At 44.7% G+C, this 45297-nt stretch carries 39 protein-coding genes; 12 read left to right on the plus strand and 27 right to left on the minus strand.

Annotation, left to right across the window (positions count from 1 at the left end; translation table 11 throughout):
- Nucleotides 1-499 precede the first annotated feature (499 nt).
- The 7 genes from QQK21_RS04320 to dusA form a co-directional block, all read right to left on the minus strand.
- Complete coding sequence (locus QQK21_RS04320; protein WP_284190974.1) at nucleotides 500-1273, minus strand: phosphoadenylyl-sulfate reductase; 774 nt, start codon at nucleotides 1271-1273, stop codon at nucleotides 500-502.
- Complete coding sequence (gene cysI, locus QQK21_RS04325; RefSeq protein ID WP_284190975.1) at nucleotides 1266-2999, minus strand: assimilatory sulfite reductase (NADPH) hemoprotein subunit; 1734 nt, start codon at nucleotides 2997-2999, stop codon at nucleotides 1266-1268. Before cysI ends, QQK21_RS04320 begins: the two co-directional genes overlap by 8 nt.
- Complete coding sequence (locus tag QQK21_RS04330; RefSeq protein WP_284190976.1) at nucleotides 2999-4852, minus strand: assimilatory sulfite reductase (NADPH) flavoprotein subunit; 1854 nt, start codon at nucleotides 4850-4852, stop codon at nucleotides 2999-3001. The genes cysI and QQK21_RS04330 overlap by 1 nt, the downstream gene beginning before the upstream one ends.
- A gap of 126 nt (nucleotides 4853-4978) precedes the next feature.
- Nucleotides 4979-5209, minus strand: a complete 231-nt coding sequence (locus QQK21_RS04335) for a hypothetical protein (protein WP_284190977.1) — start codon at nucleotides 5207-5209, stop codon at nucleotides 4979-4981.
- Nucleotides 5210-5353: 144 nt separating this feature from the next.
- Nucleotides 5354-6028 (minus strand): TIGR04219 family outer membrane beta-barrel protein, encoded by a 675-nt coding sequence (locus tag QQK21_RS04340; protein ID WP_284190978.1) that lies wholly within the window; start codon nucleotides 6026-6028, stop codon nucleotides 5354-5356.
- An 89-nt stretch (nucleotides 6029-6117) separates the two neighbouring features.
- A complete protein-coding gene (pspG, locus tag QQK21_RS04345) occupies nucleotides 6118-6327 on the minus strand; it encodes an envelope stress response protein PspG (protein WP_284190979.1) in 210 nt (69 codons plus the stop codon).
- A gap of 166 nt (nucleotides 6328-6493) precedes the next feature.
- Complete coding sequence (dusA, locus tag QQK21_RS04350) at nucleotides 6494-7537, minus strand: tRNA dihydrouridine(20/20a) synthase DusA (RefSeq protein WP_431313098.1); 1044 nt, start codon at nucleotides 7535-7537, stop codon at nucleotides 6494-6496.
- 97 nt (nucleotides 7538-7634) lie between these two features.
- On the opposite strand from dusA, the gene QQK21_RS04355 reads away from it, so the two are divergent.
- On the plus strand, nucleotides 7635-8732 hold the full coding sequence (locus QQK21_RS04355) for a tyrosine-type recombinase/integrase (protein ID WP_284190980.1): 1098 nt from the start codon (nucleotides 7635-7637) through the stop codon (nucleotides 8730-8732).
- Nucleotides 8733-8797: 65 nt separating this feature from the next.
- Here QQK21_RS04355 and QQK21_RS04360 read toward each other — a convergent pair whose 3' ends face one another.
- The 3 genes from QQK21_RS04360 to QQK21_RS04370 form a co-directional block, all read right to left on the minus strand.
- Entirely contained in the window at nucleotides 8798-9094 is a 297-nt protein-coding gene (locus QQK21_RS04360) for a hypothetical protein (protein ID WP_284190981.1), read from the minus strand.
- 381 nt (nucleotides 9095-9475) lie between these two features.
- On the minus strand, nucleotides 9476-11200 hold the full coding sequence (locus tag QQK21_RS04365) for an AIPR family protein (protein ID WP_284190982.1): 1725 nt from the start codon (nucleotides 11198-11200) through the stop codon (nucleotides 9476-9478).
- A gap of 322 nt (nucleotides 11201-11522) precedes the next feature.
- Nucleotides 11523-11783 (minus strand): hypothetical protein, encoded by a 261-nt coding sequence (locus QQK21_RS04370; protein WP_284190983.1) that lies wholly within the window; start codon nucleotides 11781-11783, stop codon nucleotides 11523-11525.
- Between the two features lie 381 nt (nucleotides 11784-12164).
- Between QQK21_RS04370 and QQK21_RS04375 the strand changes: the two genes are divergently transcribed.
- From QQK21_RS04375 to QQK21_RS04385, 3 genes are read left to right on the plus strand one after another with little or no spacing between them, the layout of a single operon-like run.
- Nucleotides 12165-14423: a type VI secretion system Vgr family protein gene (locus tag QQK21_RS04375; RefSeq protein WP_284190984.1), complete on the plus strand. Its 2259-nt coding sequence runs from the start codon at nucleotides 12165-12167 to the stop codon at nucleotides 14421-14423.
- On the plus strand, nucleotides 14405-14998 hold the full coding sequence (locus QQK21_RS04380) for a DUF4123 domain-containing protein (RefSeq protein ID WP_284190985.1): 594 nt from the start codon (nucleotides 14405-14407) through the stop codon (nucleotides 14996-14998). Before QQK21_RS04375 ends, QQK21_RS04380 begins: the two co-directional genes overlap by 19 nt.
- 7 nt (nucleotides 14999-15005) lie before the next feature.
- Nucleotides 15006-17567 carry a LysM peptidoglycan-binding domain-containing protein gene (locus tag QQK21_RS04385; protein ID WP_284190986.1) on the plus strand — a complete coding sequence of 854 codons (2562 nt, stop codon included), beginning with the start codon at nucleotides 15006-15008 and terminating at the stop codon, nucleotides 17565-17567.
- 24 nt (nucleotides 17568-17591) lie between these two features.
- On the opposite strand, the gene QQK21_RS04390 is transcribed toward QQK21_RS04385, so the two are convergent.
- From QQK21_RS04390 to QQK21_RS04415, 6 genes are all read right to left on the minus strand, one after another.
- Complete coding sequence (locus QQK21_RS04390) at nucleotides 17592-18668, minus strand: formylglycine-generating enzyme family protein (protein WP_284190987.1); 1077 nt, start codon at nucleotides 18666-18668, stop codon at nucleotides 17592-17594.
- Between the two features lie 786 nt (nucleotides 18669-19454).
- Entirely contained in the window at nucleotides 19455-22205 is a 2751-nt protein-coding gene (gene traN / locus QQK21_RS04395) for a conjugal transfer mating pair stabilization protein TraN (RefSeq protein ID WP_284190988.1), read from the minus strand.
- Nucleotides 22206-22295: 90 nt separating this feature from the next.
- Nucleotides 22296-22853 (minus strand): FlhC family transcriptional regulator, encoded by a 558-nt coding sequence (locus tag QQK21_RS04400; protein WP_284190989.1) that lies wholly within the window; start codon nucleotides 22851-22853, stop codon nucleotides 22296-22298.
- Nucleotides 22843-23463, minus strand: coding sequence for a hypothetical protein (locus QQK21_RS04405; protein ID WP_284190990.1), 621 nt, complete (start codon nucleotides 23461-23463; stop codon nucleotides 22843-22845). The genes QQK21_RS04400 and QQK21_RS04405 overlap by 11 nt, the downstream gene beginning before the upstream one ends.
- 150 nt (nucleotides 23464-23613) lie before the next feature.
- Nucleotides 23614-23862, minus strand: a complete 249-nt coding sequence (locus QQK21_RS04410) for a hypothetical protein (protein ID WP_284190991.1) — start codon at nucleotides 23860-23862, stop codon at nucleotides 23614-23616.
- An 89-nt stretch (nucleotides 23863-23951) separates the two neighbouring features.
- Nucleotides 23952-24293, minus strand: coding sequence for a hypothetical protein (locus tag QQK21_RS04415; RefSeq protein ID WP_284190992.1), 342 nt, complete (start codon nucleotides 24291-24293; stop codon nucleotides 23952-23954).
- An 83-nt stretch (nucleotides 24294-24376) separates the two neighbouring features.
- On the opposite strand from QQK21_RS04415, the gene QQK21_RS04420 reads away from it, so the two are divergent.
- Nucleotides 24377-24661, plus strand: coding sequence for a hypothetical protein (locus QQK21_RS04420; RefSeq protein WP_284190993.1), 285 nt, complete (start codon nucleotides 24377-24379; stop codon nucleotides 24659-24661).
- On the opposite strand, the gene QQK21_RS04425 is transcribed toward QQK21_RS04420, so the two are convergent.
- Nucleotides 24655-28113, minus strand: a complete 3459-nt coding sequence (locus tag QQK21_RS04425) for a conjugal transfer protein TraG N-terminal domain-containing protein (protein WP_284190994.1) — start codon at nucleotides 28111-28113, stop codon at nucleotides 24655-24657. The two genes, QQK21_RS04420 and QQK21_RS04425, sit on opposite strands and share 7 nt — an antisense overlap.
- Complete coding sequence (locus QQK21_RS04430) at nucleotides 28110-29480, minus strand: conjugal transfer protein TraH (RefSeq protein ID WP_284190995.1); 1371 nt, start codon at nucleotides 29478-29480, stop codon at nucleotides 28110-28112. Before QQK21_RS04430 ends, QQK21_RS04425 begins: the two co-directional genes overlap by 4 nt.
- A 241-nt stretch (nucleotides 29481-29721) precedes the next feature.
- Here QQK21_RS04430 and QQK21_RS04435 point away from each other — a divergent pair, with 241 nt between their 5' ends.
- Entirely contained in the window at nucleotides 29722-30576 is an 855-nt protein-coding gene (locus tag QQK21_RS04435; RefSeq protein ID WP_284190996.1) for a hypothetical protein, read from the plus strand.
- Nucleotides 30577-30633: 57 nt separating this feature from the next.
- On the plus strand, nucleotides 30634-31347 hold the full coding sequence (locus QQK21_RS04440) for a hypothetical protein (protein WP_284190997.1): 714 nt from the start codon (nucleotides 30634-30636) through the stop codon (nucleotides 31345-31347).
- A gap of 42 nt (nucleotides 31348-31389) precedes the next feature.
- Here the strand turns inward: QQK21_RS04440 and QQK21_RS04445 are convergent, their stop codons facing one another.
- The 3 genes from QQK21_RS04445 to QQK21_RS04455 form a co-directional block, all read right to left on the minus strand.
- Nucleotides 31390-31671, minus strand: a complete 282-nt coding sequence (locus tag QQK21_RS04445; RefSeq protein WP_031841449.1) for a hypothetical protein — start codon at nucleotides 31669-31671, stop codon at nucleotides 31390-31392.
- Nucleotides 31672-31739: 68 nt separating this feature from the next.
- Nucleotides 31740-31994 (minus strand): hypothetical protein, encoded by a 255-nt coding sequence (locus tag QQK21_RS04450; protein WP_284190998.1) that lies wholly within the window; start codon nucleotides 31992-31994, stop codon nucleotides 31740-31742.
- A complete protein-coding gene (locus QQK21_RS04455) occupies nucleotides 31994-32302 on the minus strand; it encodes a hypothetical protein (protein WP_284190999.1) in 309 nt (102 codons plus the stop codon). The genes QQK21_RS04450 and QQK21_RS04455 overlap by 1 nt, the downstream gene beginning before the upstream one ends.
- Before the next feature lie 378 nt (nucleotides 32303-32680).
- On the opposite strand from QQK21_RS04455, the gene QQK21_RS04460 reads away from it, so the two are divergent.
- Entirely contained in the window at nucleotides 32681-33157 is a 477-nt protein-coding gene (locus tag QQK21_RS04460; protein WP_284191000.1) for a hypothetical protein, read from the plus strand.
- A gap of 25 nt (nucleotides 33158-33182) precedes the next feature.
- Nucleotides 33183-33437 (plus strand): hypothetical protein, encoded by a 255-nt coding sequence (locus tag QQK21_RS04465; protein ID WP_284191001.1) that lies wholly within the window; start codon nucleotides 33183-33185, stop codon nucleotides 33435-33437.
- Between the two features lie 19 nt (nucleotides 33438-33456).
- Here the strand turns inward: QQK21_RS04465 and QQK21_RS04470 are convergent, their stop codons facing one another.
- On the minus strand, nucleotides 33457-34422 hold the full coding sequence (locus QQK21_RS04470) for an integrase domain-containing protein (protein ID WP_284191002.1): 966 nt from the start codon (nucleotides 34420-34422) through the stop codon (nucleotides 33457-33459).
- A 250-nt stretch (nucleotides 34423-34672) separates the two neighbouring features.
- Here QQK21_RS04470 and QQK21_RS04475 point away from each other — a divergent pair, with 250 nt between their 5' ends.
- Both QQK21_RS04475 and QQK21_RS04480 read left to right on the plus strand, forming a co-directional pair.
- The gene (locus tag QQK21_RS04475; protein ID WP_284191003.1) at nucleotides 34673-35044 is read left to right on the plus strand and encodes a hypothetical protein; all 372 of its coding nucleotides are present in this window, start codon (nucleotides 34673-34675) and stop codon (nucleotides 35042-35044) included.
- Nucleotides 35045-35428: 384 nt separating this feature from the next.
- Nucleotides 35429-35998 (plus strand): competence protein CoiA family protein, encoded by a 570-nt coding sequence (locus QQK21_RS04480; protein ID WP_284191004.1) that lies wholly within the window; start codon nucleotides 35429-35431, stop codon nucleotides 35996-35998.
- Between the two features lie 1133 nt (nucleotides 35999-37131).
- Here QQK21_RS04480 and QQK21_RS04485 read toward each other — a convergent pair.
- The 5 genes from QQK21_RS04485 to QQK21_RS04505 form a co-directional block, all read right to left on the minus strand.
- Nucleotides 37132-37365: a pyocin activator PrtN family protein gene (locus tag QQK21_RS04485; protein WP_284191005.1), complete on the minus strand. Its 234-nt coding sequence runs from the start codon at nucleotides 37363-37365 to the stop codon at nucleotides 37132-37134.
- 106 nt (nucleotides 37366-37471) lie between these two features.
- On the minus strand, nucleotides 37472-38983 hold the full coding sequence (locus QQK21_RS04490; protein WP_284191006.1) for a hypothetical protein: 1512 nt from the start codon (nucleotides 38981-38983) through the stop codon (nucleotides 37472-37474).
- A gap of 750 nt (nucleotides 38984-39733) precedes the next feature.
- Complete coding sequence (locus QQK21_RS04495; protein ID WP_284191007.1) at nucleotides 39734-39856, minus strand: hypothetical protein; 123 nt, start codon at nucleotides 39854-39856, stop codon at nucleotides 39734-39736.
- Nucleotides 39849-40196: a hypothetical protein gene (locus QQK21_RS04500; RefSeq protein WP_284191008.1), complete on the minus strand. Its 348-nt coding sequence runs from the start codon at nucleotides 40194-40196 to the stop codon at nucleotides 39849-39851. The genes QQK21_RS04495 and QQK21_RS04500 overlap by 8 nt, the downstream gene beginning before the upstream one ends.
- Before the next feature lie 214 nt (nucleotides 40197-40410).
- A complete protein-coding gene (locus QQK21_RS04505) occupies nucleotides 40411-43194 on the minus strand; it encodes a hypothetical protein (protein ID WP_284191009.1) in 2784 nt (927 codons plus the stop codon).
- Between the two features lie 1266 nt (nucleotides 43195-44460).
- Between QQK21_RS04505 and QQK21_RS04510 the strand changes: the two genes are divergently transcribed.
- The gene (locus QQK21_RS04510; RefSeq protein WP_284191010.1) at nucleotides 44461-44865 is read left to right on the plus strand and encodes a hypothetical protein; all 405 of its coding nucleotides are present in this window, start codon (nucleotides 44461-44463) and stop codon (nucleotides 44863-44865) included.
- Nucleotides 44866-45297 lie beyond the last annotated feature (432 nt).

Below are 45297 nucleotides of genomic sequence, written 5' to 3' on the forward strand. Positions count from 1 at the left end.
GTGTAATGTTGAATTGACTGTGCCGGTATTGCTACCGATTGGTCACTCAGTTCATTGATAAATCTTTTGGATTATCATCAACGAGTGCCCACACAGATTGATAGGTTTACATTGTTAAAGAGCATTTCTTCTTAGCATGTCGCTCCCTAAGAAGAGGCGGCTATTCTAGCGAGATAAACTTGAGTGTCAACCACTTTTTACCAATTATTTCGCTTTTCTTTTTTGACCTGTCGACACTGCTTTTCTAGCTTACTAGCCCTTGCCCTGTCGACGAGGAGGCATTATAGAGATCGTAATCACATTGGCAAGAGGAAATTTAAAAAAAATGCAAAAACACCAGCTAAACGTCCAATATTCACCCAACACTTTATTTATTCACGTTTTCCCATAAACTTTCAAGAACATATTCACAGTTTTATCCACAGTCGCCCTTGTGTCGTCTTTATTTTATGGCGGCTAGAGACAATTTTATAAGCCTCTAACCTTTGAGCAGTCTCTACTATATACCAGAGCCATCGCTTTCATCGTCGTCATGAAGGCCACACTCTCGCTTTAGTCCATAGAAACGAGTTTGCTCTTCAGTCATGCCCGGCTGCCATTTTTGACTTGTGTGTATATCACCAATAGACAAATAGCCTTCATCTCGCAAAGGGTGATACGCTAAATCGTATTGTTTCAGATAGTAGTGCACGTCTTTATTTGTCCAATCGATAATAGGCAACAACTTAAAGACACCATTTTGCACAGACAATATAGGCAAATTAGCACGAGAGCTGGATTGTTCACGGCGAAGTCCAGAAAACCACACTTTCGCCTCCAACTCACTGAGTGCTCTGCGCATCGGCTCAACCTTATTTAGGTGATTATATTTCTCTATGCCATTCACTCCCTGTTGCCACAATTTGCCATAGCGAGCTTCTTGCCATGATGGGCTCAGATGTGAGCGATAGACCTTAAGGTTAAGACTTAACTTATTCGTCAGTTCATCAATAAATTGGTAAGTTTCCGGGAATAGATAGCCAGTATCCGTAAGTATCACTGGAATGTCAGGTTTTGCTTGGGTAACAAGATGCAGCATGACTGCTGCTTGAATCCCAAAGCTCGACGATACTATCTGCTCACCATCAAGATTCTCGATTGCCCAATTCACCCTTTCTTGAGCCGTTTTTTTTTCAAGCTGAATGTTGATCTGCGCCAGTCTCAAGGTTTGCTCAGTCTTTGTTGCCCTGAGTAGATCGGCAAGTTCAGGCTTCTCAATCACGCTATCATGCATAAAAATCCCTCTTTGACACTTTCACTTCCTCAATAATTCCAGTGCGAATGGTAAAATCCCCGAAACACTCACCCTCTATGCGTTTTTTGGACCAAAGACCAACGAGGTGATCAATTTCTTGCAAAATCTGTTGATCAGTAATGTTTTCTTTATACATTTTGGGCACTCGAGTACCGCCGCGATTTCCCCCCAAATGCAGGTTGTAACGCCCTGGAGCTTTGCCCACCAGACCAATCTCTGCCAACATGGCACGCCCACATCCATTGGGACACCCCGTCACGCGTAATATGATATTGTCTTGTTCAGGTAAGCCATGCTTACGTAGGATGTTTTCCACATCGGTAACAAACTGAGGTAAGAAACGTTCCGCTTCTGCCATTGCTAACGGACAGGTTGGAAACGCCACGCAAGCCATCGAATTCTTTCGTTGCTCACTGACCGTCTCATCCATTAAACCATGTTCAATTGCAATGCGTTCAATTTGAGCTTTGTCTTCAACAGGCACACCAGCAACAATAAGGTTTTGATTCGCTGTCATACGAAAATCGCCTTGGTGAATTTTGGCAATTTTCGCCACACCCGATTTAAGCGGCTTATTGGGATAGTCAAGCAAACGACCATTTTCAATGAAGAGTGTTAAATGATGTTTGCCATCTACGCCCTCGACCCAACCAATTCGGTCACCTCGCTCGGTAAATTCGTACGGCCGACTCTTTTGAAACTTTACACCAGCACGCTTTTCTACTTCAGCCTTAAACACATCACTGCCTACTCTATCTAGGGTGTATTTTGTTTTGGCGTTTTTGCGATTAGACCGATTTCCCCAGTCTCGCTGAGTGGTCACAACGGCTGTGGCCACATCCAACGTTTTATCAAGAGGAATATAACCGAAGTCATCAGCACGCCTTGGATACGTCGACGTGTCACCGTGCGTCATTGCCAAACCACCGCCAACGAGAACATTAAAGCCCACCAGCTTACCTTGCTCAGCAATCGCGACAAAGTTAAGGTCATTGGCATGAACATCGACATCATTTTGTGGTGGTATCACCACGGTAGTTTTAAACTTTCGCGGTAAATAGTGTTTACCTAAAATCGGTTCATCATCTTCTGTCGTCTCAACTTTTTCTCCATCTAGCCAAATTTCAGCATAAGCTTTGGTTTTAGGTAATAGATGTTCACTGATCTTTTGCGCCCACTGATAAGCTTGTTGATGGAGCTCTGACTCAACAGGGTTCGTCGTACACAGTACATTACGATTTACATCACCCGCAGTCGCAATCGAGTCAATACCAATACTGTTAAGCGTCTGATGCATAAGCTTGATATTTGGTTTTAGTACGCCATGAAATTGGAAAGTCTGGCGTGTGGTAAGCCGAATACTGCCATAGAGAGAATGCTCTGTTGCAAACTTATCAATCGCGAGCCATTGCTGTGGCGATATTATTCCGCCAGGCATGCGCGCTCTGAGCATCACATTATGTAATGGTTCTAGTCTTTGTTTAGCCCGTTCGTTGCGTATGTCACGATCATCCTGCTGATACATGCCATGAAAACGTATCAACTGAAAGTTATCGGCAGTAAATCCCCCCGTGATCGGATCTTGCAGATCTTGCTCGATCGTACCGCGCAGAAAGTTACTGTCTCTTTTTAGACGTTCGTTATCGGCCAATGGGCCAAGCTCTTCGCCTAGTACAGACTGAGTGTGAGTGGTAGAAGTGCTCATTAATATACATCCCTTTGATAACGTTTTTCTTTACGCAGTTGATTGATAAACTCTTCGGCATCATTGTGCGAACGGTGTCCATATTGCTCAACCACATGGATCAAGGCTTGATGAACATCTTTTGCCATTCGAGTGGCATCTCCGCAGACATAGATGTATGCGCCTTGCTCAAGCCAGCGCCAAACTTCTTCACCTTTTTCCAAAATTCGATGTTGAACATAGACCTTTTCCCCTTGATCGCGACTAAATGCCACATCAAGATAATTGAGCACTCCAGACTTTAAGTACTTCTGCCATTCCACTTGATAGAGAAAGTCTTGGGTAAAAGTTCGATCGCCAAAAAACAACCAATTTTTGCCTTGTGCTTCACGAGCCTCTCGCTCTTGAAGAAAACTGCGAAACGGCGCAACACCTGTTCCAGGGCCTATCATGATAATGGGGGTGGTATCGTCGGCTGGCAGCTTAAAGCTGTTATTGTGTTCAACAAACACTTTCACTTGTGCGCCTTCATCGAGGCGATGACAGAGAAAACTCGATGCGCCACCAAAGCGTTGCTCATCTTCATGTTGATACTCAACCACTCCCACGGTTAAGTGAACCTCTTGTTCAACCTCGGCTTGACTTGATGCAATGGAATACAAACGAGGGGTCAATCGACGAAGTAGTCCCACTAATTCTTGTGCCGATAGTTGGGTTTTCTTCTCGCCAAGTACATCGATTATCTGAGTCTGATTAGCGTAGTGGCGCAACTTATCTTTATCGTCTATCAGCTCCAGCAGTTTTTGACTCCCCGAAGCTTGAGCAAACTTGGTTACAAACTGTGGATTGGCGGCTGTAATTTCAAAATGGCGCACTAAAGCGCTATGAACAGAGAGGCTTTCCCCGTCAAGTTCGATGCTTTCAACGCCAGAAAGACCGACTTGAGATAAGATAGCATTGGCTAAATCTGAGCTATTTTCATACCACACTCCGAGCGCATCACCGGGCTGATAACTCAAACCTGAGCCTGCTAAATCGATCTCTATATGACGTACATCTTTGCCAGAATCACGACCTGTGATTTTCTGATTGGTCACTAGCGTCGCTGGAAAAGGGTGGCTTTTATTATAAGGTGATGAAACCGCAGCTTGGCTCAATGGTAATTGCACAACCTGTGCTTCATTGCTTGCTGATGCAAGATCTTGCTTGACCAGATCCAACGCTTGCTGGCGCCAATTTTTAGCATCAGTTCCATAATCTACATCGCAATCAATACGCTCTATAAATGGAGTGGCTCCTAGCTTGGAAAGGTAAGAATCAAAATCTTTGCCTGTTTGACAGAAAAACTCATAGCTAGAATCACCCAAAGCAATAACACCATAGTGCAAATTTGGCAACTTAGGCGCTTTCTTCGACTGAAGAAATTCGTGTAACTCAATCGCATTATCCGGTGCCTCACCTTCGCCGTTGGTCGAGGCAACGATGATCACATGAGTTTCTTTGGCTAATTGTTTCCCTTTATAGTCACTGGCGTCATAAAGCTCAGCCGTAATGCCAAGAGCAGTCGCCTCTTTTTCTAAAGCTTCAGCTACCCCTTTAGCATTACCCGTTTGAGAGGCAAAAATAATGGTCAGTTTACCCGCTGGCTGAGCAGCAAGTGCAACTTGAGTACTCGATAAACCCTTGACGGAAACAGGTGACTGAGTTTGAGATAGTCCCCAAAAATAACCACTGACCCACGCCAATTGAGAAGGCGACAGATCTGACACACTCTGCTGAAGAGTGTTCAGCTGTTGGTCATTTAAAGGGGAAACGATTGATGGTAGTTCTATTGGTATCTGTCCCGAAGGTGACACCTTGTTATTTGAAGACATGGTCCCGACATCCCTATTCATTGCATGATGCTAGATTAACGACTCAGGCTAATAACAAGAAAGAATAGAAATGAATGTTTTATAACTTTTTGAATTAAAGAAAGACTGTTTTTTCATCGAAACAGATTAGTTTACTTCCACTCGAACCTGAGAAAAACCGACGGCCATGGCAGATTTTGACGCCAAGTCCAGATCCGAATAGTGGCATTCTTCACCATGAACATCGGTTAACAACACTAAACCACCTCGAGTATTGCGAAATTCTACAATCCAAGTGCCTTCTTCAGCAGAGGGTTCAATAATCGCCTCAACGAGCTGGTGCTCACGATACAGGTTTCTAAGCTCATTTATCGTCATATAAGTCCTTCCCACCACTAATGACAATTACCACTATTAATCATGGTATATGGAGCAATAAACTACTAAAAAAACCAACATCATATAACTAATAGACATAAAAAAACGCCACGATATTACGCAGCGTTTTATAGTTAAGCCAGACTAGAAGCTGTATTCCACTCCAAGGAAGAAACCGTCAGCCATAATAAATGGCTTGCCCAATATCGTATTGGTTGTGGTAGCTTTAAATTCATCAGATTCGAGATCGATCGCGCGATAGCCACCTCGGAAGGTGATTGTCGACTCTTTGAGCGGCATACGATACTGAACTCCAGCGGTTAAATCGGTACTCTTGATTCCGCTGCTATCACCAAAATTCATTTCACCGATAATATCAAAATTGGTATCTGGTACAGTAATTTCTGCATAACCATAAAAAGCCCAGATAAACCCGTCAAAGTCTTTGATTTGTCCGTTATCAGCATTTTTATATTTGGTATTACTCAGATCGCTAAAAGTAATACCGGCATCAAAGTGCAATAGATCACGACTCAAAATCGGGTAGTACAAGGTCAAATCCAGCTTATCAAACGCCATGTAGTCGTTATCAACACCCGTGGTTCTTAACCTAGCATTTGGCACATACTTATAGTCATGCTCGATGGCAACATAAACAGACGGAGTGACTTCTTTATCACGGTCAATCTCATTGACTTCTGTCTCTATCCACCAAGCATCAGCACCTACTTTTACGACAGTAGACTCCTCTGCCATCGCTGAAAAACTTGCCATTGACATTGCAACTGCAGTCATGACTGCCAGTGCTGTTTTGTTCATTGATTGAACTCCTGAGCCTATCGATCCTAAAATGTTGCAGCGATAGTAACACATTCTACAGGTGGGGAATTGTCAAATTCCTGCTCGAATTAACGGTGGCTATACACGTAATTTTTGAAAAACCAAATACCCACTGCAATTACAATAAGATATGGAATTAACTTAAATACAGCGCCCAACATTCCAAATAGCGCCATCACGAGTAATGCGAATCCCGCAGCCGTGAAAACCGTCAGCATGGTTAAGCCCGTAACCAGCAAGGTTGCAACAAAAACCAGTATAAAAATGAGTTCTAGCATAGTTTTCTCCTTTATTAATTTTCACATAGCAGAAACCACGCCAAGTTTTAAAATTAAGTAATTCATTGATTTTTAACAAATAAAAAGCTCGTCTTTATCAAACGAGCTTTGGAGAAATAGTAACGTTGGCGAAATTCACCAATCCACAAGTAAAGATTGGTGATATTTACACATTAAGTTCTTGAGGAATTTTGCTCAGCGCAGTTTCAACCACTTCTACCCCTGAACCTGGCTTGTGCGCATTTTCACTAATATAACGACGCCACTGGCGCGCCCCTGGCATATTTTGAAATAGACCTAACATATGACGGGTGATGTGACCAAGGTAAGCACCATTTGTAAGCTGTTGCTCAATGTAGGGATACATCTCTTCTACCACTTGAGTACGCTTTTTGACTGGCTTATCCAAACCAAATATATCTTGATCAACCTTAGCAAGTAGATATGGGTTTTGATAGGCTTTACGCCCAACCATAACACCATCTAAATGCACTAGGTGCTCTTTACTCTCTTCGAGACTCTTTACACCACCATTAATGGCAATGTTGAGATGAGCGAAATCTTGCTTGAGCTGATAAGCACGCGGATAGTCGAGCGGCGGGATCTCTCGATTTTCTTTTGGACTCAGTCCAGATAGCCAAGCCTTACGCGCATGAATGGTAAACTGCTCACAGCCACCTTTTTCAGACACAATGGAGACAAAATCCGTCAAAAACTCATACGAGTCCTGCTCATCAATGCCAATACGGGTTTTGACTGTGACGGGAATATCCACCACCTCACGCATTGCCGCGATACAATCGGCCACCAGCTGAGGTTCTGCCATTAAGCATGCGCCAAAGCGGCCATTTTGCACTCGATCTGACGGGCAACCAACATTAAGGTTCACCTCATCATAGCCTCTTTGCTGCGCGAGCTTGGCACATGTCGCCAAATCCTTCGGGTTTGAACCACCAAGTTGCAGCGCCACCGGATGCTCTTCTTGGTTATAAGCCAAAAAGTCACCTTTACCATGAATGATCGCGCCAGTCGTCACCATCTCGGTATAGAGCAAAGATTCACTGGTCAGCAAACGATGGAAGTAGCGACAATGGCGATCTGTCCAATCGAGCATGGGCGCTACGCTAAATCTGCCACTCTTTGACACATCAATATTACTAGACAAGTATATATTTTGCAAAGAATTATCTGTTTTCTGTTCTCGGTTCATTTTCAATTATTCTCAATCATTTTTCGCTATTGCGTGCCCCATATATATCCCAGTATTATAAGGGGCACGCATTCGAACAACTATCAAGGAACAATAGATGGCCAGCTTTACATTGGAGAAACGTAAAACCAGCAAAGGCGTACTGCGATATAGATGTGTTGTTCGATTAAAAAAAGGTAATGACGTAGTATATCGTGAATCTCGTACTTTCGGGAAAAAAGCCGACGCAAAAGCCTGGGGGACGGCGCTTGTATCTAAACTCGAAACGCATGGCCTACCAGGCAAAAATCCGGAAGTTACTGTTCGAGAGCTGCTCATCATGTACTTAAATGAACCTTACATTGCGAAAAGTATTGGTCGTTCAAAACGTTATGGTCTTAACATGCTAATCGATACAGAATTAGCGAAAATTCAAGCGAACAAGTTGACCGTAGCCAACCTTGTTCAGCACTGTAAAGATCGTAATGACGCGGGAACAAGCCCTCAAACAGTGTCCGGTGATATTTCATATCTTCGCAGTGTTCTTAGAGCAGCAAAGCCAATTTTTGGTATCGATGTTAACGATTCTGTCGTACAGGAAGCTTACTATACTCTTTATCAACACAATCTCATTGCCAAATCAAACCGAAGAAGCCGACGCCCTGATACGTCGGAGTTGAACAGAATCAAGGTAGAACTTCGGAAAAGACAAGAACATCATGCTGCTCATATCCCGTTTTTAGATATTTTGGATTTTTCTATTTTGAGCTGTATGCGGATTGGTGAAGTGTGCAAAATTCTATGGGAAGACGTAGACGAAGGAACTAGAGCTGTTAAGGTACGAGATCGTAAAGACCCCCGTAAAAAAGAAGGGAATCATATGTGGGTTCCACTTTTAGGAGAGGCCTGGGAAATCCTGAATAGACAGCCGAAGAGCTGCGACCGTATCTTTCCCTACAACAGCAAAAGTGTTTCCGCTGGCTTCCAACGTGTAAGAAGCTCACTAGGAATCCAAGACCTTAGATATCATGATCTTAGGAGGGAGGGAGCAAGCCGTTTATTTGAACAAGGCTTTTCCATTGAGGAAGTAGCTCAAGTGACTGGTCATAGGAATCTAAACACCCTTTGGCAAATTTACACTGAGCTTTTTCCAAATCGCGTGCATGAAAAATTCAATTCACTCCAAAGGCTAAAACAAATGGATCAAGAGCTTTAATGCTACAATCGAGGATTACACCTAACCTCCTTTGCTTCACGGAAATTTAGCCTTTGGATTAGCCTTTATTGGATTGCTTCGCTCTGAGAAACCACTTCATCCCAAGTATGCAATATCTTCGATAAGTGCTGATGCTTTTTATTAAACTCCGTGCTGTTCAAAACAGCCTTGTACGGAGCACTAAGGTCAGAACAGTAGATATTAGTCCCTATCAATTGAAGCGTATCAGAAAGTGAACCACCACTAGCATCTAGTCCCAACTTATCGACTGTTTCACTACTAACAAGTGCCTGAACAACGTTAGTGAAGCCCCGTGAGTTTAACTGCTCAATCGTCAATTTTGTTTTACAACTACTTTCCACAGCTACTTTATACTGAATTCTTTATTTGGCGTTTACCGGAGCCATCGAGTTCATTGCTAGCAAATATGCATCTGCTTAGGTTTGAAAACAATTTTTGGACAAAATTTTTGGACAAAGTTTGAAACTCACTTTTTGGACAAAAGTGAGTTACGAATTTCAGCCGATATTTGGACTGTAGATAACCTCAGCTACTGCAAATCATTTAGAACACCACAAAATAACGCCCAATAGTACAGTGTTGCTATCGAAGAGCCTGCTCAAAGCCTATAAAACGCACAAAACTACTACTTTTAGTTTGCGCATCTAAACCGTCCAGCATAATTAGAAAAAATCCTCCATTAGGAGCCTTAATCGTTATTAGAAAATGAATCATCTGATTGACTATGGAGCTTTGATTGCAGCCTTCAAGCCGTTGTAGAGTTCCGGTTGACTCATACTTACTGATGAAACTATAGCGCGAAAAGACGAAATAGCTTTCTCAATGTCAGTTGTGTTTTTTAAACCACCTGCTAACGCGTCATTCAGATGTATACATAGTGGTAGGGTTGTTTCTACAACAGAACTCCAAGTTTGTTTTGCTTCAGACGGTGACATGTTCCCAAATGCAATTCTAAACCTGTTTGGTACTTGTCTACCTAAAAATACCTCAGTACAGGCAGCTATTGCTGATGTGAAAAGGTATATAGAACCACGTTGTCGGAAAAATGCTAAGATGTCCTCATCAACTTTTGTTAGTGAAGCTTTTGTTGAAATTTGTTGTTTTTTCTCTGTGATCGCTTTTACAAGACTGTATGCGCACACTATATGCGTCGCTTTCGTATTTTCATTGAAATATTTAGAGTAATATCTGTCGTTAACCCAAATACCTGATTTCTGGTTATAGGCCACAATTGGATCCCCATGAAAAGCTGCCAACGCTTGACCCACAGCATATGATGCTAAAAGGTTAGGCCGTCTTTTTATCGCGTCACCAGCTCCACCACGCCTTCCTCCTTCGTATTCTGCTTCTGGGATATAACGCATTTCATCTTTGAGGCGCTTCTGTATTTTATCTGTGCTCCTAAAATCCGCAGCTTCAACTTTATTTTGGCTATTGTTGAACTGGATTATACGTTGTACAAGGTCTGCATCACCGTTGTCTATTGCAATAAAACGAGCTTGAACCATTGCATACTTTGAAGGCAACCTCCTCGCACTACCTATTGCGCCAGTCGTTTGTGCTCCATTTACAATGGATAAACCCTCCAACATCAATTGGTCATTTTCGTAGGAAAAACCATGAGTTAAAATTGTAAGACCGTTGTTATAAGCCCAAAAGTTTTGTGGGTCGTTCTCCGCAGTATTCTTTATTCCATTATTTATGTTGGAATTGCTCGAACGAGAACCCAAGTAATCACGAATATTCGCAGAGAATACTTTCGTTTTATACTTTTTGTATAATCGATATAAATCTTGTAGAGAAATTGCAGTGTTAAATGCTTCCCAATGGGGCCCTTTAACCGTATAGCCATCGTTACATTGTATCGTGACTGTTTCGCTTACTAAAATCGGGGTCTGACATTCTTCATACCAGTCAGACAGCATTGTTTGACCGACTTCATAGGCATGGACATCTAATTTAGTTGCTGGGAAGGCTGCGTTAAGTGCCGTTATGGCAGTCTGCTGTACAGATACAAGCTCATCATGTACGTTTTGAGACTCGGGCAAGTTATGGACATACCAGATGTAAACCGTCTTTATCTGCTTTTCACTTAAAGCTGTTCGGAAGTTAATAGCTGCTGACTTAATTCGGTCCGGTACATCAGAAATGTTACGTTGGATAAGCCATGCAAGACCTGTATTAAGATCAGACGCCTTATTGGAAGGGGCTGTAGGACGCTCTTTTGTCGAGTAGTAACACTGACAAATTACAGCGTATTCGTCTTCGGTATTTATATATACGAGATCTAATTTTTTATCATCATACCCATCAGTAATTGCGTCAGCAGCTATGTTTTGAAGATCGTCTACACCAAACTTTAGGGCAAGAGAAAACAGTGCTAATCCATTATCTCCATATTCAGTTAAATCTGAATTTGACTCATAAGCATTCTTCCAACTACTCATATGTTCCCTTTTAGCTAACTTTAGTTGCACTGCAACCAATGTAGTTTGCGTCAGTAACAGAATCAACAACGCAATCCAAATAGATGTTTATGATCACATAGCTTTTCAACTTGGTATGAAGACGATCATCTTATTAAAGTGTCCAGACGATGATAGCCCATCGAATTTACCCTCTTAATACATCGCAGGAGGTTACAGCAAACAGCATTGCCAATTTGGATAACTTTTTATAGGGCTTTTGCTCGTCAATAACTTGTGAATGAGTTTTTACCTAAACAGTTTTTGGGGCAGCATAATAAAACCCATAACACAAAATTCTTGTTCACAAATCATCAATATCAATGTCAATTTCTGGAGAGTTATCTCTTTGTTTAACTAGTTCTCGGTCTTGCTCATCTTCGTCAAATTCAATTTGGGAACAGTCAAAAACATCACGTCGTTCAACGAGAAAGTCGCTATCTGCCTTGTCCGCATCTTTCGAATAAGCTTCCCAATCACGCATAGTCGCTAGCTCATCAGCGTGTGCCGTATGACTCGTTAAACCTTTTAAAACGTCTTTTTCTCGCAACCGTTTTTTACTCATAGTTCCCCCTCTCGGCTCGAAAGTAACACTAGATAATTTGTAGCATACTAAGTAGACAATCTTAATAAAAGTCTACGCTGATACATAAATGGTCCTCTGAGCACTACGAACAAAGTGCAATATCCCTCCGCACTGCAAACCTCATCACAAAACCACAATTATCTGCTGAGAGCAAAAACCGTCATTTTCACTAGCTCTACGGTCTTCTTAAATACCCCCGAAGCAAATCCACTATCAAATCAGTCACTTTGTCAGCCTCTTTGATCGCTCACTCCATGTTTTATCAAAGTGATACTTTCAACAAAAATTGTTACAGTTCCGCCATTTAATATGCATGTAGATTGATTACCCGCAGTGGTTGGGTCATAAGAGTGAAGCGGTATGGCGAATGATATTGAGTTTAGCTTTGAGGTCTCTGGGTTTTTAGGGGCGTTCAAAGTAGAAAGTTTTCAGGTAACGGAGGGTCTGTCTGCCCCGTTTGAAATGAGCCTGACCGTCTTATCTGAAAATGATGACATTAGCTTCGAGGCGCTGAGCAGAAAAACCGGCGTGCTGAGTGTTTATGGTCAAGGTTTAGCGGCGGCTCGCCACTTTAATGGCAGCGTTTCAGAGCTAAGTTATCTAGGCACTGGTCGGCGTTACTCTCGCTACCAGATTACGTTGGTGCCTCAGCTTTGGTTTTTGACCCAGCGCCAAGATTGCCGCATTTTCCAAAACAAAACCGCGCCAGATATTATTCGCCATGTGTTTGATGACGCGGGGATGAGCGATTACCGCTTTGAACTGGCAGGCCAATATCAAGAAAAAGACTACGTATTGCAATACCGCGAAAATGACCACCATTTTGTTCAGCGCCTTTTAGCCGAGCACGGCATGTGGTTTTACTTTGAGCACAGTGATAGCGCGCATACCATGGTGATTGTTGACAGTAACGACGCTATTCCTGAGCTTGTCAGCACGCCGCTTAACGCTTCTTATCTTGGGCCTATGCTGTTTCACTCTCAGGGCGGCGGCGTGTCCGATAAAGAGCACATTTTCGATTTAGAACAAGTACACCGAGCCTTAACCGGTTATGTGAGCTACAGCGACTATAACTACCTCACTCCGAGTATACCCCAAGGCCAAGATGCTGAAGACAAGGTCAATTGGGACTTGCAGCGCTACGATTACCCTGGACGTTACACTTCTCCAGATTTTGGTGGCCAGCGCAGCAAGGAATGGATGTCAGAATACAAGGTTGATAGCCATCAAATTCATGCCTCAAGTAATATTATGCGTTTGGCATCAGGCTTAAGTTTTGAGATAAGCGAGCATCCGCGCTCCTCGGTCAATCGTGATTACCTAATGCTCTCTGTGATGCATTCTGGTGACAACCCTCGCGTGCACGAAGAAGAAGGTGCCGATGCCCCAACCCACTACCAAAATCAGTTTGTTTGTCTGCCGCGTGATGTGACCTATCGCGCGCCGAAAATGGCCTCCCCTGTGGTAGATGGGCCGCAAACGGCGGTCGTCGTTGGGCCTGCGGGCGAAGAAATCTACACCGATGAGCTTGGCCGAATTAAAGTGCAATTTCACTGGGACCGTTACGGGCAAAGTGATGAGCATAGCTCATGCTGGCTGCGAGTCAGCCAATCGATGGCCGCGCCGAACTGGGGCGCCGTGTATCTGCCGCGCATCGGCCATGAGGTGGTGGTGACCTTTTTAGAAGGTGATCCTGATAGGCCGCTTGTCACAGGGGCGGTGTATAACGGCTTGCATACCCCACCTTATGAGCTTCCAGAGCATAAAACCCGCACCGTTTTTCGCACCCAAAGCCATAAGGCAGATGGTTACAACGAAATGCACTTTGAAGATGATAATGACCAAGAAATGGTGCATTTTCGCGCGCAAAAGGACATGAAAACCAAGGTACTGAATAATCGCTACCGAGATATAGGCAACGATGAAGAACTTAAAGTGGGCCGAAACCAAGAAAATAACGTCCATGGCGATCGCAAAGAAACCATTCACGGCCACAAAACCTCAGTGACAAAACAAACGTTTATGGAGCAGGTCGAGCAAGATGTGACGGTCACCTACAACGCCAACCAAACCATCAATGTCGGGAAAAACAGAGATTGGTATGTGGATGAGCATCGTGTCACCCATATCGGGAAAAATGACACTCTAGAAGTCGGTGAACGCCAAGGCAGTGTAGCGCTGGCTTCTCGCTCAACCAATATTGGTGCCGATGACAGCCTTAGCGTAGGCAATCATCTTCAAGTGGAAGTCAACGGCAATACGTCGATTCGAGCCGAAGGCAGCACCGCCATTGTCTCAGCAGATGAAATCAAAGTTCAAGTCGGCGCATCAAGCTTGGTGCTCAAAAGCAGTGGCACCATTCACCTTAACGGGACCGCCATCACCATTGATGGGGCAAGTGATGTCAAAGCGATAGGTGGTCGAGTCAAGATTAACCCCAGCGGTGCATCGCACGGTAACGTCAGCGTGCACACCCAGTACCCTAAGGGCCTATCCATTATGAAAAAAAACTTGCCTGTAATGACGCCTGCTGCCTATCAAGGCTTGGTTGAAGAAGGCAGTCTTATGCAGGAACTTTGCGATTGCGGGAGTAGCGGCACATGTCAAATACACAGTTAACGACTCAATGGCGCATTCAAAGTGATAGTGTGCCTCACCTAGTTGAAGGGCAGAGTGTGTATGCCATTATCGAGCCCCAGCTTTGGCCGGATTGGAGGGCCACTCTCAGTGCTTATATAGAACCCCTTGATGTTCAACCTTTGATGGCGGGAACGCGATTGTCTCATCTGCCTAATGGTCCAATGTTTATTCCTTTAAACAACCTTCAAGAGGCACTTCAAGCCTGCGTTGAGGAGATGAGTGCCTCACCTTGCGGATGTTTAGTATGGAGCCCAAACACCATCGCCACAGAAGCGGTCGCAACATCGTTACGCCAGCGCCTTTTTATGCCTACAGGGAGCGGTGAAACGCTATTTCGTTATTACGAACCCAGAGCTTTATTGCCGTTAATGGCATCGCTCAGTGACGATGCTCGGAAAGCTCTCTTTCCCTTATTGTCTCGCCTGCAATGGCATGACGGCACATGGATGAGCGTGTCATTAAACGCCCCCGTGACGCCCACACAGCCAATAGAGCCTTGGACACTTTCACAAGAACAACTCAGTACGATGCAACGTATCGCACAGCAATGGTGATGAACTCATGAGCACCCAACCTTATGTGATTAAACCCGGCGATACCTTGATTGGTATCGGTATCGCGCAAAACGTTAACTTTACGACCTTGTTGCGATTAAACCCACAGTATCAACCCAATCCTGACTTGATTGTGGCGGGTGATACCCTACAGCTTCCTGCGCCGCAAGAGACCAAACCTGTGCAGCCCGACTTTCCCGTCGAGCCAGTGACGGCCATGTGCATCAAGAAAAAAGGGCGTCTTGTCATGCCCCCTTTATGCGAGACCAAAGACATTGACGATGTGGTGTTTGCTACCGGTGAGCCCGGTAATCATTTTTACTGCTTAACCGCAGAAGCGGTGGAAAAGCTTGATGAAGAAATTGAGCAAACTCAAACCCTATTCCAGTGCTATCAAGACGTAGTCAGCAGCGCGCCTCAAGGGACACAAACTTGGGCTGAGATAGAAAAACACGCCGAGCAACGCCAAGCACTGTGTGAAAAGCTTATCTACGCTGGCGTATTGCCTGCACCAAAAAACAAACACCAAGCTTCTGCAAGAGCAGAGCAGCTTCGCAAAGAAAAGGAAGCGAAAGAGAAGGCGCTTGAAAACCAGCGACTCGCGAATGCAAAAGTCACAGAGATAAAAAACCGCATTGACTACATCAAGGCCTATGACCACTGGTATGGGACGCAAGACTCAACCGACAAACTCAAAGCGCATTTGACCAAGACGGCGGTCCCTAATTTGGAAAGCCAGCTAGCTAAGTGGGAAACCATCGCCAAGCAAGCGCTGCCCCCTGAAGCACCCAATGCTCAGTCTGTTAACCCTGCTAGGTTAGGCAACACCAGAGAAACCCGTTTGGACGGCATTATTAACCGCTCTGGGGTACGCGAGCTCTACTCGATTAACCGCGGTATTTATCTCTACGTTAGAGAAGCCTTTTTTGAACGTGAAACTCGAATTCGTCACTCATGGATGACCTTATCCAGCACCACCCATTCCTATCGCGCGTTTACCCAAGGGGATATTAAAGCCCTAGGTCAAGCCATTGCTCAAGACATCTCTGAAGATACGGTCAAAAAAGCCTTAAACCCTGACCTCAAGGCTAGCCTTGCGAAATGGCAAGCGCCGGGCGGAAAAATTGCCGAATGGAAAGCGACCAGCTCACTGCTGCGCGATAGCGATGACAACACCATATTTGCCGTCAGTGCCGAAGCGCAGCTTGGCCGTTGGGGGATGCAAGCCGCGGTGGATGCAGAGCTCAACCCGTTTAATAAAGATGAGCACGGCAGAGCGGATGTGCAAGTAGACTTAGGAGTCGGAGTCCAAGCGGCGCTTTCTGTGTTTGAGGCGGCGGTTGCCGCCGAGCTGTTTTTGCCCAGCGATGCAGGCTATACCCCTTGCCTAAGCTACAAAGACGCGAATGGTCAGACCGCCACTTACTCATACGGCAGTTTTAGATTTAATGCCAAAGTAAAACTGGGCTGTTTTGTCGGTGTCACGGGGCAAGCAAGAGCGGGTATCAGCAATAAAACTCGTGAAGCAGGTGATGATGTCGGTATTTTGTTTGACCCAAACGTCACCATGGGCAATATCAATGGTCAAGTAGGCTTTAAAGCGGGCATATTTGGTGGCGGGCAGCTAAGCGGTGAATTTGCAGGGGGCGTTCAATGGAAAGAGCCACAAAAAGACACTATCACTGATTTCAGTGCGTTGGCAGAGATAAAACTGGAAGGCAATATCTCTGTGGGTGGCGGTTATAGTGCTGACTTTGAACTGTATTCGGATGGAAATCAGCTATTTCTGAAGGTTTCAGCCAAGTTGGTTTGGGGGATCGGTGGCGGTGGCGGTTTTGCCATTGCCATAGATGGACAAGCTATCTGGCAACTGGCGAAAGTGATTTGGCAAGGGCTGCAATATATCGATTACCGCTTACTCAACAATATCAACCCCGAGGCTTATGAATATTTAGTCGATGCTACCTATATGGCCTTTACTGCGGTCAAAACGATTACTTCACCTGCTAACGCGCTTGAGTTAGTGGTTTCTGCTGGCAAAAGCGCTGTCGATAAAATGAAAGAAAAGAGGGAAGAAACTTTAAATCTCGAAAAAGAAGCGATTGTATTGGCAGAACGGGTTATCAATGACTCGACTCGTAGTGGGGTTCCTTTTAACCAGCTCCCCCCAGAAGCCATAGGCCGCATGCTTGATACCTTAACCCGTACCTTTATGTTTAATTGGGAAGAAAAACAAGAACTTGCAATCTGCAAGCTGTTACAAAAGAGCACCTACAGCTGGCATAAGTTTGAAGAAATTTTGGCAAGGATGAACCCAACAGGTAGCAAAATGCGCGGTGAAAAGGCGCTATTTGAAAGCATTGAGCGAATCAATGCCATTCTTGATAATAAGCAGCAAGCGATGTTTAATCGCTGGGTGGCGACACTCACCGAAGTCAACTTGGCTGATAAGGTGGCGCTCACGCCATTTGAGGCCTATCAACAAATGGACTTTATTCAAAAGCGGACCCAAGTTGAGCAGCAATACGCCGCTTTATATGGAAATCCTACCTCTTACCCTTATGTCTAAAACCGTGGCCCCGACGGGCCACGATTAGTTGATAGGCGTTGCACTTTGTACAGCGCAGCGAAAACTGTCTGTTACTGAGTAGTGTTCCAAAACGAGATCTTCTGCATAACGGCCAAATGACATACCGTTACTTCGGCTATCCCGCATCACTTTTTGTGTACCAGAGTTTGGTCCTTTCGGATTAAACTCCGGCGAACTTAAATAGTAATCCTTTGCATACCAATCATTAACCCATTCGCTGATCCCATTGCTCATACCAAAAATACCAAGCGGGTTAGCAGGCCAATAACCAATATATTTTTCCTTGCTGGTGTCACTATTTACTTCTGAAGGTAAGTTCTCAACATATTTGTCAGTAACAGGGTCAAAATACTGACCTTCAGAAAAAGAGCGATAACCATTATTGGTAGCATAGTAGTAATGCTGACCTCGACTTCTTGCCGCGTATTCCCACTGCGCTTCGGTCGGTAAATCAAACGCTAAACCAGACATGTCACCCAGCCATTGGCAGTAGTCTTTGGCTTCTTGCCACGATTTAGTATACGTCGCTCTTGTATGTTTTAAGTTGTACTTCATCGCATTGTGGTATTGATCATCTGTGCGCTTCATTGGTCTAGCTTGCATCGGGATGATACTGACATAGTAGGTCATGGCAGGCGGCAGTTGATTAATCTGGCGCATCCACTCCATATCCAAAAAACTGGTCTCATATTTCGATATCGAGTAAGAATCCAGTGTGACTTTATGTAAGTATTGAGCACCATACATACTGCTAGCAAAATGACTAAGGCACTCGGCATCAGGAGACCAATCAAGGCGATTCTCTGTCTTGGTCGGAAAATCACAATCCATTTTAAAATCGCCCATATCAAAGCTGCCGCCTTCAACAAACACCATATTTTCAATAGCGCGAACCACAGCTTCAGCCGCCTTTTGCTTTTGCTCCTGCGTCGCTTCTGGATAACGCGCATCAATGTTCGACACAATGGTCTCGATTTGCTGCTTAGAAACCGTTTCACTAGAGAGCTGTATACTGGAGCCACTGTTGCAAGCGATTAATAAAGGCAATGTACATGTTAAACCTAACCATCTGTTTTTCATTCGGTATTCCTTTCGTTTGATGCGCATATTTTACGCATAAACACTCCAAGAAGACAGTTGCAAAAACACTATATGACTAGTGATAACGATGGGATTATTGTTGGGAAACAAGTTTTAACTCAGTAGACAAGAGTTATTCTCATAGCTCCTCCTGTAAACTTTAGCATCCTTATTTTTACATTGATTAATTTACGGATTTATTTACAAAATAACTTAGCTTTCTTGAGGAAATGAGAAAGAAGTCTATCTTGGAAAGAAAACCCTCATTTGTTTTACAAGCCAGCCTTATTGGCTCAAATGAATCGGCGAACGGTACAGTGCCCCAGGAGTTGGTGTACCGTTTTGTCGCGAATCGGTACAGTTTCACCAAACCAGATGCAAGTCCAAATATATCGAAAGTGCTTACTTTACAAGGAATAGGTATGAATTATAGCTACAAGTAATTCTGACAACTGTACCAGCCAAACGGTACAGTTTAAAAACGGTACACTTGGCACTTTACTCCCACAATTAACTATAAGCAGCTGAAATTATTAACTTATCACTTGATAAGGTATCGAGTAGGGTCGCTGCTAGCAACAATACAAACGAGGTCGATACCTAACTCCAGAGCTCATTTAGAGCCATCCTGTTTCGGCTTGCTTTGGTAGTGCCCTGCGAACCAGAACACAACACCGACACTGGCGATTGTGGCGATAAGACCAGCCAACCAAATCCATAATTCCATAACTCCTCCAGAGCCTGTGCAGCACTTATCGACCAAACACAGGCATATATCAGCAATAATTATTTGCCAGCTCCGACATCCGGCAATAATGAGTTTGCGGCACTCTTACGAATCTTATCAAGATCAGCACCATCCATCCGAGAGTGAGCTCTTTCTTCGGCATTCAGACGTGTGCCATCAACATCAAAAGCACTTCCTGCACCAGTGAGTGTATCTAGGTTAATAGAGCTAGGATCAGCAAATTGTCCGTTTGCTTGAAGAATACCTAACCACTCATCCAGATTGACTCGGTTCCAGTCAACACCTGCAATCTCATCTAAAGGTATACCACCGCACTGGGGAGCTTTAGGTGTACCCCAACTCATCCCAAGTTGCGGGCGAAGCTGTTGCTGAATGATACGAGATAATGGAGAATTAAAGCAGCAGTAAGCTTCCCTTTTCTCAATACAAATCCCAAAGGCTGTCTTATTCTTGCAATAAGTACCGACATGATGACAACTGTTCAAAGCACGCTTAGCATTCATTTGAAACTCTTTTTCTTCACACTCCCAAACAAGTTGTATCACTAACATCGTCACTACATAAGCTGTATATGCTGCCATAATACCGCTTAATACACTTGCAGCTTGCTGACCAACAATCTGCTCCATCATGCCCTCTGATGCACCAACTCCAACCTGTCCTCCAGAGCTCGACGCTGCATTTCCTAATGTTTGACCAGTCAACTCCGCTATTTTTTCCTTAAGTCCAGAGATCACCTCTGTCGCAAACTCTGTTACTGGCTGTGTAAAATTATCAACCGCACCTGAAATGTTTTCTATATATGAGGAAAATGGCTTTGTAAGCTCGGTCCAGCCAGTTAATACTGGATCACGTATAGCTTGGTAAGCGCCTTTTATTGCACTACCGTTATCAAGCGCAGTAATAGCACCATCAAGTTTTGGAACCGACATTATCAAGGTCAAATAGTCAGCCATCGAAATACCCGATGGTTTCTCACAGCAGTTCTGAGCTCCACCAACGGCTTTCTTACACTCTCCTGACTCCCCAGCGAATGCCTTACAAATTACATTCTCAGTTCCGGTAGGGTTATCGTTACCATCTGTTCCAGTACAGGTCATATCCTGTGTCATGAACTGGGCTGCGTTCAGCAATGCCGACGCCCTAGCAAAGTCGCTACTCTGGGTTTTATTGATGTCGAGACATTCATCTCCCATACACGAAATCGGGCCTCCACAGCTATACTCGGCTTCCGTCTCCAGAGTCGGCACATCCACGTCCACACCGCAGTCAAAGGTGTCTTCCTGGACATAACACAGGCCAGAATCACCCATCGCACCATCAACACACTTCGAGCTGATAAAACCGCATTGAGGGTTATCCTCGAACTCCTGGCACGAGTTCAGATTGCCGCCTTCATTGGTAGGGCATTGCTCATTTCCATCCGGATCTGTCCAGCACTCCATCGGCCCCTTGTAGAAGTCGTAGTCGGTCTGAACGCGAACCTTGGTACACAGCTTAGGTACACCCGTCAATGGAGATTCATCAAGCATGTCCTCACAGATCCGGAAGCCGTTACGCACAACACATCCTGAGGCGTCGCGATCTGTAGGCTCTTCAATACAGCTGTACTGCCCAGAGGCAAAACCATCCATGCCCCCCACAGCTGCATCCATGCAACTCTTGGGAGTCCATTTGTCTTTCACAATCGCTTTAGAACGATCGTAACGTATCTTGATACGGCCAAAACCCTCCCCTTCACCCGCAACTGACACTCGGATCTTGAATGTCACCACATCTCCCGGATTAACCTCCTTGAAGTATTGAGTTACGTCGGTATTTGGGTTCGTTGACCAACTGGTACTCAGCTCACAATTCCCCCCTGTTTCAGGCGGAAAATTGTTATTAGGTCCTTGCCAGACTTTGGTTTCCTGACCCTCTTTGCCGACCCAGACCTGCATGTAGTCATCCCATTTGGCATACTCCAACGTGGCAGAAATAATAGCGTCAGGGTTATCGACCTTTACCTGAGTGAACTCCTCATAGATCGAACACCAACCAGACCAATAGTTGTCTCCTACCTTACCAATCCAAAGCTCAATACAGTCATCACCGCAAGGCTGTATATTGAATGGCCCATCATGGTACTTGATGATCTCAGCGTCGTACTCGTGAAGCACTTCGCAGTCAGCACTACGGTCAGTAACCCGTTCGCAAGTTTGATAATCCGGAACACGGGTTTTAATAGTGGCGTTGTTGATAACCGTCTCGGCAGAACAATCTCCAAATCCCTCGGCAATGACGTCGATATTGTCATAGGTTTCTTTGCTCAGATTCATCAACGGATCATTGCTGAAATCGGGCTTTGACTGGTTCGTGGCATCGAGGAGAACCTTATAAGCAGCTCCGGAAATCGAAGGGTTATCGCTGTTAGCATCTTGCCACAGGGAGCTTTTAGTGTTGCTCCCTACGTCATCCATCCCATCACTGGAATCCCAGATATTTTCCAGGGCGTCCACATTAGGTTGTGTACCATCTGCAAAATAGTCACTGAACGGATCATCGTTATGACCGGATGTACCAGGGAACAGATCATTCACATTGATGGCTTCACCGCCGCTAAAATGAACATTGCCACCCTTGTATGATGGCTGCTCAAACCCTGCAGCCATTTCAAGGCCAAACTTTTGAGCTTCTCGACCAGTCCCAGCTGGATTTGTTGGTTGATTTGTATATCCGTGGATTGGCAACAATGACATTGTGACAATGAGCACACACGAGATAAACCTTGTTGTGGTGTGATGAACCATAGATGATACCTCCGTTTTCCATGGTTCATGCTATTTCAGTATTTAAAATTCTTACGCACCTGTAAGTGCCCATTTGTGGTGTTTTTGGCATCAAACTGTCGTACTCGTTGCTTCTTTTTTTGTGCTACTAGCTTGCGGTAAGCTTAAGCAGAAAGGGCAATTCACAGATGTTCGTTGATTCACTGATGTAAAGTAATTGCACTTACAGCTAGGACATCTCTCTATCATGGCTTCACCAGACCGCAGCTCTTGGGCTAAACACCATGCGTCTGTAATATCTAGCATCTGCCAGCGCGCTCTCTGCATACCAAGCGTTTCACTTCTGACTGCGCTGTAAAGTTTATACGCAGAATGAAGAGCATTGATGTTGATAGATCGCAATGCTGCTTTTCCTGTGATATTAAAATAGAGCTGCATTAGCAGTGATGCTTCTATCTTTGAGGTGTGACTATGGATAATTGTTGCACCACCACGAACTTTGTGGCTTTTCCTAAAGATCGTAAGTCCTTCATCTTTGAGTTCTTTATATAATCTGCGAATCTGCTTATAAGTTAGCCCGGTTTCGATCATGATAATTTGGCTTATGTAGCCTACGAGTGCCATATTCCTAGCTATGCCCCATCGTGACAAGTTACTGTTACAGCTCATATCTACCTCCAGTGCTTAAAGATTGTTGATGTTTTTTTAAGATGAGATGAGTAACGTGGCATTCGTCACTCTCCAGAATTTCTTTCACCAGTTCGGGAGAGAAACGGATTGCGAATGGCATATCCTTGACACAGGCTAAGCTACGAAGCTGGTTGTCGGTGGCTTCGGCCACCAATTTGGTTAGAGATGTAGTTACATCAAATATTTGGGCTGCTATGTCCGTATCGTCATGTGCTATTCGGCCCATGAGCAGCCAATAAGCGGAGCTGAGCCCAGCATCCTGATTATTTATAAGGCTGACGTGATCATAGTGACCTTCTAGGTACTCAATGTAGTCCTTTTCACAACCAGAGAGCTTGAAGGAGATTATGGCACCAGATGACAACAGTTTGAGTTGACTTTCGCTTGCCGAAGCCAAAGCAGCCACAGTATCCAATGGGAGAGAAAATTGTTCGGAGACTTCTTTCGGATAAAGGCTGGACAGGCTTTTCAAAAGAGTCCATAGGCACAGATCAAATTCAAATACGTTTTCATTAAATCGGGCTACGCCAAAACTCTTTTGAACATGACCTATCATTTTCGGAATCAAGGAGCTGCTATTACATGTCATTGAAACGCTCTCCTCTATCAGTTTTTTCTGACTAAGCTAGGACGAGCAATAAACAATGCTGTAACCACGACCGGAAACGCTAGTGCATATAACCATTGCTTTGTCTCAATACCGCTGAATGTTACAGTTGCTGCTACACCCAGCGTATAGCTAACTCCTACCCAATAAATTAACCTCTTCATTATTTTTATCCTTTAGTAATACGACAAATTTTTCACACCCTAGCTGTTCCAAATATTTTTTAGCTGTCTCAATTTTCAATTCACGCCTACCTCCCCTTTTTGAAATAAGAATTTCAGCGTTTACTTCAATCTGAAAATAGTTTTTTCTTACTTCCCGCAGAATCACAATTTCACCTTTGTTCTGACGGAACATTTTTAATAAATCAACATGTTTCATAAATAACCTAAATATAAATTTACACCTTCCCACTTGGGGGTCAAGTGGGAGATAAAAAAACACACATGATATTTTTTCATGAAATCATTTTATGGTCTTTTAATTTTATAGTCTGACCTTATTTTGCCTCTTAAAGCTAAGCACTTTTCATTCTCTTTCACTATGATGAGAAATAATTTCTCATACTCCTTTGAATACAGGAGAAAAGGATTCCGTCTTTGTCCAGCGATGATAGTCGCCCGAACATGTATCATCGACAATATAGACTCTGTTTTTTCCAACATAAGCTCTAGGGATTTACCGCTTGCCACAATCACTTTTCCCTCGTATTCAAGCGATACTCTTCCTACAAGCCAGGGACCTCTCCCCCTGATCATTTGTATTTTAAGTTCTTCAAGTAAATAACTTAAATCTCTATTTTTATTTATCATCTAAATTCCTCCATTCGCATTGACAAAAATAAATTCCATGTTAAATCTCAATTAGGGACATCTAAATTAATAGGGGATCAGTAATGTTCAGAGAAACAATTAAGTTTTCAGCCTTCATAGCTGCTTTGTTCTTTTGTGTCAAAGTAGCCGGAATTTTTGGTCTGATTGTTTTAATCATTGCCGTGTGCTTCTATGCCCAATGGCTCAATGGTCGCTCCCCATCTTCAACACTGAATATCAATAATGTTGAAGATAGAGCCACAACGAACAAGCTTAGAGACACTCAATCCTACTCATCAAGCTACTGTTACGGACCGAATGAGCACCCATACGATCCGCACATTAGCTCGGTTGAACGAACCTACTGACCTCTGCTTACACTCATATATCGCGCCACTGGATTAAGATACCCAGCAGCTTGATCTTTACCCGCGTCTGCGGAAGTCTGGATGATGTCGCTCATACGGTCAGCAAGTTCAGTGTCGCCAACCTCAGTTCGCATCTGCTCCCTCAAGTTGGAGACTTGCTGATCATCCCCTGTCAATGAAGCCGCGAACAACTGAGCACCTGTTTGATTAAGCCCGGCTTCGGCCCCGGCAACCGTAGCCATACTCCTAAACTCATCACCATATTGCTCAACAAACTGTTCCGCAGCTTCAACACTGTGCTCACTAGCAGCAGCCAATGCTGACGCAAAAAACATCCCTCTCTCCTGGAGACTCATTCCTTTAGCTGCTTCGGAGAGATCCGATTCACCAGTCAGCCACTCTTTAGCTGCGTTGTATCCTGATACGCCCGCTCCCATAATACCGCGACCAAGGGAAGCCATTTCTGTTAATGCCTTACCTGCACCCCCCCATTCCTGCTCAACGTATTCATCACCACGCTTAGCATCTTCAATGAATTGCTCACGCTGCTCAGAGGTCATACTGGCAAGACGACCCATTGAGCTTCCAAAATTATCAGAGAAGCCATCTACAGCAGCTCCTGCTCCACCAAATAATTTCTCGATAAATCGGCCAGCTCCTTCGGCTGTAGCGAAAACCTGAGATGAAGTTGAGGGAGCAACATCATTAGCCATAATACGGTTGCGTAGCTCCCCTAAACGTTGCCCTGTAAAATCGCTCCGATTTTGACCGTGTTGCGCGTTTACGTTATCCAGGTTCTCACCGTGAGCGGCATAAACATCGCCATCCCCTCCGGGAAGATCCGTTTTAGGTTTGGCTTTCTGCTCAGCTGTCATCAATTTAGGGGCGTTCAAGTTTTTCTCCCCTTGGGTGATTAGTATGCTATCTATTTGGGGAGCCCCGCTATCTAAATGGCTGTACCTTTGCGCCTCACTGGCATTTGCAATCGGGTTTTTAGCTCCAATTGTTCCTGCAACAATTTCCGCTGCCTGAGTTCTATGTTGCAAATCTTCTGAGTTCAGCATCGCATACAGAGCCCCACCCACTGAAGCCCGGTCTCCGTCCATACCAAGACCTTTATAATGTCGTGCTCGATTAGTTGCGGCCTGGCGTAACTCACTAGGAGCCTGCCGCATGTATTGGCTCAAATTCGCCATTGACGCCTGATCACCCAAAACCGATCCAGCAATAGCTTGCATGTCTGCTGACGTCACACTGCCCAGCACTTCTTGAGCACTTGCTAACCGCTGATAGGTATCCTGAGCAGTCAGCATCTGGGAGGCAGTATGAGTCAGTCCACGACGCTGATCCTCACCAACAGACTCAGTAAACCGCTGCGTTTTATCGTCACTAATCTGATTAGCAACATCATTGGTCAGTGCTGCTGTATCATCCTTGGAGAACCCAATGTCATTAGCAATTCGATCCAAATCCTTCGTCATTTGAGTTCTTGCGGCAGTTGAGCGGGTTTCAGCATTTGCACTGAGGTCTCCTCTCATATCTACAGGATTTTCTGCTCCAGCCGCTTTAGCAGCTTTTCTGGCAACCGAACCAGCTGGCCCCATTAAAGTAGAAGCCAACTTTCCTGCATCCACGCCAGCACTCATTCTGGCACCAATCGCACCAATAACTGCGTTGGTTTGAGATCCATCAAGGCCATGCTCTTTAGCGTACTGTTGACCAGCATTCACTATCGCTTTGGCTTGACTGCTATCAGATGCCCTCAGCATCTGCCCAAAGCTCTGGAGTCGTTGATAGGACTTGTCAGCACTATTCCCAGAGAAGAATGAGTTCGAGAGCTGATTCTGAAAAGCGTCTTGGGCAACCGCAGCTCTTGCATGTCCACTGCTTACCATTTCAGAAGAAATTTTAGAGAAATTCATTTTATCAATTAGGCCATTGGCACCTCCCTGTAAGCCGCCCTGAAGAGCATTGAAAGCGTAGGCTGGCATTTGTTGGGCCAACGGCGCAGGTTGTAGTATGTCAGGGGAAGAGATCTTCTCATTGATATGATCACCACCACTCATGCGGCCAGCCAGTGAGTTCAGTGAGTAAATTGACCCAGAAACAATGAACAAAGTAAGGACTGGTATGGCAGAAGCCATCATTCCACCTACAGCAAGATCATTGCTCATCATATCTGTTACGTGAACAATCCCCTCGAAGCTTGTTGGATCACCGCCAGAAGTGATGTAGTCCTGTAAGGAGGCAGTACTGCGGTTATAGATAAAGAGATTCACCACAGCCAAAACTGGCATCCATAGCTGAATCCAGATCAACGTCATAAAGTATTTAAAGACCAGTTGAATCCCCATCATTCCCAGCACGATGAGCAGCCCCATGAGCGGCACAATGGCGTATACCAGAGCTTCGATAAATGTCAGCATCGGCCTGACAACAGTAGCAAATACCGATTGCTCCGCAGTCCACTGAGTATTTCGCTGCTGCACCGCCTGCTCAATCATCAGTGAGGCAGTGCCTTGCTGTATGGACTCGTAATATTGTCCCATGCCCTCGGTTAACACCGGAGTTAGGATAGCTGCCTTGAGCATGTCAGAGCTAATAATTCCAGTTGCCGACAGGTCATTAAGCGCGTTGCTTGTTTCCGCCACAGGATTAACGCCACTTGTACCAGCGACGGTCAGACCCAGTAGGTAATTGATCGATTCATGAGAGGTTCCAGAGTCGAATGCCGTATCTGTGGCAACCATTAGATCAGTCCAGGCGTCAGTACAATTTGGAGTTGTCGACCCACTAGGTGACACAAAAATCTCAGTACCATAGACCGTTGACGAAAAGCGCAATGCCTCGCGCCAGGTCAGATTCTTCAAATTCGATTCGGATACGTCAGCCAACTGATAACGGATAGCGGTACAGTCAGCAACGTAGTTTCGCCAGCTACGCTGCATGTCCACTGAGCCACCTCCGACAGCACTATCCCAGCTAGCCCAGAGTGCGGCATTTCCCGCAAGCTGGCGTTGCGCACTGATCAACTCTAATGAGGACAGAAACCCTTTCCGCGTTATCTGAGGTGTAATAGTCGCAAACCCGGTCTCGAACTTGTCGGTCAGGACATAGCCGATATTCGAGATCATTCCCCCAATCGCCGCAGGTCCCATGGGTACGTTGGCAACAACACGGACATCACCAGTGTAGGCATCCTCGATTTTGACCAGAGCTGATGCCCCGAAAAACATTGCATATACAATCCAGCCGATAAGCACCTGCTGGATCTCAATACCACGCCCTCCCTGTACTACCCCCTTGACACACACAATAACCACGGAGACCAAGAGCCCGATGGAAGCCATTTTAGTGAAGTCATTCGTACCAGTGATCATCGCAACGGCAATCAGTACCTGCTCTAGTAGTGCTGAATCACCGATGCTATAAATCGTAAACTCAGGCATCATGCACCTCCACTAGAACTGGTGAGGCTGAGACGTTGCGCCTGAACATTTTTGATGATTTGATTGTAGCGAGTCACAATGTCACTGACTGAACCGTACTGCTCGACCATCTGCCGATGTTCATTCTCGATGTTTTTTCGCGCTCGCTCTAACTGAACCATCACCTCATTTTTATGCGGTGAGTCGGCATTAGATACCGCTAATTCTGCCGCCGAAATCATCTGTGTCGCTAGGTCGTACACCATCGCATTGGCAATAACAGTAGCACTTTCATCTGCAAATGAATTGGCAACACTGTCAGAGAGAACTGCCAAATTACGAATGATTGTGCCTACTGAGGCTGGAAGGTTTGTGATCAGTGCTTGCTCATCTGAAGTGATCGAACCAATATTACTCCTGTACTTGAAAACAATTCCCGGTCGAGAATTTGTTCCTGCGAACGCTTCATAAATTTTTTGACGAACGCTGGTTATGGTGACAGTTTGTCTCGCTGGCGCTAAGCAATCATCATCACAATCATAGATTTTGACTTGACCACCGCCTACAAGGTCCGAAAGGGAAACTAGCCCCCCAGGCAGGCGCGATACAGGGTTAGTATCACCTCCACTGGCATCTGCTACCAAATCGCCAACGATCACCGAACCAGTAAGTGAAAGCATCGCCTCAAGCAGGGCAGTGTCACCATATTGAAACCAGGCACTTACAGAGTTAACTTTCAGTTGCTTCCAAACAATATTACCGATCATTTCTTGATATTTGGCTGGATCGTTATTCTTCAATTTCCGTAGTGGCGTTTCTCCGTCTTGTTCTTGTACCGAACCGAACATATCGTCATAAAGCCCAGCCCCCGTAGCCTTAATAGATGCCTTGGTTTTATGCTGAATATCAAATGCTGATGTCGCGTCATTAACAATCCCTTGCGCCAATTGGCAGCTATTCGCTAAGTGCTGGTTCAATGCTTGAACCTTTTTCTGAAAGTTCTCCATCCACTTCGCTCCATCCGGGAAAACGTTATCCAGAGCCAACTGGAACGCATAACCTTTTGCGTTGGCCGCTACTGCTCGCATCATCGTGACTAGCTGCTCAGCATTAATAAATGAGAACGACCCGCCAAACATATCAACCCCACCACATCCTGCCTTCCAGGATGGCGGAGTAAAAGAAACAAGGTTCTGCTCATAGATGCGTGACTTAACGGTATAGCGCCCCCCAGTGAAGACCCCCCGACGCTGTGACTCATGGACACCAGGCAAAGTGGTATTGCTCATTTCATTGAATAAGCGATCCATTTCAGACTGTAGCCCCCCGGCGGAAACCGGGGCGGTTACTGTCGATGCAGCGATAATCGCCGCCAAAATTGTTTTCCGCATAACAGAAGCTCCATTCTTTAATGAGCTTCTATTTTCTCAGCCCTTTCATCTAATTCTTAGCTGTCTAACTGCCCCAAAAGGGTGCTATCGGGAGTAAGTTCAATTTATTTTCAACCTCTCCTAAATTGTTCTGACGCAACAACTTAAAAACTCCCCAAAAAGTCATTTTCAGGGCCTTGCGTTTCCAACTTTCCGTGAGATCTTAGATATGAAAGCAATGTTTTTTAACGGAGATAATTCAATGAATCATAAATTGATACTGTCATTGTTTACGGCAGCATTATTAGCAACAGGATGTGCTTCAACATCAGAACCACTTAGTTATAATGATGACAAAAGCCGAGCTTTGAATATCGCTCAGGCCGGAGGCATTTACGATACCAGTGATCGCATCGTACCTCGTGCTAACTACGAGGACCTCCAATGCGCTGGAAATACGCTGGATAAAACCCTGCTGTTTACCAGCTCAGCTGGCGCTGGTTTGGATCTAGCGGACGGGTTCGGAATTGGGCTCGCTCTGTCGCTGGCCGAAAACCCAACTCCGGCGAACCGCAACAGCATCATAGCCTGGATGCCTGAGAGCGATGCTGCGTCTAAATCAGAAACCGCAGAGAAGCTACGTGAGGCATTCACAAAAGCCATTGAACTATCTCTTGATGAGCTAGGCGCGAACTACGTTAAAAGCCCCGGCCACAAAGGCGAGGTAGTCGAGATCCGCTTTGATAGTGAGCCCCTTGGCTGTCCGGACTACGCTGAAAATCCAGAACTGGACTGGGGAGAACTGTGCTTCGTTCAAGCACAAATTATCGAGCCCAAAACACCAAGCCTTACCCCTGCATTCGTGAGCTCAGAAGCGACCTCTTACCGCTTTAACTCAAAAGACAAGTACCGCTATCACCGCTTCAAAGTGCTGCTTCCAGAACAAGCTCAGGGGCTCCAGGAGCCTCTGACTCGTGCAATCAGCCGCAACCTGCCTGATTGGGCGTTCATCTACATTGCCCGTGGACAAGTACAGCTGGACGAGCAAACCGTCACCGTTCCCTATCTACTGGAACAAGGCAAACCGAACCTGTTCATTCACCACGATGACGCTTAAGACAACAACAGGGGAGCTGACGGCGCTGCCTACCAGCTCCTCACAGGAGATAAAACCATGATGACTTTAACTACCGTATCCGAACGGCTCAGCAGTACCCAAAGCCGAGTATTTTGGCGTGTTGGCACCCAGCGCAAAGGTATCCTCGATGTCACCCTAGATTTTGAAAACGACGATAGCGCCCTACTCTGCGAGCTATGTGCTATCCGTCACTTACTGATTGAGAGCCAAGTGTTTGGGCGTGCGCCAGGTACAGGAAAGGGCTACAAACTGGTTGTATCAAAAGGTGCTATTAAGAAGCTGGCACGAGGAAAATCCGACAAAAAGTACGCCCAAAAGTTTGCGGCCTTCCTGCAATCTCGCTTGGCTGGAGTGCTGATCGAGGTCTCCACCAAAACGGAGTTCATGGCCGATATCAAGGTGGAAGTTACAGAGCAACTGCTGGCTGAACGTAAACACTACGCAGGCACCTTTGATACTATCGAAACGCCTGCAATGGGCACGGTTCTGGTAACAGCTCACGCTGTATCACGATACAGCGAGCGGATCACCTCAGGTAAGCCCAAAGCCCCGTGGCTGTCCTTAGTGAAGCGCATCCAGAACCCAGAGCTTCGCATTTACCCTCTTCCGGAGCGAGAGCGCCGTCGCAAAGCCAAGAAATACGGCACCGCTGACAATGTGGAGGAATGGGGCCATCCGAGCAGTGAGTTCCACTTCCTGATACTGAACGATCAGGGCACCAGAACACTCATCACCGCCTACGAACGCTAGGCCAGAAACGAAAAAAGCCGGGAACCCCGGCTTTTTTCACGATCAATGAACTGTTTCATCGACACCGAACGCTTTCTCCCAAGATTCACCGCTTTCAGCTGCATCCAGGTCGATAACGAATTCCAGCTCGATGCGATCCAGTTCCAGCGACCGCATTTCACATTGTTCAGTAACCAACTCCCGATAACGGTTTTCAGCTTCATCGTGAGATGTCGCTGAAATCGTCTCTGAAAACAGTTCCTGATGTTTGTGATTGTTGAAAGCGTAAAACATGGTGCCAACAACATCGTAGTTACGCATAGCGCATTGAGTTTGTACCGACATAACAGTCTCCTAGTACGGTTAGGCCGGGAATCCCCACCGGGATTTTTCCCGGCAAGGGTTTGTTTGATTTAATTAATTACTTTATCGACCAACGCGCCAAAAGCGGCCATTGCATCGCTATACGAGTCATAAGTACGGTCAGTGACCTGCTTAGGCAGGCCGTACTCATCTTCGTAAAGCCCCAGGAACAGACGTCCATCACTATCAGGAAGCAGAGAGACTTGATTGAACAAAGGGCTAATCTCGTCTCCAGTTGCTTGTTGATAGGTGGTTTTCATCATATCCAAAGCAGTTTCCTCAGTGATCACATCGAACAGGCTCATTAGCACACCTCCAGGCAGCGGTTAAACGCTGATAAGCGGCGTGGCTCACGAACGATCTGGCCGTCAATTGGCGCAGACTCGATGAAAGCACGAGGCGTTTTGTGAGCTTTAGGCTCATGGCTAAGCCACTCACCGACAACAGCGTTGTCACTCACTTGGGTAGGCATGACGGCCTTTACAGGCCGCTTCTTAGAAAGACCTAACGCAGCTTTAAGCAGATACAGCATTCCGCGAGCAAGCAGAGATGCTGAAACCGCAAACAGTGCGACGGTAACGATCATGACTAAGAAAAAAGTGGTTGCAGACATAGCTTCACCTCATATTTTTGAGAGAGCTATCCCCACACGGGATTAGCTCCCGAGTGGGTTCAAAGTTAATTTGCTGTTTGTTTTTGGCGACCAGCTATCGCACTTATCAGCTACAAGAGCTGAATGAGCTTCCAAGATAACAGCTTGTCCTACTTAGACAAATCGCTCCAGTTGCCTTTTTAGGGCGTCAGACTGTTCAGCTCCCGCCCCCAAGAAAGCAGATCTCCACCTAAAGAAACCATTAACCCCATTTGAGCACCAATTACGGCTCAGCCCATCAAGACGGCCACTTTCACATGTGAAAGTGGAGCCGCTCCGCCATTGAAATCAGCAACTTGATCCCCATATAAAAAGGGTTAATTAACCTCTGGAGTACCTATGACCGACAGTACAGCAATGGAAGCACTGTTCATCCAGCAGCGCTTGCAAATTATGAGCCTGGGCGTGCATCATGATGAGTTTTCTGATTCTTACCTCCACGCTTGGGAGTCTGGCACCTACCCGCTTCTGCAAGACACCGACGGCAGTGTGATCAGGATGCCTCATGAACCTTATACCGAGTTCTTCAAGACCCCAAAAGACAAAGTGCAACGACTGTTTGATCGCTTATGTACGGCATGGGACGCCAAAGAAGGACTGACGTTCTACGCCCTAGAAGATGAACTAGGCGTTCGCGGTGGTTATGGTAGTGAATGGGATCGCGTCGATCTCATCAAGATCTGCCGTTACCTGTACCTGGAGCGTTCGTTTGACGAAGAGTTCTGGAAAACCCTAATCACACCGATGGAACACCCTTCCGAAGCATCGTCTATCCTGCGCGAATTTAACCGTGAGCGTGACATCTACTTCATGTAGTCTCTTCACAGTCCCGGAGGTCTCGGTGGATCTCCGGGGCGCTTTAGCAGCACCTGCCAGAGCACACGAAAAGCATAAAAGTGAGTCGCCTGTGTTTTCTGAGTCAGATCTGACTTTCTGGCATAGTATCGGTGGATGTGTGCCCGGCCGATTTGAGGTGGCGTACTCACTCCTAGTTCATTGGCTGCAATGTCATTACACGCATTTACCAGCAGCCGAATCTGAGCTCTCCTTGTCTGCTTGCCACCATGACGTAGGTATGAATGCGACCGTTCTTTAATCCATTTTTCCACACCGAATCACCCCAAGTACGAATTTGTCACGTCAGTACGACCGTGACCCAGTTCTCTTGCTATTTGCATCCTGACCTCGCGATCAAGAGACTTTGCTGTTTCAACGCTAATTCCTTTTTCTCTGGCGATATATTTATGATGTACATTGCCATGTTTTATTCTCGCTTTGACAGGACATTTCACACCAGATAATTTCTCATATCTATTTTGAGCATACGCATGACGCTCACCGTGGAATTTAACACCCAACCTTGCCACTTCTTTGTAAGCATCCTGGCGAAACTCTTTATAGCTCTGTTCGGCTGGGATCATGCTGCGACCATTTTGAATATCCCTGGCATTCTCCAGCGCTTTAATTTGTGACTGCTCAAGAATAGGAACAACACGAGGCCGACCTCCTTTGGTCCCGTCCCTTATTTCAACAGCTCCTTTAATCTGGGCTTGATTCAGAGCTTTATTTGCATTCAGCTTTGCAGACTCTTCAAATCTAAGCCCTAGCTCTCGTTGTAAATTCAACAGCGCCCCAGTTCGCTCAGTTGCATTGTAGGTTGCTTTATCGTGGCGCTCCTGGGAAATACTTTTGTCCCCTTCACTAATGCCACTCCGTTTAGGTAAATCACCTTGCTTTACTGGATCAACACGAACCTTATTATCTCCACGCGCAATTTCCATAACTCTATTCACAGCACTTAAATAATTTTGTGCTGTAGAGGCTTTAATATCTCCAGATTCAAATCGATCTCTAAGGTGATCGGCATATTGCATCAAGTGCGAAACTTCAACTTTTCTAAGATCTTTAATTCCCTGTTCAGCTTTGGCCCAGGAACAAAATACATTCCAGCGATCATGGATCGTGCGAATAGACTCAAATGACTTGTACTCTTCTTTCAGCGCATTTAGCCCTGCGAAACCCATGTCACGACTTTTGAGGCCAAAATTTCTGACATCCGGATTCGTTCGTTCACATCGCACTGATGCACTCCTCTTAGTTGTTCTGTCGTAATTAGCCATGCCCCGAACTGGTGTTAAGTGATATGCAGTTTTTGGTGGCAGCTCTGCGTGCTGCTGGCTAAGCGGTTCTCGCCGCTACAGAGGGCAGATAAGACGATGCCCACGTCTACTTTGTTACGACCAAACATTGCTATGGCAGGGGCTCTGCTCTCAACCGTCTGGCCTGCCTGGAATGGCAAACTGACGGCAGATCCGGCTGATGTCGTCTCTGATGCCTCCCAAATTATGGGAAGGCCCCGGCGAAGCCGGGATGTTTCGCGCGGATTCCCGCGCGGAGCGAAAGCCCCGACGCCTTGAGCGGCGCGGCTTCCGTCGGGTGCCTCGTCCCCCGTCTCTGTTCCCTGACGGTAGACAGAGACGGGGGCGAAGCATCAGCTCCGCAGCAATAGCAACATCTGTTACAGGTTGTTGCTCAGGAGGAGAGCGGGTATTTTTGACTAGCTCAGGAGGGAGCCTAGAAACTGAGACCTTTGGCTGGTCGCAGGTAAGAAGCATTGTGCTGCGCAAAACGCATACAGCAATGCAGCAGCACAACGCTGCAAACAATAAGAATAGAAACATTATGTTTCCTCCGTTCTGTTAAATTTCAGGCGGAGGAGTGCCCTATCAGGGGTCACATCCCCCAGATGGGTTAACTATGTAGAGCCATTCGGCTGTAAGTATTTTGAAGTGGTTTATGCTATTTCTTTGTAACGATGACTAGCTACCAACGACCGACTTAGGGCGGTATTCCATCCTTTATGATAGTGTCGTTAGTCTGTGTGTCAACTGCTATCAAAGAGGCTTTTTAGGTTGCTTTTCGACGTAATTTTCAGTCCTATCGTCACAGCTATTAATCCAAAAGCAACTTTTCGAGGGCTTTCAAACATAACACATACAAACATACCTGTTGCCTTAATCAAAATACTATCTTGAGATAGTATTTTGATATGAGAAACATAAAGCTACGCTGCGAAGGAAAATTCATATGCCGTTTATTGGACATGACACGGTTAATGACAAACGCGTCAACATCCTTAACTACGAAGACCCGAGAGCAATATTTAAACGAGGTCAAATAGTATGTCGATACTGTAAAGAGGAATTGGTGATCAGAGGAAACTCTAGAATAAGCGTACCCAAAATACACTTCATGCACCTATCAAATGAGTGCAAAGGAGAATACAAACATCATCCAGAAAGTCCCGAACACTTATTCTTTAAAGAGCTCCTTTCAAGGGACTTAGCCAAAGATCTTGATGAGTATAGTAATGCACGTGTAGAGCTCGAATGTCCTGTTGATTCCATAAAGCGAATCATTGATGTTGCTTTTATCTTCCCTAATGGATGGGTTGTTGCCCATGAAGTTCAGTTAAGTGCGATCACACCCAATGAGTTAGAGGAGAGAACTAATGATTACAGAAAAGCAGGAATTGACGTTACTTGGTGGCTTGGGAAGCAGGCAAATACCCAAAAAAATCGCCAATGGTGCTACGAAAAACTGGGTGAGTGTCACACCATTGATTACGAAAAGCTGGTCGAACATTCAGCCAAGTGAAAAAGCTGTGAGATATGGGAGCTCTGAACCTAAATTTTTCACCTCCTTTTGGTGGTCGCTATCGATTGAAAATTCTAGTGAATTTAATTACCCAATGCTCCCTGCGGATAGACAAAGAATGCCGAATCAAACAATGATCTCGTATACACTCATTCACCGCTTACTATTTGCTACACTTCAATGCTGGGCTACAACATCGCCAATAGAAAAATCGCGATTAATGAATGGAATAGGAACCCCTAAAAGTCAAGCGCAAGCAGCAGCCCTATTAGGAGCTTGGGAAGGTGTTGGATTTTTAACGAAAGAAGGAAAAAGAAGAACTGCATCGTACAAGATAGTTGATGGCTATAAAGCAGGAAATTGGCCAGGAGCCACAAATGAGCAACGAAAACAGTGCTACCAAAGAATACTAAGAAACATACCATTGGGCATAAATCTGAATGCAGTCAAAAAAAGGGCTGTATGCTTAAAGAGAATAACTTATGAAGCCGCAGACTTTACTCTTTAATGGTAAAGCTTGAGCTAGAGAACAAATCTAGTAGCTCAACTATGAGCTATTTTCTAAAAAATTTAGGTCATTGAAACCTTCAAGCCATTTGTTATTCCACTGGCTATGATTGATAAAGGTGATAGCTTGAAATACAACACAACTCCACAGCCTTTTCCCCCGAATATTGATATGTGGCCTATAGGTTCGTCAGAACGCTTAATACATGGATGCTGGCTGTTGAGCATTATGAGGCTCCACACGTTCACCAATGAGTGTGACGAAACGCTCCAAGAAACGTACAATGAAATTAATCATAAAATAGGTGTAAATACGGTTTACATTGATCTTCTTACCTTAGGCGAGGATTACAGACATGTGTCACAAATCTTAAATATCATTGGGAACAATGAACAACCGACTTGGGTTTGGTTTACCAACTGCGACGCTCTATTAGATACTTCGCTTGCTGGTTGGCTACGATCGATTCTAACTACCTGTAATGTGGAGCATCTAAGAGTGGCTTTTATTCTCGATAATAAAACTCAGTACCGAGAAATTTTTCAAACATATTCATCGCCGCTTTACAGAGCTACTACAATATTAAACACCGTTAAAAGCATTAACTGCTAGAAAAATTACTTGTCTAAAATTTCACATTAGCAGCCTTTCTTTTTTCATCAATATAATTAGCTAAATCGATTAAGCTGACTAAATATTCAGACTTTTGTGATTCACGCCAAACGCGAACCGGTAGGCGATTAGCCGTCGCTCGATCTTTTGCAGTGCGAGGTGCTAAGCCAAAATATTTTTCAGAGATCAGTGAAAGCGGAACGACAGCCGTATTAAATTCAGCCATCAACAAAAAAATAGTATTCATAACAATCTCCATTTTCAGTTTGAGCTCAATTATTCTCGGGCATTTCAATACGCAAGACATAACGTGAATCTGCCCTCATCGGGCACAAAGAGCTCTTTTTTTGGCATCAGGACAAATCTCTGGGTGCGGGAATATATAGAAGAGGACCGAATGACCGCTCGAATTTTTTTAGTTCCTGCCAGTACCGACGCACTGTGCGAGCTGAGCGACCAGCAAGCATCGCTATCGCTTCCTGTGTGACTGTTACGCGAGTCTTCACAAGTTGCATTAGTGCTGTCTGGAGTGCTGTCATCGTTTTAGAACGGCGAGCATCAGCCGTGTTCTTCGCAGCATCGTGCTGCCTGCTGCGGATTTCTTCACGTGTTAATGTTTCTTTAGTGTTTTCAAACAGGAAGTCGGATGCAATGTTCAGGTTATTTTCAAGGTATTCAGCAATACTGTCTTTTGTGTACTTGTAATGCTTTTGATGTGCTGTTTTCAGATATGCTGCCAACTCATCTTCCGTCAAGTGTATAAATTCTGCGTTCAAAGCCTTGATCGCATCATAAGCATCTTGCGGAGAACGTTTAATGTGTTGTAAGGCTACAAAAAGTATAAAAGCATGAAGATCACGCTTTCCTTCTGGTATACCTTCGCGTCTGACATGCGAACAAATCACTGAGTAGATCCGAAACCACCACTGTCCGATGGTATGTCTGCCGTTATGTTTTGTCGGTTTTGATTGGGGTGGCTTGGCTGCTGCTTTCGCTTTTGGTCTTGGCTTCAGGTCTTCCAGACAACCTGTTTGGTGCAGCACGATTGCTTGCTGATTCTGTTCCGAACGAACAAGTAATTCTGCAAGTTCTTCGAAATCATACGTTGGACCGCCAACGAACGACCGAACTATCCGCCCACTTTTTCCGTGGAATGTTCCCGGTAGCCTCAAAACCCTAGCCGGGTCACGCGAAGCGGCAAAATCAACTATCCAATTAGCATTCGAAGGGCGTGCTTGTTTGAGTGTTCGCGCTAAAACCAAACTAATTTCCCGCCAGACTCTCACACGCCACTTATAGGCGGGAACACCCTCGTAAATCCAGTAAAGGTGCATACCGCCACTGCCGGATGCCACATAGCATGTCGGAACTGGTAGATTTCGCTCACCCAGAATTTGTAAGATCTCAGTAAACAAGATTTCCTGTTGATCCGATGAAATTACATCATGACCAAGCGTGTCAATATCGATCCAGTTGGCATGGAGCTGAGCAAGCTGTTTAGTGTTACGCCAGTCAAAAAATTGATTCGGTGAGACAAACAAGTCCAGACTACAGGTTCGCACTCCAGTTTTCGCGACGTACCCTTCGGCCTGTAGCTTAATATCAATCAGCTTAGATACAGACTTACCGGACTGCCGCCGCCCAATAGCTTGCCATGACGCGGGCCGTTTATCCGACTTGCCTGGGTTGATGTGAGGTGACCAAACATACCTACAGTATTTCTCTCTACCGATTTCAAGTAAATCAGTAAACTCAGCAGGAACTAGAGTCTCTCGATAGTGAATCTTTTGATTATTGTTATCAAGGCCGTCATTGTCTCGTAGCCATTTAAAAGATTCTGAAAATTCTGAATTGTTAGAATACACCTTGGCACTTCTCCGGTATGGAGAAGTAGTGCAATCTCAACAACTTTGACTTGTTAAAAATCCACATTTTGCTACACTAATCCTCGAATGAAAGACTAAACCCGCGAGGAGCGCCAACTCCGTTATCAGCGGGTTTTGTTTTGTCTGTCATCAAGTTTTGATTTGCGTAGCAATCTATCCCACTTTCACATGTGAAAGTGAACGTGTCCCCTTACGTGCCCCCCTAAAAAACAAAACCACCTAGCATTCAGACACTTAAGAAAAGAATCACTCCCATCGAGCATAGGCGCAATGGAAAATCGGTTAGCTTTGAAATCCTTTGATATATCAGGCCTAGACACCGTAAAACCTCAACTTATAAAAATCAATATCACCACGAATTAGCTAAAATATTGCTCAACTTCGCCCTTTCAGTCCCCCAAAGAGTAGGACAGAGGCAAGTTACAACATCGAGACACGCATTTTATCCAATGGTGAACTCAGGTTTAACACTAGGGTAATTGCAAACAAGACGTGGGTATTATACACGGAGAAGGGAAAACTCAAAAAAGCAGGGTGATCAAAACAGTTTGAGGGTTAAGTTTGACTAGGTCCAAGAAATCAAGAAGGGCCCTTTTATCAGTGCCAACAACCTTGACCGTTAAACGCGTTTGGGTCTTTTGGCAACTCCCTTAAAAGTACAACGATCGACTGTATTTCCTTTGACTCAAATGCATATCCCTTCGCAAGCATATCATCTAGTAGTGGCATTTAGTTTTTATAGACCTCATTGGCATTATTGCGATTGCTAATCTGCTGCGCCATTTTGATAAGCATTGAATAGAGTGGAGAAGCTTTACCAAGTTGGCTAAAAGCCGCACTTAAATTACTCATTAATAATAGTCCTTGCGATAATCACGTTGAGTGTAAATTGGAGACTCATAAAGGTTAAATAATCCGGAGGTAGGGTTTGGTCGCGGTAAATAATCATAGGGTAGCCATACTCAATCAGCACCATGATCACATATAAAACCGCCATCACTCGGAGCTGTGTTCGGCTGAATAAATCCACGCCCTTAAATTTGACAAACAAAGCGATAATGACAGCGTAGGTCAACAAAGGCGTAACCATAGCGATCGCTTTTTCCACCATGTCACCATAATGGTTGTAACCATTCATAAATGCCGATGTCAGCACAATAAACAGAAATAGAAGCAGAGGCAGTTTCTTCATACTTTCAAGTCGTTAGTTATAAACCTCCGCATATGTACATGGACTTATATCGAACTGCAACTGACTAAGCGATGTTTAAGACTTTGTTCCCATTATTACCAATAAAAAGAACTGGCGTACCAAGTAAAAATGCAAAGCACTAATTCTTGGTGAGATAAGAATAACCCACCCAACCTCTCTCAAAGCTAGGTGGGTTTTACTTTATGGGCCTAGATTACTGAAGGCTTTCGATTTGATCGGCGAGTTTGATTTGCTCCGATGCGCCGTGAACGATTGGGCGCAGCACATTATCACGCAGAGTTTGCTTGCCTATCTTGCGCATCGACTCCTCAAACACATGGCGGTTGTCCTTACCGACCCAGTGTTTGACTTCGCTGGTCATTTGTGGGGTAAAGATGGCGCGGCATATCTCATCAAGATGAGCGCTATTATCACTTGGGTTGGCTAAGTCTGCTAAAAACTTATCGCGATTAAATACGTAAACTGAGGTGTCTTTATGGCCCCAGTTACCTGGAATCGTCAGCGCTGAAGACATATACTCTCGACCCACCATTGGCTTAATCAGCTGTTTGGCCAAGCGATATAAGTTTACCGCAGGAGCAACAGGATTGGGGATCTGCCAAGGTTTTTTCGACTTGTTGGCTTCAATCACACTGATGTAATCGCTTGAATCAAGTTTGCTTTCTCTATTACCAAGGTAACCATTTCGGCTGGTCAGCCGTTTGACAATACGGCGCTCAAAGTCGTTGGCAAAGCCCTGCTCTTCAGCAAACTTAAACAAAGAATCAATCTGATCAAATCGCTCATTTTTATTTTGCGGCTCGAGATCAATGTTTTGCTGCTTGGCAATATGCTGCGCGACAAAGGCGGAAAAAGCCGTGTAGTTGTCTTGCTTATTAAGCGCTTTTTGTGCTTGGCCTATCACATCTAGCGTGGAACTATCGGCCTTAATCTTATCAAAGGCTTCACGATACAGCTTTCTGTAATGACCAGAGTGCTCTTGACCATATTTGAGTAGCGGCTTGCCTGCCGCTTGTAAAATCTCGCTGGCGCTTTTGTCTGGATTTTTAACCGCTGTTTGGAAGATGTTTAACCACACTTTTGGCATCGCTTGATCTTGGCTCAGTTCATAGAGCTTTTTGATCCTGCGTTGAATCACTTCAAAAGGCGTTTTTCCAGGTTCTGACCAGCGACTGATTTCCTTCTCTTTGTCTGACATCTCATCAGAGATTTCAAATATTTTGTTGGAGTACTGAGCCGCAATTTGACTTAATCCAACGCCACCAATTGTTGCGCCAACACCAGCATAAAGCACAGGAGCAATGCCTGTTCCAAGTGGTCCACCGAGTATCATGCCAAGCTGGCCGGCCGTAAGGACCGTATTACCAATGGTTTCGGCAATCACGACATTACGCTGATGACGGTTAAATTGGCTAAGAATACCTTTAACTTCGGTAAGAGCTTTATCTGAACTGTCTAACACTTTTGAGTCACGGATCTGTTGTAGCCATTCATTCAACGAGCGTGCTTCTTGAATGCCAAGACCCATTTTAGTTAGGCCAGCGACCACCATTTGTGCCTGTCCAACCACATTGAACGCATCACCCACTTGAGACAGTACACTCGTCAGGCTTTGTACCGACGTTCCGGCTAAGGCTTCTGCTGTTGCTCTGGCTTCAAAGGAAATCATGCCCCAATACATGCCACTTAAACCAGATTCAGTAAATGCTGCTGCCACATAGGCATCGGCAAACTTGGCTACCTTGTCATCTTGATTGGCTTGGAATTTTGCAATTTGTTGGAGAAGGTCATGGCACTTGGCAGAGGATGGATCAAATACCTCACTTTGGTTGTCGGTCGTTAACAACTTTTGCACATGCTCGGGAAGAACACTGACATCAAGATCGGCTTTGGTACTCATCTGCTGATTATGACCAGAGACTTCCTCTTTAAGCTGCTTGAGCTTAGCGATACTGTCTGTGAGTGTTTTAAGCTCATCGTCAGCTTGCTTGCCTGATTGTAATATGGGTTTGACCGATTCCAGAACATTGGCCTTAAATTTGAGCTGTTCAAGCAGCGCACTTTGAAGATTTTGAATTTGCGCATCATCGGTTGCATTAATCAATTGCTCTTTTAGCACCAATTCATCACTGAGCGCTTTCATAACTACGCCGCCAATATCTTCTCTTAGCGATTTTTGCTCAGCTTTTAGCTCAGAAAACGCTTCACGTGTCTCGTCAGATTCTTCTTTGGCACCTTTCCAACCTGTAAATACCACACCAGCAAATGCAGGGTAAAGTAAAGTACTTTGCGCGGCTAAAACTAAAGAGCGCGGAAGACCTGAGTTCTCCAGACTGACCGCCAGATCATCACCACCATCAATGACAAGTACTGGCCCCGACTGGTTTGGTGTAAAAGAAGTCACATTATGCACATCGCGGCCTCTAATCATTCTTTCCATCGCCACCATATGTTTAGCTCTGTGTTTTAAAAAGCCACCTTGCAAAGCTTGCTTCATTTTTTCTAGGGATGGGAAACGAAAGCTCTGCTCTAATGCGCCGCCACTCACCTTCCATGGGTGCTTTTTATTGGATGAAGGGGCAATGTCTACTTCCCATGTTTTCTCTATATCTGCTGCCAAGGCTTTATCACTAGAATAATTATCCTGTAAGTAACTTTTCAGTGATTTCAGAGAATCAAATATCCTTGGCTTGCTATATAGCTCACTGGATAGCTCCCAAGAAGAAAATCCGCGCCGCGAGATTTGCACATCAAACTCTTCACCTAAGGATGCTAACTCATCGTTCAGGGAGGCTTGACCATCTAAGCGTATGATCTGGCCATTGTCTCTGGACTTATCATGATTAAAAAGGTCGCTTTGAACAAGTTCTCGACCTGTATTTTTCACCTTTGCAATAGAAATGATATTGCTGTTACTGTTTTTGAGGAATGATTGTTGATGTGACGTTTCTTGGGAGTGTTTTACAACTGATAACATTTTTAACCTTTTATATTAGTAGCTATTATTTTGTGGATACAGTCCACAACCCTATATATGAATAGGGACGCACAATATAAATGATAATAAATCCTATTTCTATTTAAGGTGGTATTTAAATAACAGCCAATTGCAAAATACTGCCGATCATAGTGAGATTGCTTAACGCTGAAAGCGGATATTTTGCGACTGATAAGGTCTGAATTTAGAGATGAATCCATCGTTAAGACGATCATTTCTCATTCAAAAGCTGTCTTTTTCAGACAAAAAAAAGCTGGCACGGAGTGGCCAGCTAAAGTCTCATTAACAACCCATTACATACTAATTACCTTGAGGCCTTGTAAGCATAGCCAAGTTTGAAAAGTGCATAACAATCTGTCGCTTATTTTCGCCTTTTCATTAACCTTTTGCGTATGACTTCCCGCCTTAGCGTAAACACTGAATACTCAGCGACCACTTTATGTGATTGATATCTTACTATTGCGCTTTGCTATTTTTAGGCAAGATCGCGACATTCTTGGGGGTAACTAAGGTGAAAGTTACCGTCTGGATTATATAAGGTGAGAAATTGTCAGCTATAAACCACTTATCAAGCATAAAAAAATAGCTGGAAAGGAGAGCCCATTACCAGCCAAAAGCCAACACTAAATTGTAAGACAAGGTCCATCGGAGGACAGTTAAATGTTAGTTGCCGATGGAAACTAATCCATGAAAACTGGATAAAAATTCCATTCAATGTCTGGTTTTGTGGTTAACTTCCTCTACCTGAGAGGGATCTTTGATAGTTTGATTCTTTGAGGTGTGAGTAACATCATAACAGCCAGTAGCAAGTCATATCATGTTAGTTGAGTCAAAATTTCTAGTTGTTAGAAGGTTTCACAGACATAAAAAAACTGGCAGTAAGAAGACTGCCAGTAAAGTTGTACATAGTTAAAAAGACAAACATGAATGCATATAGTGCATATATCCCGATTAAGGATGAGCAAAACATACGGCATAATCAGTATGCATTCAAGCTCATAGCATTCCAATTTGCTTTGTGAGTTAGAGTATTTACTATTTTCTCTAGTTTTCGCACAAAGAAGATCAATATAAGTGATTAATTTATAACAAGTACTAAGGATTTATCTCGCCGTACACAAAAGCCTAACCTGAACCCAAATCCAAAATAGACACACTTTTTAAGTGTTTTTATCAATATGAAATCAATATAGCATCCCAATACACTCTTTTGAGTTATCCAATATTTACCAATAGGCACATATAATGAGAATAAAAACCCTAGCAGCGTGCACTGCAGCATTTATCGCCATGTCGAGCCAAGCTCAAACCTCAACCTACATCTATTGTGGCTTAAAAGATGGTAGTGATTGGGAATGGCACTTTGATAACAACGACAATTACTCTATCATTTCAGGACGATGGGCAAGAATTACCCAAGCTAATGGACGATACTTCAATGTGTTTCGAGTCAGTGAGTCTGACTTACAAGCTTTGGCATTAAGCTGCCCTGCCGGTTATCAGCCTCAGCCTGCTGATGCTGGCACCTCTCACTGGGAAGTTTTTGAGGTATTTCGGAATGATGGTTCGCGCTATATCATCGACTCATATCGAACTTACTATACTTTAGGTAGCTCGACAGTAGCCGCTAATTTTCAGCTGCGAGTCTAGCGACTACTCACTTGCCAGCCTCTGGCTGGCACCATTAAACTCTATTATTATGGACAAAAAAAATGCTGACCCGAAGTGTGAGTTGGGAGTCAGCATAGTTCCATGAAGCAAATGAAAACAATCAAAAATTACCCATAGGAGCGATTATCCTAAAACACAGGATTTAAATCTCAACACATATACGTCGCAAATGTGTTTGCTTGTTATAATTTGCACTTTACCGCACTCTTTAAAGTAAAAACGCCATTTCTTGCCAAAAGACAATGTGACCAACCTCTCTTATAGACTCAATCACCAAAAGCTAGTGAGCGAGAAGTCATCTAAGTGAGCAGTTTTGTCCAATAACATGACACATGATTAACTTGAGTCCTGTGATCACCAAGCGATTCTGTCGTACCTTAATTACCAAGCGACTTTGTCATTACGTTAACT

It is taken from the genome of Vibrio zhanjiangensis, assembly GCF_030161235.1.
Taxonomy (GTDB): Bacteria; Pseudomonadota; Gammaproteobacteria; order Enterobacterales; family Vibrionaceae; genus Vibrio; species Vibrio zhanjiangensis.

What these genes read in the sequence shown, in the direction of transcription:
- QQK21_RS04320 (WP_284190974.1), bottom strand. Translation starts at nt 1,273, where the DNA reads ATGCATGATAGCGTGATTGAGAAGCCTGAACTTGCCGATCTACTCAGG.
- cysI (WP_284190975.1), bottom strand. Translation starts at nt 2,999, where the DNA reads ATGAGCACTTCTACCACTCACACTCAGTCTGTACTAGGCGAAGAGCTT.
- QQK21_RS04330 (WP_284190976.1), bottom strand. Translation starts at nt 4,852, where the DNA reads ATGTCTTCAAATAACAAGGTGTCACCTTCGGGACAGATACCAATAGAA.
- QQK21_RS04335 (WP_284190977.1), bottom strand. Translation starts at nt 5,209, where the DNA reads ATGACGATAAATGAGCTTAGAAACCTGTATCGTGAGCACCAGCTCGTT.
- QQK21_RS04340 (WP_284190978.1), bottom strand. Translation starts at nt 6,028, where the DNA reads ATGAACAAAACAGCACTGGCAGTCATGACTGCAGTTGCAATGTCAATG.
- pspG (WP_284190979.1), bottom strand. Translation starts at nt 6,327, where the DNA reads ATGCTAGAACTCATTTTTATACTGGTTTTTGTTGCAACCTTGCTGGTT.
- dusA (WP_431313098.1), bottom strand. Translation starts at nt 7,537, where the DNA reads ATGAACCGAGAACAGAAAACAGATAATTCTTTGCAAAATATATACTTG.
- QQK21_RS04355 (WP_284190980.1), top strand. Translation starts at nt 7,635, where the DNA reads ATGGCCAGCTTTACATTGGAGAAACGTAAAACCAGCAAAGGCGTACTG.
- QQK21_RS04365 (WP_284190982.1), bottom strand. Translation starts at nt 11,200, where the DNA reads ATGAGTAGTTGGAAGAATGCTTATGAGTCAAATTCAGATTTAACTGAA.
- QQK21_RS04370 (WP_284190983.1), bottom strand. Translation starts at nt 11,783, where the DNA reads ATGAGTAAAAAACGGTTGCGAGAAAAAGACGTTTTAAAAGGTTTAACG.
- QQK21_RS04375 (WP_284190984.1), top strand. Translation starts at nt 12,165, where the DNA reads ATGGCGAATGATATTGAGTTTAGCTTTGAGGTCTCTGGGTTTTTAGGG.
- QQK21_RS04380 (WP_284190985.1), top strand. Translation starts at nt 14,405, where the DNA reads ATGTCAAATACACAGTTAACGACTCAATGGCGCATTCAAAGTGATAGT.
- QQK21_RS04385 (WP_284190986.1), top strand. Translation starts at nt 15,006, where the DNA reads ATGAGCACCCAACCTTATGTGATTAAACCCGGCGATACCTTGATTGGT.
- QQK21_RS04390 (WP_284190987.1), bottom strand. Translation starts at nt 18,668, where the DNA reads ATGAAAAACAGATGGTTAGGTTTAACATGTACATTGCCTTTATTAATC.
- traN (WP_284190988.1), bottom strand. Translation starts at nt 22,205, where the DNA reads ATGGTTCATCACACCACAACAAGGTTTATCTCGTGTGTGCTCATTGTC.
- QQK21_RS04400 (WP_284190989.1), bottom strand. Translation starts at nt 22,853, where the DNA reads ATGAGCTGTAACAGTAACTTGTCACGATGGGGCATAGCTAGGAATATG.
- QQK21_RS04405 (WP_284190990.1), bottom strand. Translation starts at nt 23,463, where the DNA reads ATGACATGTAATAGCAGCTCCTTGATTCCGAAAATGATAGGTCATGTT.
- QQK21_RS04410 (WP_284190991.1), bottom strand. Translation starts at nt 23,862, where the DNA reads ATGAAACATGTTGATTTATTAAAAATGTTCCGTCAGAACAAAGGTGAA.
- QQK21_RS04415 (WP_284190992.1), bottom strand. Translation starts at nt 24,293, where the DNA reads ATGATAAATAAAAATAGAGATTTAAGTTATTTACTTGAAGAACTTAAA.
- QQK21_RS04420 (WP_284190993.1), top strand. Translation starts at nt 24,377, where the DNA reads ATGTTCAGAGAAACAATTAAGTTTTCAGCCTTCATAGCTGCTTTGTTC.
- QQK21_RS04425 (WP_284190994.1), bottom strand. Translation starts at nt 28,113, where the DNA reads ATGATGCCTGAGTTTACGATTTATAGCATCGGTGATTCAGCACTACTA.
- QQK21_RS04430 (WP_284190995.1), bottom strand. Translation starts at nt 29,480, where the DNA reads ATGCGGAAAACAATTTTGGCGGCGATTATCGCTGCATCGACAGTAACC.
- QQK21_RS04435 (WP_284190996.1), top strand. Translation starts at nt 29,722, where the DNA reads ATGAATCATAAATTGATACTGTCATTGTTTACGGCAGCATTATTAGCA.
- QQK21_RS04440 (WP_284190997.1), top strand. Translation starts at nt 30,634, where the DNA reads ATGATGACTTTAACTACCGTATCCGAACGGCTCAGCAGTACCCAAAGC.
- QQK21_RS04445 (WP_031841449.1), bottom strand. Translation starts at nt 31,671, where the DNA reads ATGTCGGTACAAACTCAATGCGCTATGCGTAACTACGATGTTGTTGGC.
- QQK21_RS04450 (WP_284190998.1), bottom strand. Translation starts at nt 31,994, where the DNA reads ATGAGCCTGTTCGATGTGATCACTGAGGAAACTGCTTTGGATATGATG.
- QQK21_RS04455 (WP_284190999.1), bottom strand. Translation starts at nt 32,302, where the DNA reads ATGTCTGCAACCACTTTTTTCTTAGTCATGATCGTTACCGTCGCACTG.
- QQK21_RS04460 (WP_284191000.1), top strand. Translation starts at nt 32,681, where the DNA reads ATGACCGACAGTACAGCAATGGAAGCACTGTTCATCCAGCAGCGCTTG.
- QQK21_RS04475 (WP_284191003.1), top strand. Translation starts at nt 34,673, where the DNA reads ATGCCTCCCAAATTATGGGAAGGCCCCGGCGAAGCCGGGATGTTTCGC.
- QQK21_RS04480 (WP_284191004.1), top strand. Translation starts at nt 35,429, where the DNA reads ATGCCGTTTATTGGACATGACACGGTTAATGACAAACGCGTCAACATC.
- QQK21_RS04485 (WP_284191005.1), bottom strand. Translation starts at nt 37,365, where the DNA reads ATGAATACTATTTTTTTGTTGATGGCTGAATTTAATACGGCTGTCGTT.
- QQK21_RS04495 (WP_284191007.1), bottom strand. Translation starts at nt 39,856, where the DNA reads ATGAGTAATTTAAGTGCGGCTTTTAGCCAACTTGGTAAAGCTTCTCCA.
- QQK21_RS04500 (WP_284191008.1), bottom strand. Translation starts at nt 40,196, where the DNA reads ATGAAGAAACTGCCTCTGCTTCTATTTCTGTTTATTGTGCTGACATCG.
- QQK21_RS04505 (WP_284191009.1), bottom strand. Translation starts at nt 43,194, where the DNA reads ATGTTATCAGTTGTAAAACACTCCCAAGAAACGTCACATCAACAATCA.
- QQK21_RS04510 (WP_284191010.1), top strand. Translation starts at nt 44,461, where the DNA reads ATGAGAATAAAAACCCTAGCAGCGTGCACTGCAGCATTTATCGCCATG.